This window comes from Mesobacterium hydrothermale (assembly GCF_035818635.1).
In the GTDB taxonomy this organism is placed as follows: Bacteria; Pseudomonadota; Alphaproteobacteria; order Rhodobacterales; family Rhodobacteraceae; genus Mesobacterium_A; species Mesobacterium_A hydrothermale.
Window position 1 is genome coordinate 55813 of the sequence record NZ_JAYLLH010000001.1, and the last position, 57671, is coordinate 113483.

The 57671-nt window shown below is 64.6% G+C and carries 49 protein-coding genes (2 of these 49 only partly in view); 28 read left to right on the plus strand and 21 right to left on the minus strand.

Annotated elements, in window-relative coordinates; all coding sequences use genetic code 11:
- Together VK792_RS00290 and folD are read left to right on the plus strand one after the other, a co-directional pair.
- Positions 1 to 483, plus strand: partial view of an invasion associated locus B family protein gene (locus VK792_RS00290; protein WP_326295152.1) — the 3' portion only. Its footprint begins 69 nt before the window's first position; the window shows 483 of its 552 coding nt (coding positions 70-552); its start codon lies beyond the left edge, outside the window; the stop codon is at positions 481 to 483.
- An 11-nt stretch (positions 484 to 494) separates the two neighbouring features.
- Positions 495 to 1397, plus strand: coding sequence for a bifunctional methylenetetrahydrofolate dehydrogenase/methenyltetrahydrofolate cyclohydrolase FolD (gene folD / locus VK792_RS00295; RefSeq protein WP_326295153.1), 903 nt, complete (start codon positions 495 to 497; stop codon positions 1395 to 1397).
- 12 nt (positions 1398 to 1409) lie between these two features.
- Here the strand turns inward: folD and VK792_RS00300 are convergent, their stop codons facing one another.
- Complete coding sequence (locus VK792_RS00300) at positions 1410 to 1835, minus strand: PaaI family thioesterase (RefSeq protein ID WP_326295155.1); 426 nt, start codon at positions 1833 to 1835, stop codon at positions 1410 to 1412.
- Between the two features lie 4 nt (positions 1836 to 1839).
- A complete protein-coding gene (pdeM, locus tag VK792_RS00305; RefSeq protein ID WP_326295497.1) occupies positions 1840 to 2538 on the minus strand; it encodes a ligase-associated DNA damage response endonuclease PdeM in 699 nt (232 codons plus the stop codon).
- A gap of 341 nt (positions 2539 to 2879) precedes the next feature.
- On the opposite strand from pdeM, the gene VK792_RS00310 reads away from it, so the two are divergent.
- The 7 genes from VK792_RS00310 to VK792_RS00340 are packed head-to-tail and all read left to right on the plus strand — an operon-like array spanning position 2880 to position 13711.
- Positions 2880 to 4148 carry a ferredoxin reductase family protein gene (locus VK792_RS00310; protein WP_326295156.1) on the plus strand — a complete coding sequence of 423 codons (1269 nt, stop codon included), beginning with the start codon at positions 2880 to 2882 and terminating at the stop codon, positions 4146 to 4148.
- 13 nt (positions 4149 to 4161) lie between these two features.
- Positions 4162 to 7680, plus strand: a complete 3519-nt coding sequence (locus VK792_RS00315; protein ID WP_326295158.1) for a cytochrome c — start codon at positions 4162 to 4164, stop codon at positions 7678 to 7680.
- An 11-nt stretch (positions 7681 to 7691) separates the two neighbouring features.
- Entirely contained in the window at positions 7692 to 8789 is a 1098-nt protein-coding gene (locus VK792_RS00320; RefSeq protein ID WP_326295160.1) for an OmpA family protein, read from the plus strand.
- Positions 8773 to 10344: a caspase family protein gene (locus VK792_RS00325; RefSeq protein ID WP_326295162.1), complete on the plus strand. Its 1572-nt coding sequence runs from the start codon at positions 8773 to 8775 to the stop codon at positions 10342 to 10344. Before VK792_RS00320 ends, VK792_RS00325 begins: the two co-directional genes overlap by 17 nt.
- A gap of 3 nt (positions 10345 to 10347) precedes the next feature.
- Complete coding sequence (locus tag VK792_RS00330) at positions 10348 to 11697, plus strand: caspase family protein (RefSeq protein ID WP_326295163.1); 1350 nt, start codon at positions 10348 to 10350, stop codon at positions 11695 to 11697.
- Between the two features lie 3 nt (positions 11698 to 11700).
- Entirely contained in the window at positions 11701 to 12030 is a 330-nt protein-coding gene (locus VK792_RS00335) for a lysozyme inhibitor LprI family protein (protein ID WP_326295164.1), read from the plus strand.
- A gap of 16 nt (positions 12031 to 12046) precedes the next feature.
- Positions 12047 to 13711, plus strand: coding sequence for a caspase family protein (locus tag VK792_RS00340; RefSeq protein WP_326295166.1), 1665 nt, complete (start codon positions 12047 to 12049; stop codon positions 13709 to 13711).
- Between the two features lies 1 nt (position 13712).
- On the opposite strand, the gene VK792_RS00345 is transcribed toward VK792_RS00340, so the two are convergent.
- Entirely contained in the window at positions 13713 to 14708 is a 996-nt protein-coding gene (locus VK792_RS00345) for a zinc ABC transporter substrate-binding protein (protein WP_326295167.1), read from the minus strand.
- 93 nt (positions 14709 to 14801) lie between these two features.
- Between VK792_RS00345 and VK792_RS00350 the strand changes: the two genes are divergently transcribed.
- The 3 genes from VK792_RS00350 to VK792_RS00360 are packed head-to-tail and all read left to right on the plus strand — an operon-like array spanning position 14802 to position 16833.
- On the plus strand, positions 14802 to 15284 hold the full coding sequence (locus VK792_RS00350; protein ID WP_326295169.1) for a Fur family transcriptional regulator: 483 nt from the start codon (positions 14802 to 14804) through the stop codon (positions 15282 to 15284).
- Complete coding sequence (locus VK792_RS00355) at positions 15281 to 16030, plus strand: metal ABC transporter ATP-binding protein (RefSeq protein ID WP_326295171.1); 750 nt, start codon at positions 15281 to 15283, stop codon at positions 16028 to 16030. Before VK792_RS00350 ends, VK792_RS00355 begins: the two co-directional genes overlap by 4 nt.
- Positions 16027 to 16833 (plus strand): metal ABC transporter permease, encoded by an 807-nt coding sequence (locus tag VK792_RS00360; protein ID WP_326295172.1) that lies wholly within the window; start codon positions 16027 to 16029, stop codon positions 16831 to 16833. Before VK792_RS00355 ends, VK792_RS00360 begins: the two co-directional genes overlap by 4 nt.
- 15 nt (positions 16834 to 16848) lie before the next feature.
- On the opposite strand, the gene VK792_RS00365 is transcribed toward VK792_RS00360, so the two are convergent.
- Positions 16849 to 20304, minus strand: coding sequence for a chromosome segregation SMC family protein (locus tag VK792_RS00365; protein WP_326295173.1), 3456 nt, complete (start codon positions 20302 to 20304; stop codon positions 16849 to 16851).
- Positions 20305 to 20491: 187 nt separating this feature from the next.
- Between VK792_RS00365 and VK792_RS00370 the strand changes: the two genes are divergently transcribed.
- Positions 20492 to 20953 (plus strand): GNAT family N-acetyltransferase, encoded by a 462-nt coding sequence (locus VK792_RS00370; protein ID WP_326295175.1) that lies wholly within the window; start codon positions 20492 to 20494, stop codon positions 20951 to 20953.
- Here VK792_RS00370 and VK792_RS00375 read toward each other — a convergent pair.
- The gene (locus VK792_RS00375) at positions 20950 to 21312 is read right to left on the minus strand and encodes a hypothetical protein (protein WP_326295177.1); all 363 of its coding nucleotides are present in this window, start codon (positions 21310 to 21312) and stop codon (positions 20950 to 20952) included. The genes VK792_RS00370 and VK792_RS00375 overlap by 4 nt on opposite strands.
- A 122-nt stretch (positions 21313 to 21434) precedes the next feature.
- On the opposite strand from VK792_RS00375, the gene VK792_RS00380 reads away from it, so the two are divergent.
- Together VK792_RS00380 and VK792_RS00385 are read left to right on the plus strand one after the other, a co-directional pair.
- Positions 21435 to 22655, plus strand: coding sequence for a TsoY family (seleno)protein (locus VK792_RS00380; protein WP_326295179.1), 1221 nt, complete (start codon positions 21435 to 21437; stop codon positions 22653 to 22655).
- Positions 22656 to 22771: 116 nt separating this feature from the next.
- Positions 22772 to 23542 carry a FadR/GntR family transcriptional regulator gene (locus VK792_RS00385; RefSeq protein WP_326295182.1) on the plus strand — a complete coding sequence of 257 codons (771 nt, stop codon included), beginning with the start codon at positions 22772 to 22774 and terminating at the stop codon, positions 23540 to 23542.
- 9 nt (positions 23543 to 23551) lie between these two features.
- On the opposite strand, the gene VK792_RS00390 is transcribed toward VK792_RS00385, so the two are convergent.
- Positions 23552 to 24991, minus strand: a complete 1440-nt coding sequence (locus tag VK792_RS00390; protein WP_326295184.1) for an FMN-binding glutamate synthase family protein — start codon at positions 24989 to 24991, stop codon at positions 23552 to 23554.
- Positions 24992 to 25156: 165 nt separating this feature from the next.
- Here VK792_RS00390 and VK792_RS00395 point away from each other — a divergent pair, with 165 nt between their 5' ends.
- Both VK792_RS00395 and VK792_RS00400 read left to right on the plus strand, forming a co-directional pair.
- Entirely contained in the window at positions 25157 to 25597 is a 441-nt protein-coding gene (locus VK792_RS00395; RefSeq protein WP_326295185.1) for a DUF302 domain-containing protein, read from the plus strand.
- A gap of 187 nt (positions 25598 to 25784) precedes the next feature.
- The gene (locus VK792_RS00400; protein ID WP_326295187.1) at positions 25785 to 26273 is read left to right on the plus strand and encodes a fasciclin domain-containing protein; all 489 of its coding nucleotides are present in this window, start codon (positions 25785 to 25787) and stop codon (positions 26271 to 26273) included.
- 48 nt (positions 26274 to 26321) lie between these two features.
- On the opposite strand, the gene VK792_RS00405 is transcribed toward VK792_RS00400, so the two are convergent.
- Together VK792_RS00405 and clpB are read right to left on the minus strand one after the other, a co-directional pair.
- Positions 26322 to 27173, minus strand: coding sequence for a PhzF family phenazine biosynthesis protein (locus tag VK792_RS00405; RefSeq protein WP_326295189.1), 852 nt, complete (start codon positions 27171 to 27173; stop codon positions 26322 to 26324).
- Positions 27174 to 27300: 127 nt separating this feature from the next.
- Positions 27301 to 29916, minus strand: coding sequence for an ATP-dependent chaperone ClpB (clpB, locus tag VK792_RS00410; protein WP_326295191.1), 2616 nt, complete (start codon positions 29914 to 29916; stop codon positions 27301 to 27303).
- A gap of 206 nt (positions 29917 to 30122) precedes the next feature.
- On the opposite strand from clpB, the gene pyrF reads away from it, so the two are divergent.
- Positions 30123 to 30818 carry an orotidine-5'-phosphate decarboxylase gene (gene pyrF, locus VK792_RS00415; protein ID WP_326295193.1) on the plus strand — a complete coding sequence of 232 codons (696 nt, stop codon included), beginning with the start codon at positions 30123 to 30125 and terminating at the stop codon, positions 30816 to 30818.
- A gap of 115 nt (positions 30819 to 30933) precedes the next feature.
- On the plus strand, positions 30934 to 31191 hold the full coding sequence (locus tag VK792_RS00420) for a hypothetical protein (RefSeq protein WP_326295195.1): 258 nt from the start codon (positions 30934 to 30936) through the stop codon (positions 31189 to 31191).
- A gap of 66 nt (positions 31192 to 31257) precedes the next feature.
- On the opposite strand, the gene VK792_RS00425 is transcribed toward VK792_RS00420, so the two are convergent.
- Positions 31258 to 31713: an NUDIX hydrolase gene (locus VK792_RS00425; protein WP_326295198.1), complete on the minus strand. Its 456-nt coding sequence runs from the start codon at positions 31711 to 31713 to the stop codon at positions 31258 to 31260.
- Positions 31714 to 31754: 41 nt separating this feature from the next.
- On the opposite strand from VK792_RS00425, the gene VK792_RS00430 reads away from it, so the two are divergent.
- Entirely contained in the window at positions 31755 to 33008 is a 1254-nt protein-coding gene (locus VK792_RS00430; RefSeq protein ID WP_326295200.1) for a DNA polymerase IV, read from the plus strand.
- A gap of 205 nt (positions 33009 to 33213) precedes the next feature.
- On the opposite strand, the gene VK792_RS00435 is transcribed toward VK792_RS00430, so the two are convergent.
- The 6 genes from VK792_RS00435 to VK792_RS00460 form a co-directional block, all read right to left on the minus strand.
- Complete coding sequence (locus VK792_RS00435; RefSeq protein WP_326295203.1) at positions 33214 to 33543, minus strand: DUF3775 domain-containing protein; 330 nt, start codon at positions 33541 to 33543, stop codon at positions 33214 to 33216.
- A gap of 191 nt (positions 33544 to 33734) precedes the next feature.
- Positions 33735 to 34046 carry a hypothetical protein gene (locus VK792_RS00440; protein WP_326295205.1) on the minus strand — a complete coding sequence of 104 codons (312 nt, stop codon included), beginning with the start codon at positions 34044 to 34046 and terminating at the stop codon, positions 33735 to 33737.
- Positions 34047 to 34076: 30 nt separating this feature from the next.
- Complete coding sequence (locus VK792_RS00445) at positions 34077 to 34808, minus strand: SDR family NAD(P)-dependent oxidoreductase (RefSeq protein WP_326295498.1); 732 nt, start codon at positions 34806 to 34808, stop codon at positions 34077 to 34079.
- Complete coding sequence (locus VK792_RS00450) at positions 34805 to 35350, minus strand: DUF3833 family protein (RefSeq protein WP_435404816.1); 546 nt, start codon at positions 35348 to 35350, stop codon at positions 34805 to 34807. Before VK792_RS00450 ends, VK792_RS00445 begins: the two co-directional genes overlap by 4 nt.
- Positions 35351 to 35456: 106 nt before the next feature.
- The gene (locus VK792_RS00455) at positions 35457 to 36212 is read right to left on the minus strand and encodes a DUF1365 domain-containing protein (RefSeq protein WP_326295209.1); all 756 of its coding nucleotides are present in this window, start codon (positions 36210 to 36212) and stop codon (positions 35457 to 35459) included.
- The gene (locus tag VK792_RS00460) at positions 36209 to 37504 is read right to left on the minus strand and encodes an NAD(P)/FAD-dependent oxidoreductase (RefSeq protein WP_326295211.1); all 1296 of its coding nucleotides are present in this window, start codon (positions 37502 to 37504) and stop codon (positions 36209 to 36211) included. Before VK792_RS00460 ends, VK792_RS00455 begins: the two co-directional genes overlap by 4 nt.
- A 184-nt stretch (positions 37505 to 37688) precedes the next feature.
- Here VK792_RS00460 and VK792_RS00465 point away from each other — a divergent pair, with 184 nt between their 5' ends.
- A complete protein-coding gene (locus tag VK792_RS00465) occupies positions 37689 to 38867 on the plus strand; it encodes an acetyl-CoA C-acyltransferase family protein (RefSeq protein WP_326295213.1) in 1179 nt (392 codons plus the stop codon).
- 24 nt (positions 38868 to 38891) lie between these two features.
- Here the strand turns inward: VK792_RS00465 and pbpC are convergent, their stop codons facing one another.
- Both pbpC and VK792_RS00475 read right to left on the minus strand, forming a co-directional pair.
- Positions 38892 to 40919 (minus strand): penicillin-binding protein 1C, encoded by a 2028-nt coding sequence (gene pbpC / locus VK792_RS00470; protein ID WP_326295216.1) that lies wholly within the window; start codon positions 40917 to 40919, stop codon positions 38892 to 38894.
- On the minus strand, positions 40916 to 46345 hold the full coding sequence (locus VK792_RS00475) for an alpha-2-macroglobulin family protein (protein ID WP_326295219.1): 5430 nt from the start codon (positions 46343 to 46345) through the stop codon (positions 40916 to 40918). Before VK792_RS00475 ends, pbpC begins: the two co-directional genes overlap by 4 nt.
- Positions 46346 to 46483: 138 nt before the next feature.
- Here VK792_RS00475 and VK792_RS00480 point away from each other — a divergent pair, with 138 nt between their 5' ends.
- Positions 46484 to 48661 carry a response regulator gene (locus VK792_RS00480; RefSeq protein ID WP_326295221.1) on the plus strand — a complete coding sequence of 726 codons (2178 nt, stop codon included), beginning with the start codon at positions 46484 to 46486 and terminating at the stop codon, positions 48659 to 48661.
- Here VK792_RS00480 and yaaA read toward each other — a convergent pair whose 3' ends face one another.
- From yaaA to VK792_RS00495, 3 genes are all read right to left on the minus strand, one after another.
- Positions 48662 to 49432: a peroxide stress protein YaaA gene (gene yaaA / locus VK792_RS00485; RefSeq protein ID WP_326295223.1), complete on the minus strand. Its 771-nt coding sequence runs from the start codon at positions 49430 to 49432 to the stop codon at positions 48662 to 48664. It lies immediately after the preceding gene.
- Positions 49433 to 49459: 27 nt separating this feature from the next.
- A complete protein-coding gene (gene recQ, locus VK792_RS00490) occupies positions 49460 to 51517 on the minus strand; it encodes a DNA helicase RecQ (RefSeq protein WP_326295226.1) in 2058 nt (685 codons plus the stop codon).
- A gap of 85 nt (positions 51518 to 51602) precedes the next feature.
- Entirely contained in the window at positions 51603 to 51911 is a 309-nt protein-coding gene (locus VK792_RS00495; RefSeq protein ID WP_326295228.1) for a YggT family protein, read from the minus strand.
- Positions 51912 to 52035: 124 nt separating this feature from the next.
- Between VK792_RS00495 and VK792_RS00500 the strand changes: the two genes are divergently transcribed.
- The 6 genes from VK792_RS00500 to arfB all read left to right on the plus strand — a co-directional run bounded on the left by VK792_RS00500 (position 52036) and on the right by arfB (position 57232).
- The gene (locus VK792_RS00500) at positions 52036 to 52572 is read left to right on the plus strand and encodes an acyl-CoA thioesterase (RefSeq protein ID WP_326295230.1); all 537 of its coding nucleotides are present in this window, start codon (positions 52036 to 52038) and stop codon (positions 52570 to 52572) included.
- A 55-nt stretch (positions 52573 to 52627) separates the two neighbouring features.
- A complete protein-coding gene (locus VK792_RS00505; RefSeq protein ID WP_326295233.1) occupies positions 52628 to 53992 on the plus strand; it encodes an MFS transporter in 1365 nt (454 codons plus the stop codon).
- Positions 53962 to 54879, plus strand: coding sequence for a penicillin-insensitive murein endopeptidase (gene mepA, locus VK792_RS00510; protein ID WP_326295235.1), 918 nt, complete (start codon positions 53962 to 53964; stop codon positions 54877 to 54879). Before VK792_RS00505 ends, mepA begins: the two co-directional genes overlap by 31 nt.
- Positions 54852 to 55751, plus strand: coding sequence for an esterase-like activity of phytase family protein (locus tag VK792_RS00515; RefSeq protein ID WP_326295237.1), 900 nt, complete (start codon positions 54852 to 54854; stop codon positions 55749 to 55751). Before mepA ends, VK792_RS00515 begins: the two co-directional genes overlap by 28 nt.
- Before the next feature lie 90 nt (positions 55752 to 55841).
- Entirely contained in the window at positions 55842 to 56471 is a 630-nt protein-coding gene (locus VK792_RS00520) for a queuosine precursor transporter (RefSeq protein WP_326295240.1), read from the plus strand.
- Between the two features lie 344 nt (positions 56472 to 56815).
- The gene (gene arfB / locus VK792_RS00525) at positions 56816 to 57232 is read left to right on the plus strand and encodes an alternative ribosome rescue aminoacyl-tRNA hydrolase ArfB (RefSeq protein WP_326295499.1); all 417 of its coding nucleotides are present in this window, start codon (positions 56816 to 56818) and stop codon (positions 57230 to 57232) included.
- An 87-nt stretch (positions 57233 to 57319) separates the two neighbouring features.
- On the opposite strand, the gene speB is transcribed toward arfB, so the two are convergent.
- Positions 57320 to 57671: the final stretch of an agmatinase gene (gene speB, locus VK792_RS00530; protein ID WP_326295242.1), read on the minus strand. Its footprint extends 605 nt past the window's final position; 352 of the gene's 957 nt are visible here — the last part of the coding sequence; its start codon lies off the right edge, out of view — the gene reads right to left on this strand; its stop codon occupies positions 57320 to 57322.

The window sequence follows — 57671 nt, forward strand, 5'->3', positions numbered from 1 at the left end:
CAGCACAAGTTCGGGGAACTTCGGTCCTATCACGGGGATTGGTTGGCAGTCTGCAACGATGCCGGCGCGGGACCCTGCCGCGCCGTGCAAACCGCGGTCGACCCCGGCTCGGCCGCGTATTTCGACCAGCGCCTTGCGGTGCACCGGATCGACGGCACCCCCGATTGGGCGGTGGAACTGATGGATCGCGGCATGCCCGATGCCATCGAAAGCCTGCGTTTCACCTTTGACGGCGTCGCGACGGACGTGCCGTCGGGGGCGTGGAAGTCGGGCGAGCTGGTCTATGCCAACGTGGCGGAAACCGTAACGATTACCGATCCGACCATTGCCGCAGACCTTGTGGCGAAAATGAAGGCTGGCAATCGGCTGATGATTTCCTATGCGCCGCAGGGTAGCGGCGATGGGAGCGCTGCCGTTTCCTTGCGCGGCATCACGGCCGCCGCCAATGCGATAGAAGCCCGGGTACTGCCCCGGCAGGAATAAGGATACTCCCCATGACCGCACAGATCATTGATGGCAAGGCGTTCGCTGCCCGCGTGCGGGCCGACGTGGCCGTTCATGTGACCCGGCTGAAGGCTGATCACGGCATTACCCCCGGTCTGGCCGTCGTTCTGGTGGGTGAAGACCCGGCAAGCCAGGTCTATGTCCGGTCCAAGGGCAAGCAGACTGTCGAAGCGGGGATGAATTCCTACGAGCACAAATTGTCTGCCGACACGTCACAGTCCGACCTTTTGACGCTGATCGACCAGTTGAACACCGATCCGGCAGTGCATGGCATTCTAGTGCAACTTCCGCTGCCCGGGCACCTGAACGAAGACCTTGTCATCAATGCCATCGACCCCGTGAAAGATGTGGACGGGTTCCACATCTCCAATGTGGGTCTGCTGGGTACCGGGCAAAAGGCGATGGTGCCGTGCACGCCGCTGGGGTGCCTGATGATGCTGCGCGATCATCACGGGTCGCTGTCAGGTATGGATGCGGTCGTGATTGGGCGCTCCAACATCGTGGGCAAGCCGATGGCGCAACTGCTTCTGGGCGACAGCTGCACCGTGACCATCGCGCACAGCCGGACGAAGAACCTGGCCGACGTGGTGCGCCTTGCCGATATCGTGGTTGCCGCCGTTGGTCGCCCGGAAATGGTACCGGGCGATTGGATCAAGCCGGGCGCAACCGTGATCGACGTTGGCATCAACCGCGTCGACGCGCCGGAGAAGGGCGCGGACAAGACCCGTCTGGTGGGGGATTGTCATTTTGCCAGCTGTACCGAGGTTGCGGGCGCGATCACGCCCGTACCCGGCGGGGTTGGACCAATGACAATTGCCTGCCTGCTGGCCAATACCGTGACCGCCTGTTGCCGCGCCAACGGCCTGCCGGAACCCGAGGGGCTGACTGCCTGACGGCAGCCCCACCTAGCCTCGGGTTTTCGGGATCGGCACCATGGTGCCGGTCATTAGGGCGATCTGCTTTTCGCGCCCGTCGGTCACCGCGAACACCTCTGACAGGACAACGATCAAACGCTTGCCCGGGCGCACGACACGGCCCCGCGCGATCAGCCGGTCGCCCACGGCGGGGGCCAGAAGGTTGATCTTGATTTCAGAGGTCACGACATCGCTGTCCTCGGGAAGCAATGTCAGCGCGGCATAGCCTGCGGCGCTATCGCCGATGGAAAAGGTCAGCCCGGCATGGCCGAACCCCTGCTGTTGGGTCGCAAGCGGCAGGATCGGCGCCGAGATCTCGATCTCTCCGGGCGCGACGCGGGTCAGTTTTGCGCCCAGCGTCTGCATCATCGCCTGCCGGTCAAAGTTTTCGCGGATTCGGATGTCGAGATTGGTCATGGGGTCACTGACCACGGGTAAGCGTGCCACGCAAGGGGGCGAGCCTGTGCACGGGCAACCGGGCCATGGCGCTGCCGGTCAGGATCACCTCTGCTGCGGGCGACATCAGTCCGGCAAGGGCTGGCGCATCGACGAAAAGCCCCCCGGTATAGGCCCCATAGGCCGGCAGGATCAGCCGTCGGTCGTCAAACAGGAAACAGGGCCGCGCAACGGCCCGACCACGCAACGCCAGCCGAACCTTGGGGTGGTAGTGTCCCGAGACCTCGGCCGCCGCCATCGGGGTCGCGATGTGACGAAAGACCAGCCCGCCTTGCGCAAGCTCTGCCCGGTGACTGCCGCCAAGGTTGACCGGCCCGGGATCGTGGTTGCCAGCAATCCAGACCCAATCAACCCCCGCCTGCATTCGTGTCAGCAACAGCAGATCCGCCTCTGGCAGCACTGTGTCGGCATCAAGGAAATCAAAGCTGTCCCCAAGGCAGATCACCTGCCGCGCGCCTGTGGCGGACAGGTCGTCTGACAGCCGCGACAGAGTTTCGCGCGCGTCATACGGCGGCAGCGCCGCGCCGCCCAGCCGAGCCACCCGGGCAGACTTGCCAAGGTGAAGGTCGGCCACGATCAGACAGCCGGGGTCCGGCCAGAACAGCGCGCCGGATGGCAATGCTCGCAGATCGGCATCGGCAAAGGTGAAGGGCAGGGTGTTCATGTTGCGTTCCATGCCGCGATCCTGCGCAAACCGCAAGTCCCAAGGCCACCGCGCCCGTGCAAGGCGTGCCCGCCAGCGGTACAGGGATTGGGAAAATCCGCCTGAATCGTTGACAATAGTGGTGCAAAGATTGTGTCTTTAAAGAAAAAAACAGGGACGGGTCGCGTGCTGGCAGGACAACCCTGCCACAACGCCGGTTTGGAGGCATGCTGAATGTCGGGGGTCTGATCGGCCTGCCGCGCATCTTTCGTAGATGCCTGACCGCTATTACTGTTTGACGTGCCTTTGCCGTCGGCCCGCCATGGGTCGGCATCCAACGAACGAAAGCGTGGACAGATTTGATGGTCGCATTCCTGGTGGTACTTTTCGGCATCCTGCTGCCTTCGGGCATCATGGCGTTTTCGGCAGGGAATGCGAACCTGCAAAGTGTGCTTTCGCTGTCTGCCGGGGCAAGTGGGTTTTCCCTGATGGCCATCAACATGTTCCTTGCCACCCGGCCCCGCGGGATCGAGGCGCTGGCAGGCGGCCTTGACCGGCTTTACCAACTGCACAAATGGACTGGTGTCGGGATTGTCGTGTTCATCCTGTTTCACGAGTCGGTCGGCATGGATTTCGACGGTGAAATCGTCACCTCCGGTCTTGCCAAGACGGCCGTCGATGCGGCCGAACTGGTCTATCCTGCTTTCCTTGTCCTGATCGCGGTCAGTTTTTTCAAACGCATCCCGTATCAGAAAATCTTCAACCGCGATGTGTTGCCCTATCATTGGTGGCGCTGGTCGCACCGGGTATTGGGGGGCTTGTTTTTTGTGGTCGTGTTCCACCAGTTCTTCGTCAAGGTGCCTTTCACCATGAACGCGTTGGCGGGACAGTACCTGAACACGATGGCGCTGATCGGTATCCTCAGCTTCCTTTATACCCAGTTTCTGGCGCCGTTCCGCGCGCGGGGCTATACCATCACGAGGGTGGAAAAGCACCCGGCTGCAACGATCATTGATGCCAAGCCGAAGGGCCGCGGCATCCGCCCGCGCCCGGGGTCTTTTGCCGTAATCTCGATTGCGCGCAGCGGGTTGCGCGAACCACACCCGTTCACCGTGTCGGGGTCTGGTCCGAATGGGGAAATCCAGTTTTCGATCCGGGGTCTGGGCGATTACACCCGTCGAATCCGCGAAACCGTGCAGGCAGGCGATAAGATGTCGGTCGAGGGCGGTTATGGCCGGTTTGACTATCGCAAGGGCAAGCAAGACCAGCTTTGGGTCGCCGGCGGCATCGGCATTACCCCTTTCCTGGCCTTTGCCGATGCGCTGACAGGTGCGGAAAACCGGACTATCCGTCTGGTCTATGCCGTGGCAAAACCGGAAGAGGCGGTGGGTCTGGACAGGCTGAAGGCCGCGGCGGAACGCTGCCCCGGGTTCAGTTTCGACCTGCATGTCAGTTCGACAGACGGACGTCTGAACGCCGAGGTTCTGGCAAGCAAGGCACCGTTCGACCTGACCCGAGCCGGCTTGTGGTTTTGTGGCCCCGCCCCCATGCGCGCGGCATTGATTTCAGGGCTGAAGCAACTGGGGAAATCCCCCGCGGCGGTCCATTTCGAAGAATTCGAGTTTCGTTGAGAGGAAACGCGGTATGAAACATATTTTCCTGACCGGGATCGCGGCTTGCGCGCTGGCCTCTGCCAGCGCCGCCAGCACCGGAGAACTGTTTGCCGACGGCGAATTCGCGGGCTATCAGCCCAATATCGAAAACGGCAAGGTGATCTTCAACGCTGCCGGATGCGCCACCTGTCACGCGGTCGATGGCGACGACACCATCCTGGCCGGTGGGCAGGCAATCACGACAAAATTCGGCGACCTGTTCGCCCCGAACATCACCGCCGACCCGAAGGAAGGCATCGGGGGCTGGACCAATGCCCAGTTCCTGAACGCCTTGATGCGGGGTGTCTCGCCCGACGGCGATACGTATTTCGGCGCGGTCTTTCCCTATCCGTCCTATGCCCGGATGAAGCCCGAAGACGCGCTGGACCTGCGCGGCTACATGGCGACGCTGCCCACATCGGACGCGCCGTCGCGTGAACACGACATCAGCTATATGAGCCAGACGATTCTGGATCTGTGGTCGTCAGGCCGCGACCCGATGACGCCAATGGCCGATGCGCAGATGGCGCGTGGTCAGTACCTTGTCGAAGCCGTCGGCCATTGCGCCGAGTGCCACACTCCGCGCGACACAGGCTATGGGTTCAAATACGAACTGGATATGTCACGCCCTTATCAGGGCGAGGTCGGGCTGCTGGGGGAATACGCCCCCGACATCACCGGCGCGCGGCTGAAGAAATTCGGTGCCGCTGCCTTTGTCGTCGGTGCCATGGCCGAGGCGAAGAAGCTGAACGGCAACCCGATGACCGCGCCTTCCATGCGCCGCATCGCGCGGCTGACGGCCAACCTGCCGGTGGAAGACCGGGCCGCGATCTATGCCTACCTGACCGGCGAGGCGGTGGACCCGGCAGCCTTCCCGCAGGCGGCAACCGCCCCGGTGCAGGTGGCCCAGAGCATCGCTGCGTCCACACCCGGCGTTGTGGTGTCCGATGCTGCGCCCGCCGCGACGGATGTCAACATCATCCCCGACCTGACCGGCGCCAAGGCGCTGATGGCGCGGGTCGATGCCTATTGTGAATCGCAAGAACCGGTGCAGCCCGAACTGGCGCCAGCCCCGGCCCCGGTGGCCGCCGTGGCTGCAGGCCCCGATCCGGCGCTGACGAAACAGGTCGACCAGGTGATCGAAACCTATTGCCGCAGCTGCCATGCACCTGGCAAGACCTATGCCACTGCCTTCCCGACCGGCGATATCGCCGACATGCCGTTTGACGAAAAAATCCTGCGCAAGGGCGATCCGGACGCGTCGCCGCTCTATGAATCCATCGCCTCTGGTCGGATGCCCTTGGGCCTGAAGATGAAGCCGGAAGAGGTGGATGCCCTGCGCCAGTGGATCGTCGCGCTTGGCGCCACCCCCGCGCCCGTCGCCACCCCCGCACCGGTGCAGGCGGTCGAACCCGCCGCCCGTCGCGATGCGGTGGCGCGTCCGTTGTTCGCGGGGTTCACGCGCAACGAACGGATGCTGGCCATTGCCGCCGACATCAATTCCGTCGAAGAACGCGACCGCCGGTTCATCCGCTATATCTCGTTCGCCAACACCCCCCTCGCCGAGGTCGATTGTTCCGAACAGGGCGCGCTGCGCAACCCGATGCACTACCTGCATGCGGGCTTCAACAAGTTCATCAACTCTGCCTCGACCGGTCCGCGCCCGGTGCCGATCACCCCGGTGGACGGGACCGAAGGCGCCATTGCCCGCATCGACCTGCGCGACTATGGCTGGGATGACGACCACTGGGCCGCGATCAGCACCGGGGTCTATACCGACCATGCGCGGCGTTCCGGTTTTGACCCCGCAGCCTGGCAGGACCTGGCCCGGGTCTATCCCTATGCGGTCGATCCGACCTCTGACCCGCTGCTCAAGGTGATTGCCGATGCAACCGGCGCGCCGGTGCCGCTGATGCGCGCCGACTGGATCACCCACGTCGTGTCCGAGGCGCCGTACTATGACATCCTGCTGGGTCTGACCGAACAGATCGCGGACCTGGAACACAGCATGGGCATCAATGTCGAACGCGAGATCCTGTCGCGTCGGATGATCCGTTCTGCCATGTTGCCGGGAGCGTCTGGTGTGTCCGATCACAACCGCATGCTGGAACGGTTCGACCTGCCCCGTGGCGGCTATTACTGGAAGTCCTACGACTTCGCCGGTGACGTGGGCGAGCAATCGTTGGCGCTGCACCCCGATGGCCCGGACGGCATGAACGGCACCGCTTCTGGTTTGCCGCCCTTCGAACACGACGGCGGGGAAATGATCTTTTCGCTGCCCAATGGTCTGCAAGGTTACTACCTGTCGACCAACAAGGGCGACCGTTTGCTGGTTGGTCCGGCGTCGATCGTGTCCTTCCGTACCAAACCCATCGGCAAGGGCGTGGAAATCGAAAACGCCCGGTCGTGTTTCGATTGTCACGCCAACGGCATGATCGCCAAGCGCGACCAGATGCGTGACCTGCTGATGAGCTCTCAGCGGTTCTCGAAGGACCAGTTGGACATCCTGACCGAGATCTATATCGACAACGACCGCCTGTCGGACATCTTCCGTCGGGACAGCACCGCCTTCCTGACCGCGCTCAGCCAGTTGAACGCGACCGAGATCAACGCCGCAGGCCGGATGACAAGCCTGAACGCACCGGATTCGGTGGGGGGTGGGGAAATCGTCACCTACCTTGCCGACATGCATTTCAACGCGCTGGATTTTGTGACGCTGGCGCGTGAATTCCACATGGATATCGACACGTTCAAGCAGCGCGCCCGCACCCTGGGCGATCCGACCCTGACGGTGATCGTCAACGACTGGATCGGTCGACTGGAAGGTGGGGCCAAGGTGCACCGCAGCGAACTGGAACTCTACTACGCCGATATTCTGGAACGCATGACCGATCTGCATGCCTATCGCGGTGGGGCGGTCCATGTGGCAGGCTATCAGCCCGAACCGGTGGCGCCTGCGGCCTATGAACAGCGGGTCGAACAGGCGGTGCATGCCGCAGTGGCCAAGCAGGCCGATCCGTATCAGCCAGCGGTGACCGCGCCGGTGACATATGCGCCGCCTGCGCCGCCCCGGGCCGACCGGCTGACCCTGTCGATCAACGTCCCCCGGACCGAGGTTTACGTGAACGACCTGCTGGAATTCACCGTCAGCGCCAACCAACGCTGCGAGTTGCAGATGTTCTATGTCGAGGCGACCAAGAACATCGAGGAACTGCCACCGCAGCTGCTTGGGCCGGCGTTCCTTGAACCGGGAGAGGTGCGCCGAATCCCCTACGACGGGTCGGGTCTGCAAATCCGGTTCGACGAGCCGGGAAAGGGCGAAACCATGCTGGCCTTCTGCCGGGTCGGTGGCCTTGGCTCTGCACGGATGACCGCGTCGGGCGCGCTGGATTATGCCAAGTCGCACTTCCAGCCGCTGACACGCGGGATTTCCATCGAAGCGGCCAAGAAGGTGGCCGAGGATGGCGGTGCCAGCGCCACCAACCACGTCACCTTCAACGTGCTGCCGTAAGGAGGAGGGCAATGAAACGTACAGGTCTTCTTTCTGTGGCGGCCTTGTCCGGCCTGGCCAGCCCGGCTTTTGCAGACGCGTGTTCCGATGCCCTGTCCCGCCTCAACGCCAGTTATGGCGGTGGGCAAGCGGCGATCTCCGCCGCTGCGGATGCGCTGAAAACCGGTGGGGCCTGCAACATTGAAACGGTGCTTAAGGCGATGCGCCAGACCTCTGCCGTGATTGCCCGCAAGGCCGGCGGGCTTGTGGCCGCGGGTGATCTGCAAGGGGCCGAGGCGATGCTGGCCAGCGCCCCGGCGCTGCATTGGGCGGTGCAGGCGGTGCGCGCCGATATCGCCGCGGCCCGTGGCGACCGGCAGGAGGCCGCGCAGCTTTACAACGCCGCGCTTGATACGATCACCGACCCCACGCTGACCGACCCCGATGCACGCCTTGTACCGGTGGCCGAACGGATCACCCGGCTGGCGCAGGAAAACATGATGCTGGCCGGGACGCTGTCGTCCTCGGTCACGCGGGGCGGGGCGGCCAGCGGCGTGCTGAAATCTGCCGTAAGGGGGATCTCGATCGAGGCGGCAGGTACCCAGCCGCCCGTACCGCCGCAGCCGGTGGCAGACAACGGCTACGCCCGCCCGCCGACGGCCCCGGCCACGGGGTACGCCGACGGGCAAACCGGGGGTGAGACACCGATGCCCGCATCCGACCCCTACGCCGGTAAACCCACGGCCGACTATGCCGTGGCAGATGGCGCGGCCAAGGCCAACAAGGCGATCTTCCTGCCGATCCGTTTTGCCTTCAATTCCGCCGATCTGGACGTGCAGGGCCTGTACGAGGCGGAATCGGTCGCGGCCTTCCTGAAGGCCAACCATCTGAAACAGATCACGCTGGTCGGTCATACGGACGAGATCGGCTCGGACGCGTTCAACCTGGACCTGTCGTTGCGTCGCGCGCAGGCGGTACGGGATTTCCTGATCCGGTCAGGGGTTACCGCCTATATCGCGGTCGAGGGGCAGGGTGAGCGTCAACCGCCCAAGCTGGTCGATCCGACCATTTATTCCGACGAGGAACGCCGCGCCATTGCCCGGAGGGTGGAACTTGTCCTGCAAGGCTAGGATCGCGGCGCTTGCCCTTGGCCTGACTTGCGCCGTCCCCGCGTGGGCGGCGCAGTTCGGTCTTGTGGTGGGGATCGACGATTACCGCCATTTCCAGAAATTCCCGGTCCCTGCAGGCGAATTGTCCGATCTGGAAGGCGCGGTCAACGATGCGCTGCGCATCGCCAGGGCCATGCGGCAGATGAAGATCGACCTGCCCGACAGCCGCCTGCTGATTGACGCTGCCGCGACCGAACAGGGGTTCCTGAACGCCTGGCGGTCGATGCTGGCGCAGGCCGCGCCGGGGGATACGCTGATTGTCACCTTTTCCGGCCATGGCGGGCAGGAAAAGGAAATCGCCGCCCCGTTCGATGAAACCACCGACGGGCTGGACGAAACCATCATGTTTCACGATTTCGACCCGGCCAACCCGCGCATCGGGCGGCTGTCCGATGACCAACTGCGCGAGGTCCTGTCAGAGGCGGCGGCCTTCAACGTGATCTGGGTGATGGACAGTTGCCATTCCGCCGGGCTGACGCGGTCGGCCAATCCCGGGGCGATTGGGCTGACCCGCAATGGCGGGGTCTGGGATATCCCCGTCGAACCGGTCGAGGGTGAGGTTCAGGCGACCCAGGGCGACGACGAAAGCGACGCGCTGCCCAACGTCACCCAGATCCTGGCCACCGCCAGCGAAGACCGGCTGGTGACCGAAACCCGGTTCGACGACCGCCCGCACGGCGCCCTGTCGTGGTTCTTTGCCGAGGCGATCACCGGCGCCGCTGATACAAACGGCGACGGCGTCATGACCCGGGCAGAGATCGCGGATTTTCTGGAAGACCGGGTGTTCACCCACATGAACCAGAACCAGCAGCCACGCATCTTGCCGCGTGGGGACGCAACCCGGTTGTTGTCGCTGACCGGGGCCCCGCCGCCCCCGCCCCCGGTGCAGGGCGGGCTCGACGGCGTACCGATCAAGTTCGTTGGCGCACCGCCGCCAGGGCTGGCAGAGGGCAGTTTCAAAATTGTCGACACCTCGCCCAAGCTGGTGTTCCAACAAACCGCGGCGGGCTGGGACGTTTTCAATCACACGGGGGATCGCGTCACATCGATCCGGGACAACCCACAACGCATGATCGCGCGTGCCCGCGCACTGGATCACCTGCAAGACGCCAAGAAACGCGACGTGCCGCCGGTGCGCATCACGCTTGGCCAGGATGCGACGACGCAGCGGATCGGCAGCATCGTGGGGTTCAGCTTTACCCCGCCGACGCCGGACCACGTGTTCCTGACCCTGTTCAACATCGCCAGCGACGGAACGCTGCAGTACCTGCACCCTGGTGCGGGCCCGGCGGAACGGCCTGTCGACGCGCAGGGCTTTCCGATCCGGTTCCAGGTCACGCCGCCCACCGGGGCGGACCAACTGGTCGCCGTTTTCTGCACCCGCCCGCCCCTGGACCTGCGCCGGGCGCTGCAACAAATGGACGGGCAGACCGTTCCGGCCGACGATACCCTGCCCGGATTGCTGTCGCGTGGCGATTGCCAGGTCGGGATGACCGGGCTTTTCACGGAAGGATAAGGGATGTTGGTGCGCCTTGTATGGGTTCTGCTTGCGCTGACGCTTGGTCAGGTGGCCAGCGCGGCGGACCGCGTTGCGCTGGTGATTGGCAATTCGGCCTATCAGAACGCCAGCCGGTTGGCGAACCCCGCGAACGATTCCCGCGCAATCGCCGACAAGCTGACGAGCCTGGGGTTCGACGTGACCCTGCAGGAAGACCTGAACGGGCAGGGAATGCGCATGGCGTTGGGACAATTCGCGGAAAGCGCGCTGCGCGCCGATGTCGCGCTGGTATTCTATGCGGGCCACGGGATCGAGATGAGCGGCCGCAACTACCTGATCCCGGTCGATGCCCAGATGCGGTCCGAGGCGACGGCGCAATTCGAGGCGCTGGCGCTGGACGACGTGATTTCCGCCGTCAACCAGGCCGGGCGGCTGGGCATCGTGATGCTGGATGCCTGTCGTGACAACCCGTTCGCAAGTGCGATGCAGCGCAATTCCGGCACCCGGTCGATGTCGCGTGGTCTCGCCCCGATCTCGGTCGAGGGGCAGGATGGGCTGGTGGTCAGCTTTGCCGCGCAGGAAGGCAGCACCGCGGCCGATGGCGATGGCCAGCACAGCCCCTATACTGCCGCGCTGTTGCAGGTGCTGGACGAACCGGGGCTGGAGGTCGGGCGGGTTTTCCGCAAGGTGCGCGCACAGGTGCGCGAGGCGACGGGCGGTGGCCAAGTTCCTGTCGAACGCACGCAACTGCCAGACGAGGCGATCTATTTCGTTCCCCCCGGTTCAACCGTCGCGGTCATGCCCGGTGTGGCCCCGGCACCTGCTGCGACCGTCCTGGTGGCCGATCCGATGACGGTGTACCTTTCCGCGGTGCAAAGCGGGCAACCGGACCCCTTGGCCAATTTCATCGCTGCCTATCCGGACCACCCCCGCGCCGATGACGCGCGGGCGTTGCTGCTGTCTTTGCAAGACGATGCCTACTGGACGCAGGTCAAGAGTGACGGCAGTGAAAGCGCGCTGCGCCGCTACTTGATCGCCTTTCCCGACGGCCACCACCAGGCAGAGGCAGAGATGCGCCTTGCCGCGCTTGCGCCGCCGAAGGCTCCGGCTGTCCCTGCGCAACCAACGCCCCTGCCACCGCAGACCCAGCGCGGTGATGGTGCCGCACCCAGTTTGGGCCGCGCCAGTTTCGATTGCGGCAAGGCGCAGACCACCGTCGAACTGGCGATTTGCGGCAATGCCACTCTTGCCGATCAGGACGGTACGCTTGGGCAGGCCTACAAGACCGCGCTGTCTCGGGGGTATGTCACGCGTGCCGAACAAGTGCTGTGGCTGAAGCTGCGGGAAACCGTTTGCGCCGGGGTGGGCTAGCGCGTGAACGACTGCGTCGGTACGGTGACGGCGGATCGTGTCACCCTTCTGCGCAATGGCCAGCGCAATGGTACCATTGCACCAGGATATGACTGCCGCCGTGCCACGACCACGCTGGAACATGCGATTTGCGGGCATGACATCCTCGCGCGGCAGGACCAGATGCTGTTGCAGACGTACCGCGGTGCCAAAACCCGGGGCGCGCAGGCGGTACAGTATCAGGGGGACTGGATCCGCTGGCGCGAACAGACCTGCGGGGCCATGTCGGGCGCGGATATGCTACAGTGCATCGGCAAGGCAACCGATGACAGGATCGCCCAGTTGATCCGCTAAGACGAAAGGATACCCCATGCGCGTTATTGCCCTTTCCCTGACGTTGCTGTTGCTGGCCACGGGTGCCATGGCGGACAAGCGCGTAGCGCTGGTGATCGGCAACAGCAGTTATCAGAACGCGACACCGTTGGCCAACCCGGCCAACGACTCCCGTGCGATGGCCGACAAGCTGTCCCAGCTTGGGTTTGATGTGATGCTGCGCGAAAACCTGACCGGGCAGGGGTTCCGCGTCGCGCTTGGGGAATTCGCCGAAAAGGCGTTGGGGGCGGATCTGGCGGTGGTGTTCTATGCCGGCCACGGCATCGAGATGAGTGGCCGAAACTACCTGATCCCGGTCGATGCCCGGATGAATTCCGAGGCGACGGCCCAGTTTGAAACCGTGTCGCTGGATCTTGTCCTGTCGACGGTACAGCAGGCAGGCAAACTGGGCATGGTGCTGCTGGACGCCTGTCGTGACAATCCGTTCCTTGGCAGCATGGAACGCACCAATGGCACGCGCTCGCTGTCGCGCGGGCTGGCGCCTGTGTCACTGGAAGGGCAATCGGGCATGCTGATCAGTTTTGCCGCAGAGGCCGGGCAAACCGCCGATGACGGCGCCGGCGAACATAGCCCCTATACCACCGCGCTGCTGGATGTGATGGACGAGCCGGGGCTTGAGGTCGGACGCATGTTCCGCAAGGTCCGCGCAAAGGTGCGCGAGGATACCGGCGGGCGCCAGGTGCCGATCGAACGCATGCAACTGCCCGATGAATCGATCTACCTTGTCGCCGCCGCCCCGCCGCAGGGCGGGCCGGTGACCCCCGTTCCAGCCGGGCCGACCACGCCGGTTCTGCCGCCGCAGGTCGACGATCCGCTGGTCGTGTTTCTTGATGCGGTGCGCAGCGGTCAGCGGGCCGACCTTGAGGCGTTCATCTCGCGCTATCCCGATCATCCGCGGGCCGCCGATGCCCGCAAGCTGCTGCTTGATATGGCGGACAAGGAATTCTGGGACAGGACGCTTGCCGATAATACGGCGGATGCCTACCGGACTTACCTACTTGTCTTCAGCGACGGGCGGTTCGCCGATCAGGCCAAGGCCCGGCTGGCCGCGCTGCAACCGCCGCCCAACCCGCCTGTGGTGGTCACGCCGCCGGTGACGCCCGCCCCGCCGCAGGTAACGACCGCGCCGCGGACACCCGGCGTGCGCACCGCCTGTACCGCGCTCAACGGCACCTGGTCGGTCACCAACATTCGCAGCAATGACACGCTTTTCGTTCGGACCGGCCCCGGAACGAGCTATGGCAAGATCGCAGAGCTGCCTTACAACGCCAACGGTATCACCAACGTGTCCTGCCGCAGCGACGGCTGGTGCCAGTTCACCTATGGCTGCATCTCGGGCTGGGCGTTCGGCGGCAAGTACATGCGCAACGGACTGGGCGGTCAGGCGTCTTCCGGCTGGTCCGGGGTATATTCCGTGACTGACCACCCGTTGGATCAAAAGCTGAACGTGCGCCTTGGGCCGGGCACGCAGTATGACGTGACCGCGGAACTTCCCGCGACAGCGTCTGGCGTGCGCGTCTACGATTGCCAGAAAGAAGACGGCTATCGCTACCGCTGGTGCGCGCTCAGCTGGGGCCAGATCAACGGCTGGGCGTACGGGCGTTACCTGATGAACGCCCGCGGTGCAAAGCCAACGCCCTAGGTTACAGGCATCCGGCCATGGCGCTGCCCATGGCGGTCAGCAGTTGCGGGTACAGATCAGGGCCGGGGGCGAGCGTGCTGCCCAGCGGGTCCAGTTCTGCGGTGCGGGTATCGGTTCCTTCGGTTACCGTGGCCACCAGCCCGGCGTTGAACTGCGGCTCGGAAAACACGCAACTGACGCCAAGATCTTTGACGGCGTGCCGGATCTCGGCCAGCCGTGCCGGCCCCGGTGCGGTCGCATCCCCCAGAGAAATCGAGCCAGCGGCCGACAGGCCGAACCGCTGTTCGAAATATTGGTAGGAGTCGTGGAAGACCACGAAGCTCTGCCCTGCCACGGGCGCCAGCTGTGCCGCGACAGAGGCGCTGGCAGCGTCGATCCTGGCCCGCGCGGCGTCCGCGTTCTGGCGGTAGGTGGCCGCGTTGTCCGGGTCGCGTTGCGCCAGCGCCTCGGCCATCGCTGTCACCCAGACCTTGCCGTTTTCCGGGTCCAGCCAGGCATGCGGATCTGTGTCGGGGAACATGGCGTCCTGTGCGTGATCGTCGTCGGCTTTCTCGTCATGCGCGTGGTCGTCATGCCCGTGGTCGTCATACCCGTGATCGTCATGCCCGTCCACTTCCTCCGGGGCGTGGCGGTGCTTTTCAAACGTCGCGCCAAGACGGAAAGGCAGCGCCGTCGTACCTTGCGTGTGCAGCAGCTCTACGATCGTCGCATCGTCGGCCAGCGTGTGAATCGCCTCTTCCATCCAGGGGGTCAGGTCGGGGCTGACCCAGAACACCACGTCGGCCTGTTCCAGCGCCCGCGCCTCTGACGGGCGCAGGGCATAGCCATGCGGCGATGCGCCGGGCCGCAGGATCACGGACGGTGCGCCCACCCCCTCCATCACCATCGCGGCAAGCGATTGCACCGGCCCGATATCGGTGGTGACGCGCGGCGCTTCGGCCAGCGCAGGCGTGGACAGCAGGGCAAGAATGGCCGTGGACAGGAGGGGGCGTAGCATGAGGAGATCCTGTTATAATGTAACAACGAGAGCGGTTGATAAATGAGATAGTATAACATATCAACCCCCAAACATGCGGTGCAGGAGACAGGCATGGACACCATCGGATTCGCCAAGCACGACCACGCGGCCTGCATCCAGACCGCGATTGCCACCGCGCGCGACCAATGCAGCGCGAACGGTCTGCAACTGACCCCTGCGCGCGAGCGGGTGCTGGAAATCCTGCTGTCCGAACACCGGGCAATGGGGGCCTATGAAATCCTTGAGATCCTGCGCAACGAAGGGTTGGGGTCGCAACCGCCCGTGGCCTATCGCGCGCTGGATTTCCTGGTCAGCCATGGCTTTGCCCACAAGGTCGAAAAGCTGAATGCCTTTGTCGCCTGCAACCATCCGGGCCAGGATCACGCCCCCGCGTTCCTGATCTGCCGGATCTGTGGATCGGTTGCCGAAACCGCCGCCGTGCCCAAGGACAGCCTGCTGGGCGACACCGCCCGCGCCGCAGGTTTCGTCATTGAGAAGGTGGTGATCGAGGCAGAGGGCCTGTGTCCCAACTGCCGGGGAAAGGCCGCAGCATGAACACGCTGGTCTCGATCAAGGGGCTGAACGTACGGTTGGGGGCGCAAACCGTACTACATGCCGTCGATTTCGAAATCGCGCCCGGGGAAATCGTGACCATTGTCGGGCCCAACGGGTCGGGCAAATCCACCCTGCTGCGTACCATCGTGGGGGCGCAGGCCCCGACCGCGGGCAAGGTGACGCTGAAGCCGGGGCTGCGCATCGGCTATGTTCCGCAGAAACTGCATATTGACCCGACGCTGCCAATGACCGTGCGCAGGTTCCTGGACTTACCGCGCCGGGTCAGCGATACCGACGCGTCGGCAGCGCTTCAGGAAGCCGGGGCCGGCGCGCTGGAAACCCGACAGATGAGCGGGCTGTCTGGCGGCCAGTTCCAGCGCGTTCTTCTGGCCCGCGCGATCCTTGCGAGGCCCGACCTGCTGATCCTGGACGAGGCGACGCAGGGATTGGACCAGCCCGGCTCTGCCGCCTTCTATCGCAAGATCGAGGAGGTCCGGAACGACCTGGGCTGCGCGGTGTTGATGGTCAGCCACGAATTGCACGTGGTCATGGCAGCCTCTGACCGGGTGGTCTGCCTGAACGGTCACGTCTGCTGCCAGGGCGAGCCCGAACATGTCGCGTCGGCCCCGGAATACCGGGCGTTGTTCGGGACCGGGACAAAGGGCGCGCTGGCGCTTTACCGGCATGAACACAGCCACGACCATCACCACGATCACGACCATCCCCATCCCGAGATCGCGCAATGACCTTCCTCGACAGTTTCCTGATCCGCGCCGCGCTGGCCGGCGTTGGCGTTGCGCTGGCCGCGGCCCCTTTGGGCTGTTTCGTGGTCTGGCGCCGGATGGCGTATTTCGGCGATGCCACGGCGCATGCGGCAATCCTTGGAGTCGCGGTATCACTGGCGTTTTCGATGTCGGTCTTCACCGGCGCGCTTGTGATGGCGCTGATCATGGCCATCGCGGTGTCGACCCTGTCGGGGCGCGGATATGCCATGGACACGCTGCTGGGTGTGCTGGCCCATTCGGCGCTGGCCTTCGGGCTGGTGGCCGTGTCCTTTCTGCAGGGCGTGCGGATCGACCTGATGGCGTATCTTTTCGGGGATATCCTTGCGGTATCGCGGGCCGATCTGGGCGTGATCTGGGGCGGGGCGGTTCTGGTGCTGGCGTTGCTTTGGTGGCGCTGGTCGGCCTTGCTGACGTCAACGCTGAACCCCGACCTGGCCTATGCCGCCGGGATCGACCCGAAGCGCGAACAACTGGTGCTGACTATGGCGCTGGCGGTGGTGGTTGCCGTGGCGATCAAGGTGGTCGGCGTTCTGCTGATTGCTGCGCTGCTGATCATCCCCGCCGCCGCCGCGCGCCCCTTTGCCGCCACGCCGGAACGGATGGGCCTTTACGCGGCGATTGCCGGGATCGGGTCGGCCCTCGGGGGGCTGCAACTGTCTTTTGCCTATGACACGCCAACAGGGCCAACCATCGTCTGTGTCGCGGCGGGGTTGTTCGCGGTGGCAAGCCTTGTGTCGATGGTTCGGCGCGGGGTGCAGGGCTAGGCCGCGCGCACCGGGTCAGGCGACCATCCGCTCGGCTTTTTTCAGGTCGACGGACACCAGCTGGCTGACGCCCTGTTCCTGCATCGTGACGCCGAACAGCCGGTCCATCCGTGCCATGGTCACGGCGTGGTGGGTGATGATCAGGAACCGGGTGTCGGTGCGGCGGCACATCTCGTCCAGCAGGTCGCAGAAACGGGTGACGTTGGCATCGTCCAGCGGGGCATCGACCTCGTCCAGCACGCAGATCGGGGCGGGGTTGGCCAGGAAGACGGCAAAGATCAGCGCCAGCGCGGTCAGCGTCTGTTCGCCCCCGGACAGCAGCGACAGGGTCGACAGTTTCTTGCCCGGCGGCTGGCACATGATCTCCAGCCCGGCTTCGAGCGGGTCGTCGCTTTCGACCATGACAAGGTTCGCCTCGCCGCCGCCAAACAGGTGCGTGAACAGCAGCGAGAAGTTGCTGTTCACCTGTTCGAACGCGGTCAGCAGCCGTTCGCGCCCTTCGCGGTTCAGGCCGGAAATGCCCGCGCGCAGGGTCTTGATCGCCTCTTCCAGGTCCTGCTTTTCGGCGATCAGTGTGTCGTGTTCGACCTGCACCTCCTTGGCGTCTTCCTCGGCCCGCAGGTTTACGGCACCCAAGGCGTCGCGCTGGCGTTTCAGGCGGTTGACCTCGGCGTCCAGCGCTTCGCTCGCAGGCATGCTGTCGGGGTCCGCATCGACACTTTCGAGGAGCTTGTCCGGCGACATCTCGGTTTCTTCGACGATCCGCTGGCGAGCATAGCTGGCGGTCTCGCGGGCGGCATCGGCGCGGGCTTCGGCGCGGGCGCGGGTTTCGCGCGCTTCGGATGCGGCGCGTTCGGCGGTGCGTTCGGCCTGCTCTGCCTCGCGCAGGCGGCCTTCGCCGGCCGACAGCGCATCGGCGGCGGCAGCGCGGCGGGCCTCTGCCGTTGCGATGGCCTTGCCCAGTTCGTCGCGCTTGGCGGCCAGTTCCGAAGGCGCCTTCGACGCCTCGGCCAATTCCGCCTCGGTTGCGCTGCGGCGTTCGGCCAGTTCGGCACTGCGCTTTTCGGCGGTGTCCAGCCGGTGACGCCAGCCCGACAGGTCCTTGGTCACCTGCTGTGACCGGCCCTTGCGCGCCTCGCCTTCGCGGCGGATTTCATCATGGGCCGAACGCTTGGACATCATCGTCATCCGCGCCGCCTCGACCGTCATACGCACGTCTTCCACCTGTGCGCGGGCGGCACCCAGATCGCCCAGATCGGCCATGGCGCGCTGGGCCTCTTGCACCTGGGCGCGGGCGGCGGTGGCTTCGTCCTCGTGCCGTGTGACGGCCATGGCCAGGCTTTCCAGCTTGCCCTCGGCAAGGTTCTGGTCGGCCTCTGCCCGGCTCAGCATCCGGCTGGCCTGTGTCACGGCGGCATCGGCCTCGCGCCGGGCCTGGCGGGCGTCCTTGTCGGCCTGGGTCAGTTCCGCCAACCGTTTCGACAGGGCTTCGTGCGCATCGCGAGCCCCGTCAAGACGGGCGTTGGCGCGGGCGGTTTCCTGTTTCAGCTGTTCCAGCCGGTTCAGCTGTTCCAGCCGCAGCGCGGCGGCGGAAGGCGCGTCCTCGGCCCAGGCGCGATAGCCGTCCCAGCGCCACAGGTCGCCTTCCAGCGTGACAAGCCGTTGCCCGGGTTTCAGCGCGGCCTGCAGGCGTGGGCCGTCTTCGGGGCCAACCAGACCGATCTGCGACAGGCGGCGTTCCAGCACCTCGGGGACCGAGACATGCCGGGTCAGCGGAGTGACACCTTCGGGCAAGGGCGTTGGCGTGTCATAGCCGGGCAGCAACGTCCAGCCAGAGGGGCCGTCGGCCTCGACCTCGGGCGCGCGCAGGTCGTCGGCCAGTGCCGCGCCAAGCGCCTTTTCAAAGCCCTGTTCGACCTGCAAGCGGTCCATGACCTGCCCGCCCTCGGCGGTGTCGCGCTGCAACAGGCGCGCCAGTGCGGTGGTTTCGGCACGCAGGGCGTTGGCCTCGCCCTCGGCCTCTGACCGTTCGGCGCGGGCGTCGGCCTCGCGCTTCTGGGTTTCGGCGCGCGCGGCTTCGGCATCGACCAGCACCTTTTCGGCGCGTTCGGCCATGGCGTGGGCACGGGCCTGGTCGGCCTCGGCCATGACCCGGGCCTCTTTCGCGGCAGCCAGTGCCCGCTGGGCAGCCTCGACAGCCTCGCGGGCGCGGACCGCTTCGCCTTCGGCCTTGGCCTGCGTTTTCTGGCTGTCCGACAGGAATCGCTGCGCCGACTGGTGGCGGGCGGCAAGGCGGGCGACATCCTCGGTGATTTCGGTCAGATCGCTTTCGCGGGTCTGCAGCACCTCTGCCGCCTCGCGCGCGGCGTCAGACGCCATCGCCAGCTTGTCTTCGTGGCCTTCGCTGGCCTTGGCCAATTCGCGCGATTCCCATTCCAGCCGTTCGATGGTTTCGACCGCGTCGCGGTTCAGGCTGGCCTCGCGTTCCATGTCCTTGGTCAGCTGGTCGATCCGCCGGGTCAGCGTTTCGATCATATCCCTGGCGCGGGTTTCCTGGTCGGTCAGTGTGTCGCGCTGCACGCTCAGCCGTTGCAGCACGGCGGCGGCGATCGCCTCTTCCTCGCGCAGCGGGGGCAGGTCGGCGTCGCGCGCCTCGCGGGCCCTGGTGGTTTCGCGCGCGGCTTTCTCTGCCTGAGCAGCTTCGGTCACGCGCTGCCGCAAGTCATCCTCGGCGGCCTGGCGCTGGATATCGGCCTCTTTCCAGCGGCGGTAAAGCAGCAGGGATTCGGCGCGACGCAGTTCCTCGCCAATGGCGCGATAGCGGGCGGCCTGCCTCGCCTGCCGCGCCAGCGTGGTCAACTGGTTGGCCAGCTGTTCGATCACGTCGTCGACCCGCAGCAGGTTCTGTTCGGTGCTTTTCAGCTTCAACTCGGCCTCGTGCCGGCGCTGGTAAAGCCCGCTGATCCCGGCGGCTTCTTCCAGGATGCGGCGACGGTTCTTCGGCTTGGCATTGATCAGTTCCGAAATCTGCCCCTGCCGCACCAGAGCGGGCGAATGGGCCCCGGTCGAGGCGTCGGCGAACAGCATCTGCACGTCGCGGGCGCGCACGTCCTTGCCGTTGGTCTTGTAGGCGCTGCCGATGTCACGAGTAATGCGGCGCACGATTTCCAGCGTGTCGCTGTCGTTGAACCCGGCGGGGGCCAGCCGTTCGGAATTGTCGATATGCAGGCTGACCTCGGCAAAGTTCCGCGCCGCCCGGGTCGCGGCACCGGCAAAGATCACGTCCTCCATCCCGCCGCCGCGCATCGCGGTGGGGCGGTTTTCACCCATGACCCAGCGAAGCGCTTCCAGCAGGTTCGACTTGCCGCAGCCGTTCGGCCCCACGACGCCGGTCAGACCATCGGCGATGATCAGGTCGGTGGGATCGACAAAGCTTTTGAAGCCGTTGAGGCGCAGCCTGGAAAAGCGCAATTCGCAAGGTCCTGATTCCGGTTCCTGGGAAAGTGTTGGCGCTTGGCGGGTGCGAGTCAAACCTTTTGGGCCTTATTTCGCGGGTCGGCGCGGCCTTATCCACAAGATATTGCGCGTCCGGCGTTAACTTGACTTTGCAGCCGCGATGTCTTCGCCTGTCGCCCGCGATCCAGCCAAGGGGGACCCGATGACCGTTACAATTCGCAAGGCAGACCCGGCAGAGCCACAGGCCACCGCGCTTTTGCAGGCCAGCCACGCGCTGATGCGGTTGCTGTTTCCGCCTGAGGACAACTACTTTCTTGAAATCGAGGAATTGCGCGTGCCGTCGATCACGTTCCTGGTTGCCGAAGGGCCGGACGGTGTGGTGCTGGGAACAGGGGCGCTGGCGCGGAAGGATGGCTACGCCGAGGTCAAGTCGATGTTCGTGGCACCCGAAGCGCGCGGGCAGGGGGTTGCAGCCAAGGTCCTGCACGCACTCGAACAACTTGCGCGGGACGAAGACGTCGCCGTGATGCGGCTGGAAACCGGCACCTTGCTGGACGCGGCGCACAGGCTGTATGAGCGCCATGGTTTTGTGGCGCGCGGGCCGTTCGGTGACTACACCGAAAGTGCCAGCAGCCTGTTCTTCGAAAAGTCCTTGAGGGGCTAGCGGCAGCTTCCCTGCCCGCGCAGGACCCAACAGGCCGCGCGCGGTCTGCGCGCCATGCGGGGCGCCGGGTTGGCGCCGCAGGCCAGCCCCATGTGCATCATCGACGGATCACCCTGTACCCAGCCGACCGTGCATCCCGTCACCTGCTGGGTGGCCAGCACGCCCCGCCGGGCGACGGAGGCGAATCGCGGAAAGCGTTCGGGTGAAACGCGCATCACCTCTGCCACGCTGCCGCGCTGGCGGATCAGGAAATCACTTCCCCCGGCGCTGGCACGCGTGGCGGGGATACCGTGAAATCCTGGCCCTGCGGTGTTGCACGCGCCAAGGAAAATCAAGCAGATCAAAAGGGTTCTGGGCATTCCACAGGAAACGCCGACATCGGTTAAAAAAACCTGAATCTCAGAACCCACTTCTTTCTTTACATGCGAAGATTAGAATGTATTATACATCTCAATCTTGGAATGTAATGGGAACCAATCCAATGAGTGAAGCTCTCAAACGTCCGGCGGACAAGTATTCGCCGCTCTACTTCCTCGCCTCGCTGGGCGCTGGTGGTATCTCCGTGACCTTTTTCATGGTCTTTTTCTTCTGGGTGAAACACCCCGGTCAGCCCGTGCCGGTGTTCGAAGACATCATGGCCGCCTTCACCACCGGCTCGGTGCCGCTGAAGGCCGCGATCGTGATCGCATGGGTCGGCATTGCGGTGTTCGCCTTCCTCAATATCAAGTCGCTGATCTGGAACATTGGCGCGCTGAACCGCTTCAAGAAAACCGACGCCTATAAGGCGTTGCGCAATTCCAACGCGGAATCGACCCTGCTGGCTTATCCGTTGGCGCTGGCGATGACGGTGAACGTCGGCTTCATCCTCGGCCTCGTGTTCGTGCCACAGCTGTGGAGCGTGGTGGAATACCTGTTCCCGATGGCCATGGTCGCCTTCGGTCTGATCGCCGTGATCGCGTTCCGCATCATCGCCGATTTCCTGGGCCGCGTGCTGTCCAAGGGGGGCGTGTTCGACGTGACCGCGCACAACTCTTTCGCACAGATGCTGCCGGCCTTCGCCATCGCGATGATCGCTGTCGGCTTCTCTGCGCCTGCCGCGATGAGCACGGCAACCGTGACCGTGACCGCCAGCCTGATCATCTCGACCTTCCTGGGTGTTGCCGCAATCCTCTACACTGTGTTGGCGGCGACTTCGGCCATCAGCTCGATGTTGCAGCACGGCACCCATCGCGAAGCGGCCCCGACCCTGATGGTCGTCGTTCCGATCATCACCGTTCTGGGCATCATGTTCCTGCGTCAAGACCACGGCCTGCACACCACGTTCGAGGTGCACGGCGGGGCTGGTGAGACGATGATCTTCCTGGCGCGTCTGCTGTCGGTTCAGGTGGTCTTTCTGCTGCTGGGCATGCTGGTGCTGCGTCGCCAGGGGTACTTCAATGACTTCGTGATGGGGTCCAAGACCTCGCCGGGGTCTTACGCCCTGGTCTGCCCGTTCGTCGCCCTGTCGGTCATGACGCATTTCTTCACCAACAAGGGTCTGGTCGCAGCCGGTGCCATCGCCAAGTTCGGCGTGGCCTACTGGGCGCTGTCGGCCATCGCCATCGCGCTGATGCTGGTCGCCATCTTCCTGGTGTTCCGCCTGAACGCACAGCACTTTGGCAAGACCAAGCCGTCTGGCGCGGTCGCGGTTCCCGCCGAGTAAGGCTGACCGCGTCACTCGAGGGCCCCGGAGAAATCCGGGGCCTTTCTCGTGCGCGGATCCCTTGCCTGAACTGTTCTTTGGTCATATCAATTTACCAATCCAATGAAGAGTACCCCATGCCGTTCCAAAAGGTGCAGCCCGAGAAACTGTCCTCTGCCGTCACGCACCAGATCGAAAAGCTGATCCTGCGCGGTATCTTGCGCCCGGGGGAACGGCTGCCTGCGGAACGCGAACTGTCCGAACGGCTGGGGGTGTCGCGGCCTTCCTTGCGTGAGGCGATTGCCGAACTCCAGGCGAAGGGTCTGCTGACCACCCGCGCAGGCGCGGGGATCTTTGTTGCCGACGTGCTGGGATCGGCCTTTTCCGAGGCGTTGATCAAGTTGTTCGCCACCCATGACGAAGCGGTTTTCGACTACTTGTCGTTCCGTCGGGACATGGAAGGTTTGGCCGCCGAACGCGCGGCAAAGCTGGGCACCGATACCGATCTGGCGGTGATCCAGGCGGTCTATGACAAGATGAGCGCCGCCCATGGCAAGCGCAATCCGGCGGACGAGGCACAGCTTGATGCCGATTTCCATCTTGCGATCATCGAGGCCAGCCACAACGTGGTCATGCTGCACATGATGCGATCGATGTACCAGCTGCTGCGCGAAGGCGTGTTCTACAACCGCAGCATCATGTTCAAGCAGCGAATGACCCGCGACACGCTGCTGGATCAGCATCGCGCCATCAACGATGCGTTGCAGGCCCGCGACGCGGTCCGCGCCCGGAAGGCGGTCGAAACGCATCTGGACTATGTCGAAAAGGCGCTGCACCAGAATCGCAAGTCCGAGGCGAACGAGGAAATCGCCCGCCAGCGCCTCGAATACGAACGCAAACGGGGCTAGGCGCGGGGTTTATGCCGGTCGGTGGGCGTCATGGCGTGGCCACAGGTCCGACATCGATGCGGTGCGTCCGTCCGGCAGAACCACGCGCACATGGCTGCGGCGCATCTGTCGGGGTTCCGTCACGCCGACGGAATGGGCAATGGTTTCGACGTTGTGGATCATCTCTTGTGCATAGCGCGCAACCCGGTCTTGCTTGACCTCGACCACCAAGCCCTTTTGCAGGTGCGGGTCATGGGTTGTGATACCGGTGGGGCAGGTGTTGCGGTTGCATTTCAGCGCCTGGATGCAGCCCAGCGACAGCATGAAGCCGCGCGCCGAAACCACGAAATCCGCGCCTGTCGCCAAGGCCCAGGCGACGTCGCCGGGATTGACCAGCTTGCCGCTGGCGATCAGGCGCACCCGGTCAGCCAGCCCGAAACTGTGGCGCAGGTTGTCGACGATCGGCAGTGCCTCGCGGATAGACAGGCCGACAAGGTCGATCAAGGGCATCGGTGCGGCACCGGTGCCGCCTTCGCCGCCGTCGATGGTAATGAAATCAGGTGCGCTGTCGGCACCGCGTTTGCGTATGGCGACGAACAGCCCCTTCAGCGCATCCTCTGTTCCGATCACGGTCTTGATGCCGGTTGGCTTGCCTGTGACGTCGCGCACGCGGGCAATCATGTCCAGCAGGTCATCCCAGTCATCGACTTCTTCGTGGCGATTGGGTGAAATACTGGCCTGACCTGCCGGGATGTGCCGGATCGCGGCAATTTCCTCGGTCACCTTGCCGGCGGGCAGGATACCGCCCTTGCCGGGCTTCGCGCCCTGCGCCAGTTTGATTTCGAACATCCGCACCTGATCATGGGCGGCGATGGAGCGCAGCTTGGCATCGTCGAGCTTTCCGGAGTCGTCCCGAACCCCGTATTTCGCCGTGCCGATCTGGAAAACGATGTCGCAGCCGCCTTCCAGGTGCCAGGGCGACAGCCCGCCTTCGCCGGTGTTCATCCAGATGCCGGCCTTCTTCGCGCCGCGGCTGAGCGCGCGCACAGCCGGTTTCGACAGCGCGCCATAGCTCATCCCAGAGATGTTGAAAAACGACGGCGCGTGGTAAGGTGTGCGTGCACCCGGCCCGATCAGCCGGGGTTCGGTGCTGGCGAATTGTTCGCTGACCGGGGGAAAGGCCGCATTGGCGAAAAGCGCCGTGCCCGGGATCGACAGCGACCGGGTGGAGCCGAACGCCACCGTATTGCTGTCCCCCAGCGAGGCATGGTCGATCCAGTCCCGTTGTGCCCGGTTGAACGGCATTTCTTCGCGGTCCATGGCAAAGAAATACTGACGGAAGAATTCCCCCAACGTAGAAAAGATGTGCCTGAATCGCCCGATCACGGGATAATTCCGGCGAATCGCGTCGCGGGTTTGCGCCCGGTCGATCCAGAACATGACAAGCACGGCAAGGACCGCGATACCCATGACCGCGATGAACAAGACTGCGAGAAATTGTAGCGCATACATGGCAAAACCTGAGTCTGGGGTCGACATATTCGGAGAATTGCATAATTAGTCCGCAATGCACCTGTCGGGCACAGTGACAAGCTTGTCCCCGCAGGGCAACCAACACGACCGGGAGGAGACCCAATGAAGAAACTTCTGATAAGCTGCGCCTTGCTGCTGGCAACCCCCGCCATCGCACAGGACATGATCACCTATGACACCAGCGACAGCTTCGACGATGTGGTCTTCGGACTGGAAAGCGCGATCCTCGATGCCGGTCTGGTCGTCGACCACATCAGCCACACCGGCGACATGCTGGAACGCACCCGCGATGCGACCGGGTCGGATGTGGTTCTGTTCGAACATGCAGACATCTACAGCTTCTGTTCGGCGACGCTGTCGCGCGAGGTGATGGAGGCCGATCCGATGAACGTCGTGTTCTGCCCTTACGACATCTTCGTGATCGTGCGCCCGGAAACGCCCGACACCACCACCATCGGCTTCCGCACCTATCCCGACGGCGCGATGAAGAAGATCGAGGCGCTGTTGGATGGCATTGCGCGCACAGCAATCGGCCTGGATTGATCACGGCAGATCAAAGGCGCTGACGAAGTTGTCAGTGGAAGAATAGTCAGGGCGTGGCTTAGCGGGCCACGCGCCTGTTTCAACGGCGGGACCTGAAAAAACCGCGGTGAACCAAAGGCCCCGGGCCTCCGTAATCCTTCATGACGCAACCGAGACAGCGTCTTGATCTCATGAAGGAGGACGAAACATGTTCAAACGGACTTTGACTGCCCTCGCCGCAGCTGCTGCACTTGGCGCACCGGCTTTTGCCGATGGCCACGGTGGCATGAAAGACATCGTTGATATCGCCGCAGGCAACGACAGCTTTGAAACGCTGGTCGCGGCCGTGACCGCCGCCGGTCTGGTCGACACGCTGAAGGGCGAAGGCCCGTTCACCGTGTTCGCTCCCACGGATGACGCCTTTGCCGCGCTGCCCGCCGGCACGGTTGAAAACCTGCTGAAGCCGGAAAACAAGGATCAGCTGATCGCGATCCTGACCTACCACGTGGTGCCGGGCAAGGTGATGTCGACCGACCTGTCGGATGACATGGCCGCCGCCACCGTGCAGGGCAGCAACATCATGATTGACCTCGACAATGGCGTGATGGTCAACGATGCGTCGGTTGTGACCGCCGATATCGAGGCCAGCAACGGTGTCATCCACGTCATCGACAAGGTGATCCTGCCAAGCAACTGATGCCAGTCTTGCCGAACGACCGGGCGCCCCCTGACGGGGGCGCCTTTTCTACAGGGTGACGGTACCATCCACTGTGGTGACCGCCGCGCCACCGACAAAGATCTTGTCTCCGGCCCGGCGCAGGCTGATCCGTCCATCGCGTCCGACGCATCGGCCCTGCGTCGCGACATACCCCGCACCATCCGCAAGATCGCCCCGCGCGCTCAGGTATGCCGCCACCGATCCGTTGCCGCTGCCGCAGACCGGGTCTTCGGCGATGCCGTCGCCGGGGGCGAAAGACCGTACTTCGTAGGCCGACGGGCCGCTGTCATGGCGGCCAAAGACAGTGACGCCGGTAACCTGCAAGTCATGTTCCATCGCCGCAGAGCCGGGCAGATCGGGGGACAGGGCCAGAACCGTTTGCGCATCGGCCAGTTCCGCGACGATCCAGCGCGCACCGACATCGACCAGCACGGGTGGCTGTCCTTCGGCCGGCGTGCCGCCAAGGATGGCAGACAGGCGTGTCCGTTCCTCCATGTCCAGCGGGCGGATGTGCGCCGGCGGCAGTTGCAGTTCCAGCGTCGTCCCGTCGGTGGTGACAGGCACCAGACCTGCCGCGCATTCCTGCACCAATCGCCCGTCTTGCGGCGTCACCAACCCTGCCTCGATCAGCGCATGGGCGCTGCCCAGCGTCGGGTGCCCGGCAAAGGGCAGTTCGCTGCGCGGGGTAAAAATGCGCAGGCGATAGTCAGCATCCGGCAGCGTCGGGGCAAGGTGAAACGTGGTTTCCGACAGGTTCGTCCAGCGCGCAATCGCCTGCATCTGCGCGTCGGTCAGCCCATCCGCCTGCATGACAATGGCGACGGGATTGCCCTTGAACGGGGTGGCGGTGAAAACATCGACGATCTTGAACGCGCGCATGGGGGGCTCCGGGTCTGTCTGCTGCGGCGACACTAACCTGCCGCTGGGCAGGGGAAACCGGAAATCCGCCCGCTAGACGCGAAAAAGCCCGCCGGGTGGCGGGCTTTCCCTTTGGTGCGGCGTGGCCTTAGTGCACGGTGGCATCGTCCGGCTTGGGCGTGGTGGTTGCGCCCACGCGGTCGCCGATCAGCAGACCATCGGCCCCGGCGCTGACGACAATGGTGTCGCCGTCCTTGATATCACCGGCCAGCAGGGATTCCGCCAGCGGATCCTGCAGGCTGCGCTGGATCACGCGCTTGAGCGGGCGGGCCCCGAACACCGGGTCATAGCCTGCATCGGCCAGCCAGGTCTTGGCGCTGTCGTCCAGCTCCAGCCGGATATTGCGACCGGCAAGCCGTTTGACCAGACGCGCCAGCTGGATATCCACGATGCCCGACATGTCCTCGCGCTTGAGGCGGTCGAAGATGATCGTCTCGTCCAGGCGGTTCAGGAACTCGGGGCGGAAATGCGCCCGCACCGCGTCCATCACGTCGCGCTTGGCCTGACCGCTGTCAGCCCCGTCGGGCAGCTGGCTCAGCGCTTGCGACCCAAGGTTCGACGTCAGGATGATCAGCGTCTGTTTGAAGTCCACGGTGCGGCCCTGACCATCGGTCAGAACACCGTCATCCAGCACTTGCAGCAGGACGTTGAACACGTCCGGGTGGGCCTTTTCGACCTCGTCGAACAGCACGACCTGATAGGGCCGGCGCCGCACGGCTTCGGTCAGCACACCGCCTTCGTCGTACCCGACATAGCCCGGAGGCGCACCGATCAGACGGCTGACCGCGTGTTTTTCCATGAACTCGGACATGTCGATGCGCACCATCGCGTTGTCGTCGTCGAACAGGAATTCGGCCACGGCCTTGGTCAGTTCGGTCTTACCCACACCGGTCGGGCCAAGGAACAGGAACGACCCAAGCGGCCGGTTCTCGTCGTTCAGCCCGGCACGGGCTCGGCGCACGGCGTTGGCCACGGCGCGCACGGCCTGATCTTGACCGACAACGCGCTTGTGCAGCCCGTCTTCCATCCGCAGCAGCTTTTCGCGCTCGCCTTCCAGCATCTTGCTGGTCGGGATCCCGGTCCAGCGTTCGACCACCTGGGCGATCTGCTCTGGGCGCACGGCTTCTTCGACCATGACGTCGCCTTCGGAATTCTCGGCCTCGCCCAGCTTGCGCTCAAGCTCTGGGATGGTGCCGTATTGCAGCTCGCCTGCTTTGGCGAAGTCACCCTCGCGCTTGGCGATCTCAAGCTCGGCCCGGGCACGGTCCAGCTTTTCCTTCAGGTCGCGGGCTCCGGCCAGCTTGTCGCGTTCCGCCTGCCAGCGCGCGGTCATTTCTGCCGAGTGCTGTTGCAGGTCTGCCAGATCCTTTTCCAGCTTTTGCAAGCGGTCCTTCGATGCGTCGTCGTCTTCACGGCGCAACGCTTCGACCTCGATCTGCTTTTGCAGGATGTCGCGGTCCAGCGCGTCCAGTTCTTCGGGCTTGCTGTCCACGGCCATGCGCAGGCGGCTGGCGGCTTCGTCCATCAGGTCGATGGCCTTGTCCGGCAGGAAGCGGTCGGTGATATAGCGGTGCGACAGGGTCGCCGCCGCCACAAGGGCGCTGTCGGAAATCCGCACCCCATGGTGCAGTTCGTACTTTTCCTTGATCCCGCGCAGGATGCTGATCGTGTCCTCGACCGTCGGTTCCTGCACCATCACCGGCTGGAACCGGCGGGCCAGGGCGGCGTCCTTTTCGACGTGCTTGCGGTACTCGTCCAGCGTGGTCGCCCCGACGCAATGCAGCTCACCGCGCGCCAGCGCCGGTTTCAGCAGGTTGGACGCATCCATCGCCCCGTCTGCCTTGCCCGCGCCAACCAGCGTGTGCATTTCGTCGATGAACAGGATGATTTCACCCGCAGCGGCGGTTACCTCGTTCAGGATGGCCTTCAGGCGCTCCTCGAACTCGCCACGGTATTTCGCACCGGCGATCAGCGCCCCCATGTCCAGCGCAAGAAGCTTCTTGTTCTTCAGGCTTTCGGGCACGTCACCGTTGACGATGCGCAGGGCCAGACCCTCGGCAATCGCGGTTTTCCCGACACCGGGTTCCCCGATCAGGACCGGGTTGTTCTTGGTCCGCCGCGACAGCACCTGCATGGCGCGGCGAATTTCGTCGTCGCGGCCAATGATCGGGTCGATCTTGCCTTCGCGGGCGCGCTCGGTCAGGTCGAGCGCGTATTTCTTCAGCGCATCATAACCTTCCTCGGCCGACGCGCTGTCGGCGGTACGGCCCTTGCGGATGTCGTTGATCGCGGCGTTCAGCGCCTGCGCGTTGACGGCCCCGTCTTCCAGCGCCTCTTTCGCGGCGCTCTTGACCATGGTCAGCGCCATCAGGATGCGTTCGACCGGCACAAAGCTGTCGCCCGCCTTCTTGGCGATCTTTTCCGCCTCGTCCAGAACGCGCGCGGTGCCCTGGTCCAGGTAAACCTGACCTGTGTCGCCGCTGACCTTGGGACTCTTTGCCAGCTTGCCGTCAAGCGATTGCACAACGCGCTGCGCGTTGCCGCCCGAGCGGGTGATCAGGTTGCTGGCCATGCCCTGATCGTCGTCCATCAATGCCTTGAGGATGTGTTCGGGCGCCAGCTTCTGGTGCCCTTCGCGCATGGCGATGGTTTGTGCGGCCTGAATGAAACCACGCGACCGCTCCGTGAACTTGTCCAAGTTCATGGCTGTTCTCCTTCCGTTAAGCGCCCGGTCTTGAATTTGGCGGTGCCCGCTTTGCGGCACACCCCGGTTCCGGGCCTCAACAGAAAAATGGGATTTGCGCCGACCTGCTTCAAGAGGGTGTGATCACATTTTCAGACCTACGAGCCGCTTGACTTCGGCCGGCTCCGGGGGGCAATACGGCGCGATCCCAGCGAAAGGTAAGCCCGATGTCCGATGACCGTTTGATCGTCGCCCTTGACGTGCCCGATGCGCTGTCCGCGCTGAAAATCACCGATCAGTTGGGCGATGCCGTCAGCTTTTACAAGATCGGGCTGGGGATGTTGACCGGCGGCGGGCTGGCCCTGGCGAACGAGCTGAAGCACGAACACGGCAAGCGCATCTTCCTGGACATGAAGCTTTTCGACATCGGCATCACCGTGGAAAAGGCGGTGCGCGGTTTGGCGCAGTTCGATCTGGATTTCCTGACGGTTCACGGTGATCCGCATGTGATCCGCGCCGCCAAGGAAGGCGCCGCAGGCAAAGACCTGAAGATCCTGGGCGTGACCATCCTGACCTCGCTGGACCGCGCGGACCTGGATGATGGCATGATGGTGGCAGGTGACGTGCCCGATATCGTCGTCGAACGCGCCGCGCGCGCGTTTGAGGCCGGCGCGGACGGTGTCATCGCCTCACCGAACGAGGCGGCAGCGATCCGCGCGCTGCCCAATGCGGCCGGCAGGCTGATCGTGACCCCGGGCGTGCGCCCCACAGGCGCCGACAAGGGCGACCAGAAACGCATCGCCACTCCGGCTCAGGCCGTTGCCAGCGGCGCGGATCACATTGTCGTCGGCCGTCCGATCTGGAGCGCGGATGACCCCGTGGCCGCCGCCCGTGCCGTTCTGGACGAACTGGCGTCGGTCTAACCTCTCTGCCTCACGGGGAATCACACCTGCGTTTTCCCACTGGGGGGCGTTGTGAACGATACCCATCTGAATGTCGTGCCACCAAGGCATCGTGCAGTCAGAGGGAGTTCCGGTCATGCCCGAGAACGGCTTCAAATTGGAAAATATCCACTACAACCCGGCCCGCCGCGCATTCGAGGCGGTGGCCGCGCGCATTCTGGACGGCGACGAACAACGCCTTGCGTGCAGTTTCTATGCGCCGATTTCCACAGGTCATGCAGAGGCAATCCGCGGCCTGATCCACGATGCCGACCGGCAAATCCACCATCGCCCCCGTCTGGTGATGGTGCACCGTCCCGCAGCGCAAGCGCCGGTGTTGCACCGCGCCGCCTGACCCCAGAAACCGCAGCCTGCCCCAACCCCACCCAGTGGGCTGCGGCTGGCCGGGGCGTGCCTGTCCTCACGCCTCGGCCGCTATCGGCCTGCAACTCCCAAGGTAAAAGTCCAGCATCGTCCGGAAATGCGGAATGGCCTTGGCGTCGTGCAGAAAGGCTTCGGGCGGGATCAGCATCCACCCTTGCCCCTCGTTGCCGAAACGGATGTCGTTGGCGCGCGCCGCAGGCAGATGCGCCGCAAAAAACCAGCTGAGCCAGCCAGGCCGGTGATAGGGCGATTTCCAACACAGGTCCGCCGGGCACAACAGCAATCCGATCTCCTCCTGCGTTTCGCGCAGCACGCAGGCTTCCGGGCTTTCATCGCCTTCGCGTCCGCCGCCGGGCCAGTCCAGAAAGCCCGGCCACGGGATCCCCGGTTTGTCATCGCGGCGCATGACCAGCAGGCGCGCGCCGAAAAACAGCATGACCTTCGCGCCTTGGAAAGGCTCGGTCATCTGACGGGGTGCGTTTTCTCTGCTCATCATACGCTGTAAGATAGGTGTGCTTGCCAACGGATGCGAACATGCCTGCCCTTTGTCGCGATTGTTTGACCGAATTTGACCACGGTTTGCGCTGTCCCGCCTGCCGCAGCCCAAGGATTGTCGCCCATGACGAGCTTTGGCAGTTGTCGATCGCACATATGGATTGCGACGCTTTTTACGCCAGCGTCGAAAAACGCGACGCGCCGGAACTGGCCGACAAGCCGGTCATCATCGGCGGCGGACGGCGCGGTGTGGTGTCGACCGCCTGCTACGTCGCGCGGATCCGCGGCGTGCGCTCTGCCATGCCGATGTTCCAGGCGCTGAAACTCTGCCCCGACGCGGTGGTGCTGAAGCCAAGAATGGAGGTCTATGCCGAGGTTTCCCGCCAGATCCGCGCCATGATGCAAGAGCTGACCCCGGCCGTCGAACCGCTCTCGCTGGACGAGGCATTCATGGATCTCACGGGGACCGCCCGCCTGCACGGCCACCCACCTGCCACGATGCTGGCCCGTCTGGTCAGGCGCATGAAGGATGAACTGGGTGTCACCGGCTCTATCGGCTTGTCACACAACAAATTCCTGGCCAAGGTCGCCTCCGATCTCGACAAGCCGCGCGGGTTTGCGGTGATCGGGCTGGCGGAAACCGATGCCTTCCTGCGCGACAAACCCGTGCGGATGATCTGGGGCGTGGGGCAGGCGACCCAATCCGCACTGGACGCCGCCGGGATCCGGACCTTCAACGACTTGCTGCGCTGGGATCGACGCGACCTCGCCGAAAGGTTCGGGTCAATGGGCGACAGGCTGTGGACCCTCGCCCGCGGGCAGGACAGCCGCCGGGTGTTGGCCAACGCGCCGATCAAGTCGATCTCGAACGAAACCACCTTCGACGACGACACCCATGACCCCGACGTGTTGGACGGTCACCTGTGGCGGATGTGTGAAAAGGTCGCCGACCGGGCCAAGGCGCGCGGTCTGGCAGGCCGGGTGGTGACGCTGAAACTCAAGCGCGCGGATTTCACATTGATTTCGCGCCGGCATGCCCTGCGCGATGCAACCCAGATGGCCGACCGGTTGTACCGCGAAGCGCGTGGCTTGTTCGACCAGGTCGGCAACAAGGGCCCCTACCGCTTGATCGGGGCAGGTCTGTCCGATCTTGTCCCGGCGGCCGATGCCGACCGCTCCACGGACCTGCTGGACCCGGACGCCGACCGCCGCAGCCGTGCCGAACGTGCGACTGACGCGATCCGCGCCCGGTTTGGCAAGGACGCAATAAAGAAGGGCCGGGCTTTGCGATAGCCGCTCTGCGCTTTGTGCACATCTTCTGGCGTCAAATATCCTGGGGGGTCCGGGGGGCAAAGCCCCCCCGCGGAGGGGGGGGGGGGGCCGGGCCCCCCCCCGCCCCCCCCCCCCCCCCCCCCCCCCCCCCCCCCCCCCCCCCCCCCCCGGATCGGATCGCGACAGCGATCCGAAGACCCGGCGCGCACCGGACCGACCCGAGACCTCAGCGGTCCAGCATCAGGTCATCTTCGATATCGGTGACCGAGACACCAAATGCCTCCATCCCGGCCTCAAGGTTTTCCGACAGGTGCGGGGTGCCGATCAGGTAATCTGCGGTGGGTGTCGTCGCCTCGGACAGTGCGGTCTGATATGCTTCTTGCCAGTCTTCGGCGTCGAAACTGTCGCGGCCGACCCACATGACGGTGACAAGCGCGGCCTGTTCTTCTTCGTTGAGCCGGTCGATGAACGCGCGCAACTCTGCCTCGGCACGGTCCAGTTCGCGCGACATCAACACGACCTGCGCGACTTTCCTGGGGCTAATGATTTCGAACATCGCGGTTTCTTTCCTCTGCTTCGGTCGTTTTCAAAGACGCATGCGCGCAACTGCTGTCTGGGCTTGTGCGGTCCCGATGATCTGTAGGGATCGATTCTGGACACTACGCCCGCCGACGCGGTCGGGATGGACAGTAGCGCAGCGGACGGGCCAGTGCACCTCTCATTGTGGCCCGACGCGGGCGATAAAATCTACACGCCCCGGAAACGGTTTCTGATCACAAGAAAGCTGCAGATTTCCAGAGGCTGAAAAACATGAAAAATGATGGCAATTCGCCTCTCGGTTCCGGTCTTGATGGCCTGATGCCGGATCATCGAACGACCGGGCACACCCAGTGCGGGAAGTTGTTCTCTGAACAAGTTTGTTAACATGGCCTTTCGATCAAACGCCCATTTGTGTTCGGCAAGACAACCGACTTGCGGAACTTGCCAAGCAATCCTCTGGCGCCCCCGTTTCGGGGCGAAGAGATGGGTCTGACCCTGGGTGGCGCGCTGCTGAACCATGTCTGGCACCTGCAACGCTGACGACCGGCGTCAGGAAAACAGGCGGAAATACATCCAGTCCGGCAAGAACTGGCTGCCGCGGAAGACCCAGGAAAACAGGGTCGGGAAACTTCGCTTGAACCGGTCAGACGCAATGTGCGCGATGTAGATGTCCGCTGCGTCGTCCGGGTCCATGATGAATGGCATGCTGAAATCGTTCTTCTCGGTCAGCCGCGTCCGGATGAAGCCAGGGTTCAAAAGCTGCACTTTCACCGGGGTCTTGCGGAGGTCATAGTACATCGATTCCGCCAGCGCCATGACCCCCGCCTTTGATGCGGAATAGCCAATGGCCCCGGGCAAGCCGCGAAAGCCTGACAAGCTGCCGGTCAGAACGATATGGCCGTGACCCTGTGCCAGTAGACGGGGTACCACAACCCCCATCAGCCGCATCGCACCGGTGAAATTCACATCCGCCATGGCATTGGCCTGATCCGGGTTCCAGTCGGTCGCCTTCATGGGCCAATAGACGCCGGCCATATGCACCACGCCATCAAATACGCCAATCTGCTCGGCGGCGGCGTCCAGCGCCTTGGCGTCGGTGATGTCCACCGGCATCACGGTTGAGGGGCCGGGCAGGGTTTGGGCCAGATCTTTCAGCGGGCCTTCACTCCGCGCCGACAGGATCACGTGCACCCCCAGAGCCGAAAGCTTGCGGGCCACGGCGGCCCCAAGCCCCTCGCTGGCGCCGACGATCCAGTAGCGCTTGCCGGCCCAGTCCATCAGGCGGCCTCGACCCGGCGCATGGTGGCGACCAGTTCCGCCACGGTAATGCCGAACTTTCGGAACTGGCTGCGGTTCACGATCGTGCCGTTGGGGGCAAGATACATCCAGTCGGTGGTGGACAACACATGCCCGCCCGCCTCTTCCGGCAGTCGGATGCGATAGCGCATCAGGACGCTCGGGCCGGATTGCTGACCCGTCGCCTCGCCCACCACATCGGCAGCAAGGGCGCGGATCGAGCCGTCGTTGCCCAAAGAAAGATGCCATTCGCGGTGCTGGGTATTGCCACTGTCGTATTCGAAGCGTTCCTTCATCACGCCGCGGTTGCCGTCCCAACTGGCCTCGAAATACCCGACAAATCGCGACGACACCCGGCCCGTGGGTCCATAGATCATCCCCTCGCAAAGTATCTGACCGTTCAGGTGGCGGCGCAGGTCGAACGCTTCGCCATTGGCAGTGGCATAGTCCTGCGGGCACTGCGCGCGAAACGACAGGAAACGCTGCCGAACCCAGACCAGCAGTGCCACCAGAAGTGCGCCGATCATCAAAAAGACGAACGCGGGAACGGTCATGTTGCCTCCTGCATTTCCAATGCTCTGATCCAATGCCCCTGCCGCGCCAGATAGGGCGGCGGGGGGCGGTGCCAAGCGTTTAGCGCGACACCTCTTCCACAGGCGGTTCGGGGCGGTTGCGGAAACCTGCGCCCTTGACCCACAGCTTCAGCGCTTGCCAGTGGATCAGCCCCAACACCCGACGCGATCCGAACGGACGCTGCCACAGGCTGCGTAGAATATCGCGGTTGCGCAGTGGTTTGCGCGCGCCAGTCAGCGTAGCGATCAACCCGCCGTTTTCATGGCCCAGCTCGATCCAGATACCGATCCGGTCATCGCGGATGTCGAACCGGAATTCGTACCGCCCCGCGATGGGTTGAAACGGTGAGACATGAAATACTTTCTGCGCCTGTATCCTGTCGCTGGCCGCAATGGGGGCACCGTCCGGTTTGGTGCAAAGATACGAATGCCGGTCGCCATAGGTGTTGCTCACCTCGGCGATCACCGCAGTCATCGCACCGCCGCTGTCATGCGCGAGCCAGAAGGAAACCGGGTTGAACACATGGCCCATGATGCGCGGCTGCGTCAGCAGCAGCAGCTTGCCCTCGGCCCGCACCTGGTGCGCAGCAAGAACTTCGCGCGCCCAGGCTGCGCCACGGCCTTGCTTTGGCGTTCCGCCGTGGTCGCTGTCGTGCAGGCTGGCCAGGTTTGCGCGGTTGCGGGAAAACAGACCGGGGCCCTTCACCGGGTTCTCGGCATCGAGCAGCACATAGTCCACCGAGTAGCGGAAGGCATTGCCGATCCCGCCCTTGCGCCCGTGGTAGGTGTGGCCGTGGATATGGTCGATCTGGGTCATGCCGCCGCCGCAATCCCGCTGCGGGCGCGCAATGCCTCGACCACCTCGACAGCGCTTCCCAGCCCGTCCTCGTGAAACCCGTTCTTCATCCATGCCCCGCAGAACCAGGTGTTCTGCGCGCCGTTGATCGCCTGTGCCAGTTGCTGTCCTTCCAGCGCACCAAGGTCATAGACCGGGTGACGCAGCGTGCATTCATCATAGATCAGTTCTTCGCGGATGGTGCGCGTGCTGTTCAGCGTAACGAACAGCGGGTCATCCTTCGGAATTGGTTGCAGCTTGTTCATCCAATAGGTCAGGTCGATCTGGTTCATCGGTTTCACCCGGTCCTCGGTATAGTTCCAGGATGACCAGATCTTGCGCCGGCGGGGCATGGTGTTTTCGTCGGCATGCAGCACAACGCGGTTGGGCTGATACCGGATCGGCCCCAGGGCCGCGCGCTCCTGCGGCGTGGCGTCCGCCAGCAGGCGCAGCGTGTCGTCCGAATGGGTGGCAAAGATGACTTCGTCAAAGGTTTCCCAATCGCCACCCGTGGCCCGGATTTGTACGGTTTTCGTCTGCCTTTGTACGGCTTCGATCGGGCAGCCCAGCCGAAGCGACGTGCCTTGCGCGCGCAACGCGGCCTCGACCCGCCGGACGTATTCGACGGAACCACCCTGCACCGTGTACCACTGGTGCTGGCCGGTATTGCTGAGCAGCGCGTGGTTTTCGAAGAACCGCACCAGCGCGTAGGCCGGGAAATCCAGGATCTTGTCCGTCGGCGTCGACCAGATCGCCCCCGACAACGGTTGCAGGTAATAGGTGCGGAACCATTCCCCCATGCCCAACCTGTCAAGGAAATCCCCCAGGCTTTCCGCCGGATCGGTGGCCATTTCCGGCGCGCGCTTGTTGAAGCGCAGGATATCGCGGACCATCCGAAGGAACCGCGGGTTCAGCGCGTTCTTGCGCTGGATGAACAACGTATCCAGAGACCGCAGCGCATATTCGAAATCCCCGCCACGGACCGACGCGGCAAAGCTCATGTCGGATTTTGCCACCGGCACGTCCAACCGGTTAAACAGCCGCACAAGGTGCGGATAGTTCGCATAGTTGAAAACGATAAAACCGGTGTCCACCGGCTGATCGCCCCGCTTGCCGGCGATGACCGTGCGGGCGTGGCCGCCAAGGCGCGGCTCGGCCTCGAACAAGGTGACGTGGTGATCGTCGCCCAACATCAGCGCCGCCCCCATCCCTGAAATCCCGGCGCCGATGACGGCAATCTTGCGTGGCGCGCTGGGGCGGGCTTCGAATGGCATGGGCGGCTGCTCCGACTTTTCTGTGTGTTTGAACTTGATACGGCGGCGTAGCCGGATCGGATGACTCTTTCCCGCGAAAAAGCCAGTAAAACCTCCCTTGCGACAGGAATGACGGCACGTCCGTTGCTGACAAGCGGGGCTTGGCAGCGCATAGTCTGCGCCAAAGACAGCAAGAGGGGACAGCATGTCGGACGAGATTGTCATTCTGGACGGGGCGCGCACCGCGATCGGAACCTTTGGCGGCAGCCTTGCAGGCGTGGCGCCGATCGACCTTGCCACGGTGGCGTCGAGAGCGGCGCTGGAACGGTCGGGCGTCGATCCGGCGCAGATCGGGCATGTGGTCTTTGGCCATGTCATCAATACCGAACCGCGCGACATGTACCTGAGCCGCGTGGCGGCGATGCAGGCGGGCGTGCCGGACACCACCCCGGCGATGAACGTCAACCGGTTGTGCGGGTCGGGAGCGCAGGCCATCGTGTCGGCCGTGCAAGCGCTGATGCTGGGCGATGCCCGGTTCGCGCTGGCCGGTGGCGCGGAATGCATGAGCCGCTCGCCCTATATCATCCAGTCGCAGCGCTGGGGCCAGAAGATGGGCGACATCCGCACGCTGGATATGATGCTGGGCGCGCTGAATTGCCCGTTTGGCACCGGCCACATGGGTGTGACCGCCGAGAACGTCGCGGCAGAGCATGACATCAGCCGCGACGCGCAGGATGCGTTCGCGCTGGAAAGCCAGAACCGCGCGGCGGCGGCCATTGCCGCGGGCCATTTCAAAAGCCAGATCGCCCCGGTCGAGATCAAGGTCAAACGCGATATGGTGCCGTTCGACACGGACGAACACCCCAAGGCAACCTCGCCCGAGGCGCTGGCCAAGCTGCGCACCGTGTTCCAGAAAGACGGCACCGTGACGGCTGGCAACGCCAGCGGCATCAACGACGGGGCGGGGGCCATCGTGCTGGCGACGGCGTCGGCGGCGGAAAAGGCGGGGTTGACGCCCAAGGCGCGGGTCATCGGCTATGCCCATGCCGGTGTGCGCCCCGAGGTCATGGGGATCGGCCCGGTCCCGGCCGTTCAGAACCTGCTGAACAGGACCGGCCTGACGGTGGGCGATTTCGACGTGATCGAATCGAACGAGGCCTTTGCCGCGCAGGCGCTGGCGGTGAACAAGGAACTGGACCTCGATCCGGCCAAAGTGAACCCCAACGGCGGCGCGATTGCACTGGGCCACCCTGTAGGGGCGACCGGCGCGATCATCACCATCAAGGCGCTGTACGAACTGGAACGGATCGGCGGCAAACGCGGGCTGATCACCATGTGTATCGGCGGCGGTCAGGGCATCGCCCTGGCGATCGAACGCCTGTGACAAGAACGGTCGGGGGCCATCCCTCTACCGCAACTCGACCCTGACGCGGTCCGACGCGCCGGCGCTGTCGATCACCGACAGCGTCGCGAAACCCGGACCGGTCAGCGGCAGGGTGAATTCAGGCACCCGCAAACCGGTGGCCAGAACGGCGCCATCGGCCAGCACCGTATAGGGCGGGTGCCCGTCCCTGACCCGGATCGTCAAGCCACCCGCATCCGACGACAGCAACGCGCCGTCGGGCGGGAAGGCCAGTTTGACACCTCTGGCCTGGTGGTCGTTGTCGATACGAAAGCGTTGCAGATGCGTCGGCAGTTGCGCGTTGGGCAGCAACAGCGTGTCGGCGGGCGGCGCGGGCAGCGGCACGGGTTCTGGCCGGACACGGCTGAAGACCTCGAACAACAGAGGGGCGGCGGCATCCGCGCCAAAGGCCCCGGGCACAGGGGTGCCATCGGGCCGCCCGGTCCAGACGCCCACCACGAACTGCCCGTCGAACCCTACCGCCCAGGCATCGCGGTGGCCATAGGACGTGCCGGTCTTGAAGGCGACATGCCCGCGCGGGCCGGACGCGGGCGGCGGCTGGATCCCGGCCAGAACGTGGCCTACCATCCAGGCCGCGCGGGGGGCAACGATCTGCGGGCGCGGGGCGTCGGGTGTATCGGTCCAGCGCAACGAAGTGACCCGCCCGTTCTGCGCCAGCGTGGCGTAAAGCTGCACCAGATCGTTCAGTGACAGGCCGACCCCGCCCAGCGACACCGCAAGCCCGGCCTGCCCGCCGGCCAGCTCGGGCTTGGTCCCTGCCTTGCGCAACGCCGCCATCAGGTGCGCCGGCCCCAACCGTTCAGTCAGCCGCACCACGGGAATGTTTAGCGACATCTGCAACGCCTCGGCCACGCGCACGTCTCCGCGGAACGCGCCATCGAAATTCTGCGGGGCGTAGGTGCCGAACTGCACCGGCGTGTCGGCGATCAGGGTTTCGGGATGGGCCAGGCCGCGGTCGAAGGCCAGCGCATAGACCAGCGGCTTCAGCGTCGACCCGGGCGAGCGCAGGGCGCGGGTCATGTCGACAAAGCCCTTGCGGCCTGCGGCATTGCTGTAGCCGGGCGACCCGATCGAGGCCAGCACCTCTCCGGTCGTGTGATCGGCAACGACGATGGCCAGTGACAGGTCCGGTGCGGCACGCGCCATGCGGTCCGCGGCATAGGTTTCCAGCACCCGTTGCAGCGTGGCATCGATCGTCAGGTCATGCCGCCCGCCGCCTTCGGCGACGAAGCGGTCGGACAGGTGGGGGGCCAGTTGCGGAAACGGGATGCGGGTGCGGGGCGCGGCATCGCGCAGCGCCGCCCGTGCATCGCCCGCCGCCAAGGCGGGGCCACCGGCCAGCCGCTGCAACACCCGGTCGCGGGCGCTGCGGGCAATATCGGGGTGGCGGTCGGGGCGGCGGGATTCCGGTGCCTGCGGCAGGGCCACAAGGAACGCCGCCTCGGCCGGGGTCAGGCGCGCGGGTTCCTTGCCCAGCCACGCGAGCGAGGCCGCCCGCACCCCTTCGATATTGCCACCATAGGGTGCCAGCAGCAGGTAGAGCGACAGGATCTGATCCTTGTCCAGGTGCCGTTCCAAAGCCAGCGCAAGCCGCATCTGCCGCAGCTTGCCTTGCCAGGCTCCTGTCCCGCTTTCTTCCAGCAGGCGCGCGACCTGCATCGTCAGGGTCGAGCCGCCCGATACGATCCGCCCGTGGCGCAACGCCTGCCCCGCTGCGCGCAGCAGGGCGACGGGGTCGATCCCGGCGTGGTCGAAAAACCGCTTGTCCTCGTACGCAAGCAGCATGTCGATGAATCGCGGATCGACGGCATCCGCGCTGACGGCCAGCCGCCATCGTCCGTTGTCGATCGTGTAGGCACGCAGCAGGGCACCGTTGCGGTCACGCACCTCTGCCGATGTGGCGTGCGCCAGAACCGGCAAGTCCGTCGCGTCGATCCAGGCGTCCAGCCCGTCACGCGCGACCGCGGTCAGGTACAGTGCCCCGACCGCGGCCAGCAGGGCCCAGCGTTTCATTCCGCGATCACGGTCCGGCCGGTTTCGGTCCGGGCGCGGTATTGCGGACGATACATATCCTCGACCGAGGCGGCGGGGTGGTGGAACTCCCCCGGCGACACGGCGCGCACGATATAGGCCAGCTGGAACGGTTTGTCCCCGCGCCAGTTGATGGCCGCGAGGAAGCGGTCCGTGCGGAACTCGGAATGTTCGGCCTTGCTGGGGTCAAGCCAGTCCAGCGCCCGGATATCGCCCGAGCGCAGCAGGTTCGGGTTGTCGATCTCGAACCCCGCGGGCAGGGGATCGTTGACCATCAGCCGCGCACCGGTCTTTTCCGCGGGCCGCACCGTCAGCACGACAACCATCCGGTCGCCCATCTTGACCGTGCCCTCGACCGGTTTTCCATCCATGCCGAAATAGGCGCGTTCGATGGCATAGCCATAACCGCCCGCCGGTTCCGGTGTCAGCGGCACGCCCAGCGTGGTCAGCGTGATGTCGGTTGGCACGCTGGACGAATTGGTGATCTGCATCGGTTGCAGGTTTGCACCGTCCAGCCGCTTCACGAACGGCCCGCTGACCGGCGCACCGTCGACGGTCAGCCCGCTGACCGCCGGATCGCGCACCATGGCGTGGGCCGCCAGCAATGCCCATGTCTGTTCCTGCGTCGACAGCGCGCGGCCGCGATCGCCCAGCCGCTGGGTCAGCACGTCGGTGTTGACGGCAGAGGAGCCGGCTTCGACCGCAAGGCTCAGCAGCCCGGCGGTATCACGCAGGTTGCTGCCGTAATCGGCGCGCAGCACGGGCGATTCCTGTTCGCCAAAGCTGGCGACGACCCGCCGTGCTGCCTTGGCGAACATCAGGTCGGCGCGGGTCTGGTCGCCATAGGTGGCCAGCGCCGCCCCAAGCTGTGCCTGCGCCATGACCGTGCCGAAGGCGTCGGCCTTCTGGTCGGCATAGTACCGCAGGTCGCCCATGTTGGCCTGCCCTTCGCGGGCCAGCACCATCAGCGCATAGGCGATCTCTTCGCCGCCATCTTCGAAATCGGCGGCATAGGCAACGCGGTTGCGCAGGTTGTCGAGCGCGTTGCGCATCGCCAGCTGCGGCACCTGATAGCCGTTCACGCGGGCGCGGGACAGGAAATCGGTGACGTAGGCGTCCAGCCAGAAATCCCCGGACTCCGGTCGCCACAGACCGAACGATCCGTTGGAGCTTTGCCGGGTCAGAACCTTGGTGATCGCGCGGTCGACGAACGTGTCGATCTTGTCCTGCCCGCCGATCCCCATCGCCGTGGCAACGGATGACAGGTACAGCATCGGCATCGCCTGCGACGTCACCTGTTCGGTGCAGCCATAGGGATAGCGGTTCAGCGCGGCGATCATCCCCGGCGCATCCAGCCGCCCCAGTGGCCCCGCCGACAGCAGCGCCTCGGCGCTGTCCATGCGGAAACCGGCAAAGACCTCTTGATCCATGGTGAAGGTCGCGCCGGCGGCAAGCGAGAAACGGCGGGTGACGGCGGTTTCGGGGTCGTTGACCCGCACCCCCATCACCAGCGTCTTTTCAAGCCGCTGGCCGTCCGGGGTGGTCAGCGCCACGGTCAGGCTGTGATCGCCCACATCCGTGGCCGAAACCGGAACGACCACCCGCGCCTTGCCCTTGTCGGTCAGCAGGACAGAGGCGGGCAGGTTCGCGCCAAGGGTCAGTCCGTCCGCCGTGATTTCCAGTGGCATGGTGCCGGTCGGGCCTTCGGTATGGACGATTTCCAGCAGCATCCGCGACGTGTCGCCGGGCGACAGGAACCGTGGCAGGCTGGCGGTCACGACCACCGGGTCGCGCACCAGAACGTCGGCATCGTCGCCGCCAACGGCGGTCGGCGACCACGCCACGGCCATCAGCCGCACCGTTCCGTTGAATTCCGGGATATCGAAGCGCACCTTCGCAGCGCCATTTTCAACCGCGATGGGCCCCGAGAAATAGGCCACCAGTTCTTCGGTCGGGGGCGGGCTGTCCAGGCTCATCGACGATCCGGCATCACCGCCGGACCGCACATTGCCCATCGCCCCGTCCAGCCCGTCGATCAGCCTGCCATAGACATCGCGGATGTCCACGCCCAACCGCCGCTGGCCAAAGTAATGCCCGGCGGGATCGGGGGATTTGAAGCTGGTCAGGTTCAGGATACCCACGTCGACAGCGGCAACCGTGACCCAGGCCTCTTGCCCGTCGGACACGCCCGCCACCTTGATGATGGCCTCCAGCGGGCCGCGCGGGGCGCTTTGCGCGGGGGCCTCGACCGTCACGGCCAGCTTGCGCGCGCCGGGGTCTATGGCGGCATGGGCCAGACCCAGCGCACGGGCCGGGTTCTGCCCGGCGGGTACGTCCATCGGCCGGATCACCGAGGCGGTGACATACGCGCCTGCCCCCCACTCGTCGGTGACGGCAAGGTCGATCAGGTTTTCCCCCTCGCTCACGTCCACCGCTTCCATGTGGATCACGCGGTTTGACAGCACGGTGATCAGCGCCTTGCCGGCATAGCGCGGCACCAGTCGCAGTTTCGCGGTGTCACCGATCCTGTAGCCCGGCTGGTCCAGTGACAGTTCCAACGTGTCGGGGGTCGAAGTGGTGTCGGCGGGCGCATACCAGCCCGAATAGAACTCGACCGAAGAGGCGGTGTAACTGCCGTCGCTGCGCTCCACGACCAGTTCGTAGCGACCCCAGTCCACCGGGGCCTCGATCTCGACCGGGCCATTGCCCAGCGTCGCGTTGCCACGGGCGACAGTCTTGCGGGTGGTGAAGCGTTCCCAGTTCCAGCTGCCGTAAAGCTGATACCACTGATAGCGCGTGGACACGCGGTTCAGGGTCCAGCTGACGTTCATCGGGACCGGATTTAGGTCTTCGCCAAGGCTGATAAGCGAGAAGGCCGCGTTCGTGCCTTCGGCGACGACACCGTCGAACAGCGGCTTGACCCCCACCAGCGGGCCACCGGGCGCCACCTCGCGTTCGATGCGGCGTTCGACGGGGCGGCCAGAGCCTTCGGCAATGCGCACGGTGACATTGGCCTGACGCGGGCGCAGGTCGTCGGGATCGGTGTTCAGCGGCAGGTCGATGCTGACCTTGCCCTGGTCGTCAGTGCGCAACGATCCGAACCCGTCGGTGCTGCGGGTGGTTTCCGCGTCATAGCGGCCAAAGCGGTAGCCGGGGAACGCCGCCAACCGGTCAAGGCTGCGGATCCGCACTTCGCCCTCGACCGGAAGGTCGGCGCCGGGCGCCCCGAACAGATAGCGGGCCTCGATCTCCAGCCGGGGGAAATCCAGCGGGCGCAGCAAACCCTCGGGCAGGGTCAGGTCATAGTCGATGCGTTCGGGGACGAAATCCTCGACCAGCACCCGTTGGCTGGCCAGCGCGGGCGCGTCGAGATCGGCGAACAGCTCCAGCCGCCAGGCCCCGCGCGGCACCGAAGTGGCCAGCGGCAGGGTGAAGACATGGCCGCCCGCCATTCCCCCGTTGCTGAGGTGCCGGCTGTATTCGACGCCATCGGGGCGGGTCAGGATCGCGGTGACAGGCACCTCGTCCAGCGCCCTGGTCTGGCCATCGCGCAGAAGGGCGGTGGCGTGGATCACCTCACCCGCGCGATAGGCACCGCGATCGGTGGTCAGGAAGGTGTCGATGGCAGGCGAGGGTTCGCGCCCGGCAACGCCCCGGTCCGACAAGTCGAACGCCGGATCGGTCAACGAGACAAAGGCAAGATCTTCGTCACCCTGCTGCGCCGTGACCATCGCCGGGGCGGATCCGCCGGTGCCACGCGCCAGGCCGGGGGCAAAGACCGCCACGCCCTGTGCGTCGGTGGTGGTGGTGGCCAGCACGCGGTTGGCTTGCGACAGCAGGCTGACGGTCAGCCCCGCCATCGGCTCGGCATCGGACAGGCGGCGGGCAAAGACGTGGATGCCATCGGCCCCCGAGAGGGTGGTCAGGCCGATATCGGTCAGAATGAACCACTGCGTCGCCGCAGGATCGTCATAGGGATCGGCACCGGGCACCGACGCCTTCAGCGCATAGACACCGGCGGGCAGGTCGCCAATGATGTCGCCCATCGGCAGACGCGTCAGAACATCGACGTTCAGGCGGTTTTCGACCTCGCCCGTGCCTTTCCAGATGTCCTCGGCGATGTCAGAGGCGAAATCGCGTTCCTCCCATTGCGACAGCGGTTGGCCGAAATACTGGTTCTGCACCGCGCGCAGCAGGTTGCGGTCGTCGACCCGACGCAGGGTCAGGTCGATTTCCGTCAGGTTGACCGTTTCCACCGGGATCCCGGCATCCGCGGATTTCGGCAGCACATAGGCCCGGCCCGGAAAATTGACCGAGGGCGAGCGGTCGCGGACGTAGAAGGTCAGCGGAACGTCCTTGATCAGTTCCTCGCCGCTGGCGGCGGGCAGCCCGGCGCGGAAGGTGATGGTGTGGCGTTCGCCGTGGTTCACGCCGTCAACGCAGATCCGGTCGCCTTCGGATTGCACCGCCATGCGGGAATCGGGCACGCGGACATACGGCGTATAGTCAACACCGACCTTGACCAGCGGTTCAGAAAATTCGGCGCAGATGCGCGGTGAGACGCTGTCGGACTCGACGGTGTGTTCAACAATACGGAACCCGTATTTGCCAATCGCGCTGTCCAGCAGTTCCGTCACCTCGGGACGTGGCTGGATGGTTTCGGCAAGGCGCAATGCGTCGATCATGTCGCGGCCCCGGCTCAGATTCTCCATCGCGGTCGCGGTATCCATCAGGGCGCTCACGCGAAGGTCGGCCGTGTCGGTGCGGATATAGGCGTTCAGCCCGGCCAGGAACGCGCGGCGGTAATACTTGCGCGTGTCACCCGATGTGGTGGATTTTTCCGCCGCCAGAAGTGACAGGCGGGCGTATTCCAGCCACAGATCGGCGCTGTCGGTCTGGGCCAGTGCGGCCCCGGTCCAGTGGACGGCGGTCACGATGTCGCCGGCGTTTTCTTCGTTGCGCGCGGCATCCAAAAGCGCCTCGGGTGTCCATTGCGCGCCGCCGTGGCGCACCCCCAGATACCCTGCCTCGGACCGCGCGCTGGTCAGGTCGGCGCTGCTGACGAACCGCAGGTCCTTGCTGCGTTCGGCGGCGCGGGCAACACGGGCGGGATCGTTGTCGATCACCTCTGCGGACAGGGCGCCGTCGAACGGCTGACGGTCGGTTACGCCCGACTTGGGAAAGCAGGCATTGGAATTCTTGTTGAAGGTAAAGGCTTTGCAGGCTGGGTCGTTCAGACACAGCGTTTCGCAGGCATCGCGCGTGGTGTCGAACAGCGGTTGCAGGTCCGAGCCATAGAAATCCGTGTCGCGGGTCACGATCAACCGGCGATCCGGCATCACCTCTCCGGCCAGGGCGGGCAGGGCGGTGACAAGCATGGCCAAAAAGGCCAGTACCAAACGTTGCATCCGAAATACCTCCGTTAAAATAATGCCTACACTGCCACGCGCCGCCGCGCGCTGGCAAGGATTCCCCGGCTTCTTGCTTAAGGGGTTTGTTTACCGGCGTGTCCCATCTTCGCCCTGTCCGAAACAAGAGAAAGACCCATGTCGCTCGTCACCAAACTGTCGGAAGAACGGCGGGCACGCCTGGCTGCCGAACGGTTGCTGGAACTCAAGCAGGCAGAACTGTTTGCGGCCAATCGCAAGCTGGATCGTCACGCCCGCAAGCTGAGCGAAGAGATTGTCGAAACCCGGGCCGAGGTTGCCACCGTCCGCGACGAAAACAAGCGGGTGAAATCGGACCTGAGCGCCGCCAATCAAAAAATCTTGATCGTGGAGCGGCGGCTTTGGCATTCGATCGAGACAATCCAGGACGGTTTTGCGTTTTTCGACGACAGCGACCGGATGATCATGGCCAATCCCGCCTACCTGTCCGTTTTCGACGGGCTGGAGGAAGTCAGCCCCGGCATCACCTATCCGCGGATGCTGCAGTTGATGACCGAAGAAGGCATCATTGATCCCGGCGCTCAAAGCCCGGCGGACTGGCGCGCGCGGATGCTGACGCGGTGGCAATCGCCGGCACCGGAACCGGTGGTGATCCGGTTGTGGAACGACCGGTTCGTGCGCCTGATCGACCGGCGCGGGAATAGCGGCGATGTGGTCAGCCTCGCGCTCGATATCACCGCGTCGGTCCGCTACGAATCCCAATTGAAGGCGGCGCAGCGCAAGGCCGAGGCCGCCAATCGCGCCAAGTCCAGTTTCCTGGCGAACATGAGCCATGAGATACGGACGCCGATGAACGGCGTTGTCGGTATGGCGGAACTGCTGGCCGAAAGCACGCTGGACGAAGAACAGCGCCTGTATGTCGAGACAATCCGCAATTCGTCCGAGGCGCTGTTGGTCATCATCAACGACGTTCTGGATTATTCCAAGATCGAGGCGGAAAAGCTGAAACTGCACCCCCGCCCCTTCGATCTGGAAAGGTCGATCCACGAGGTGGCGATGCTGTTGCAACCGACGGCATCGGCCAAGGGGATCGAACTTCTGATCGACTATGACATGTTCCTGCCCACCCGGTTCATCGGTGATCCGGGGCGGCTACGGCAGGTGCTGACCAACCTGATGGGCAATGCTGTGAAATTCACGGCAAAGGGACATGTGCTGGTGCGGGTGGTCGGTATGGCAGGCGACTGCGGCAAGACCGACCTGCGCGTCGTTGTCGAAGATACCGGGATCGGCATTCCGCCGGAAAAGATCGAGCACATCTTCGGCGAATTCAACCAGGTCGAGGATGACCGCAACCGACAGTTCGAAGGCACCGGTCTGGGGCTTGCGATCACCCAGCGCCTGGTTGCCCTGATGGGGGGAGAGGTCTGGGTCAATTCAGAACCCGACCGGGGATCGTGTTTCGGATTTATCGTCACCCTGCCGGCAGACGAGCCGATCTGCTATGACATCCCGCGCTTGCCCGACAGCATGCGGCGGGTTCTGATCGTCGATGACAACAGCACCAACACCGCGCTTTTGACCCGGCAAATGGCGGTGATGGGGATCACCGTGCACAGTTGCCAAAGCGCCGCGCAGGCGCTGGACCGTGTCGGGCAGGTCGATGCCGTGGTGGCCGATCAGGCCCTGCCGGACAAGGCAGGCATCGACGTGATCCGCGATCTGCGCCTTGCAGGCGTGCAAGTGCCCGCACTGCTGTTGGCGCAACAGGCCGCGCCGCTGGCGGCAGAGGTCGCGGGCCTTGGGCGCGCGGCGGTGTTGCAGAAACCTGTCTCGCGGCGGCAGGTCTTTGCGCAACTGGCGGAGCTTGCGGCAATCGCACCAGCCAAGCCAACGCCGCGGATCACGGGGTCCACCCCCGCGCATGTGCCCGCCAAGCCCGCGCCAGACGCCCGGCTGGATGTGTTGCTGGCCGAGGACAACCGCACCAATCAGCTGGTCTTTGGCAAGATGGTCAAGGACATGCATATCACCTTGCGCTTTGCCAACAACGGCGAAGAGGCGGTGCAGGCGGTGCATGACCAGCGCCCCGATATCGTCTTCATGGACATTTCCATGCCCCGGATGGATGGCAAGGAAGCGACGCGCCACATCCGCGCCGCCGAACAGGGGGATCGCCTGCCGATCATCGCCGTCACCGCCCACGCGATGCAGGGCGACAAGGATCAGATCCTTCAGGCGGGGCTGGACGATTACCTGACCAAACCGATCCGCAAGCCCGAGATCAAGCGCATCCTGGCAGAGTGGTTCCCGGCCCGGTTCGGAGCCGATCCGTGATCAGGACTCTGTCGTGCGCAGGAAGACGGGCTTGTCCGGCTCTGACATTTCGGGCCGATAGCGATAGCCGCCGCTGTCGAAATCAAGGATGCCCGCCGGGTCGGTCAGGCGGCGCTGGATGATGTAGCGGGCCATCGCGCCCCGGGCCTTCTTGGCATAGAAGCTTACGATCTTGGCGGTGCCGTTCTTGTCTTCCATGAAGACCGGGGTCACCACCCGCAGCTTCAGAGCCTTTGCAGGCACCGCGCCGAAATATTCCTGGCTGGCACAGTTCACCAGAACGTCGCTGCCGATTTCGGCGGCCTGTGCGTTCAGCGCCTTGGCGATCTGGTCGCGCCAATAGTCATAGAGGTTCGCGCCGCGCCGGGTTTTCAACCGGCTGCCCATTTCCAGACGATACGGCTGGATCGCGTCGCGCGGGCGCAGCACGCCGTAAAGGCCCGAGAGGATGCGCAGATGATCCTGTGCCCATTCCATTTCCTCTGCGTCAAGGCTGGCGGCCTCCAGCCCCTGGTATGTATCGCCTGCAAAGGCCAGCGCGGCAGGGCGCGTCACCTTCGCGTCGGGTGTGTCGGCAAAATCCCGGAACCGGTCTCGGTTCAGCCTAGCCAGGTCGTCCGACAGATCCATCAGCCCTTTCAATTCACCCAAGGTCAGGTTGCGCGCGGTCTTGGCCAGGCGCACGGCATCGTCCTGAAAATCAGGCTGGGTGGTGGGCAGGTCGGTTTCGCTCCAGTCCAGCCGCTTGGCCGGGGAAATCACAACAAGCATGGCAGTCTCCGTTCCGTTGCGCTGGATTTAGTCTGCTTGCGCCAGAACGTCCAGAAAGGCCGCGCCAAAGCGGTCGGCGCGCCGGTCACCCAGCAGGCGGGTCATCTGGTCCATGCAGCCCGGCCTGGTCTGCGCCACCTTGGCCAGCAGCGACGCAGAGCACGACAGAGGCTTGTCCATCCCGTCCGGACCGCGCGCCAGATCGGCCTGCGCCTGCAAGAGTTGGTCGAACAAGGCGCCCGCGCGGTCACCGGCCAGCTTGCGCCGTGTCGGATGCATCTGCGGGGCCTCGCCCGCGATGACCGATAGGAATTCCGCGCCGTAGCGTTCCAGTTTTTTCGCGCCGACCCCGTTGATCCGCGCCATGTCGTCCAGCGACTGCGGCCGCGCCTCCGCCATCTCGATCAGGGTCCGGTCGGGAAAGATGACATAGGCAGGGACACGCGCGGCTTCCGCCAATGCGCGGCGTTTGGCCTTGAGCGCGGACAGAAGCGGGGCGTCTTCCTCGGTCACCAGCATCTTGACCGCCGGGCGGGCGCTGTCCTTGGCCGCGATCAGGCTGTCCTTGCGCAGGGTGATCGTGGTTTCGCCTTTCAGCAGCGGCAAGGCGCTGTCGGTCATCACCAGCGCGCCGTGGCGTTCGGGATCGGGGCGCATCAGGTCATGGCCCATCATCTGCCGGAACACCGCCTGCCATTCGCCCTTGCTCAGGTCCTTGCCCACCCCAAAGGTCGGCAGGGCGTCGTGGTGGCGCTGGCGGATCTTGTCGGTCGGCGTGCCGGTCAGAATGTCGATCAGGTGTCCCGCACCAAAGCTTTCGCCGGTGCGCAGCGCGGCGGACAGGGCCTTGCGCACCGGGGTGGTGGCGTCGAACACCTCTGCCGGCTTGTCGCACAGATCGCAATTGCCGCAGGGCGCGCTGTTTTCCCCGAAATAGCTCAACAGGGTCTGGCGGCGGCAGGTCAGTGCCTCTGCCAGCCCAAGCAGCGCGTTCAGCCGCCCGTGATCGGCGGCGCGGCGTTCGGGCGGGGCAAGTCCTTCGTCGATCTGGGCGCGGCGCAGGCGGATATCATCGGCCCCGTAAAGCGTCAGCGTTTCGGCAGGCGCGCCGTCGCGACCGGCGCGGCCGATTTCCTGGTAATAGGCTTCGATGGATTTCGGCAGGTCGGCATGGGCGACCCAGCGGATATCGGGCTTGTCAACGCCCATGCCAAAGGCCACCGTGGCAACGACGATCAGCCCGTCTTCGGTGGCGAACCGTTCCTCGACCCCGCGCCGCGCGTCGGGGTCCATGCCGCCGTGGTAAAAGGCGGTGGAATGCCCGGCCTCGGACAGCGCCTGAGCCAGCGTTTCGGTTTTGGCCCGCGTGCCGCAATAGACGATGCCCGACTGCCCCCTGCGCGCGGCGGCAAAGGCAAGGACCTGCTGGCGCGGGCTGTTCTTGGCGGCAAAGGCCAGGTGGATGTTGGGCCGGTCGAACCCGCGCAGGAAGGTCTGCGGCTGCTTCCCGTCGAACAGGCGCTGAACGATCTCGACCTGTGTTTCCGCATCCGCCGTCGCGGTGAAGGCGGCCAAAGGCACATCCAGTTCCCGCCGCAGCGCCCCGATACGCAGGTAATCGGGGCGGAAATCATGGCCCCACTGGCTGACGCAATGCGCCTCGTCCACGGCGATCAGGCTGACACCGGCCTGCGCCAGCATCCGCTGCGTGCCCGATGACGCCAGCCGTTCCGGCGCGAGGTACAGCAGTTTCAGCGACCCGTCGTGCAGCGCGTCCCAGACAGCGTTGGTTTCGTCCTCGGTATTGCCCGAGGTCAGCGCTCCGGCGGCGACGCCCGCCTCTTTCAACCCACGCACCTGGTCGCGCATCAGGGCGATCAGCGGCGAAATCACCACCGTCACGCCCGACCGCATCAGCGCGGGCAGCTGAAAACACAGGGATTTGCCGCCCCCCGTGGGCATAATCGCCAGAACGTTGTCCCCGCGCGCGACGGCTTCGACAATCTCGCCCTGGCCGGGGCGAAAGGCATCGAAACCGAAAATGTCGCGCAACAGCGCGTCTGCGCCGGGAAGGTCGCGGGGCATGAACACCCTCGTGATTGTCTGGAACTGCTCTGATCCAGACAATCACACACTAAGAATTGGTGAACAAGGGCCTAGAGACCCAGATTTAGCGGCAATAGCCCAACGGGTAGCCGCCGCACAGCACCGTCGGCAGGATGTAGTCGCGCAGCGAAATCAGGATGAGGAAGGCCACCAGCGGCGCAAGATCCAGCGCCCCGGTGTTGGGCAGGATGTTGCGGATCGGGCGATAGATCGGCTCCAGCAGGCGGTTCAGCCCGTCCCAGATTTGCGCCACCAGCGGCTGGCGCAGGTTCAGCACCTGGAAGTTGATCAGCCAGCTCATGATGATGTGCATGATCATCACGAAAAACGCCACGTTCAGGATCAGCCCGATGGGGCCTGCAATTGCCTGCATGTGAAAAAATCTCCTTGGTTGCACATCAGATAAGTCGGCGGGTCTCGCGACTCAAGAGTGCCGCAAGGTCGTGGTTGACCTTCCGTTGCACGCAGCGCACGGGGGCAACAAAAGGAGCCCGCCGATGTACCCGATCGTCCGCATGGTCAAAGAGCTGATCGTCAGCCGCAAAGCCCCCGCCCTGCCGCTGGAGGGAGAGCATGTTTCGCACCACATCTGCTGGCCCTGGGACCTGGATATCTGGATGGAGCTGAACAACGGCCGCACGCTGACGCTCTATGACCTCGGGCGCATTCCGCTGGCGCGTCGGGTCGGGCTGATCGGGGCGCTGGCACGCAACCGCTGGGGGCTGACCATGGCGGGGGCCTGCGTGCGCTATCGCCGCCGCATCCGCGCGTTCGAACGCGTCACCATGCGCAGCCGCGCGGTCTGCTGGGATGACAGGTTCATCTATCTGGAACAGTCGATGTGGAAGAAGAACGGCGAGTGCGCCAGCCACATCCTGTACCGGTCCGCCGTGACCGACCGCAACGGGATTGTGCCGCCCGCGCGGGTGCTGGCGGACATGGGGCACGACTTGACGTCGCCGCCGATGCCGGACTGGATCACGACCTGGATCGCGGCAGAGGCGCAACGCCCCTGGCCCCCGATGCAGGATTAACTTGCCAGCGCGGCGGTTTGGCCGTCATATCCCCGCCAAGGACAGGGGGATGATCATGGCGCACACAAGCCTGCGGAAACGCATTTGGGGCTGGTTCTTCTTTGACTGGGCCAGCCAGCCGTACAACACGCTGCTGATCACCTTCATCTTTGCCCCCTACATCAAGGAACTGCTGGGTGACGGCAGCGCCGCGCAGTCGGCCTGGGGGTTCGGCATCGGCGCCGCAGGCCTGGTGATCGCCATCCTTGCCCCGATCCTTGGGGCCCTGGCCGACACATCGGGCAACCGGCTGCGCTGGGTCTGGGGGTTCTCGGTGCTTTATGTCATCGGGTCGGGTATGTTGTGGTACGCCGCGCCGGGCAGTTTCAACCTGACGCTGACGCTGTTTTTCTTCGCGATCGGCATGATCGGGATGGAATTCGCGACGATCTTCACCAACTCGATGCTGCCCGATCTGGGGCCGAAAGAGGAAATCGGCAAGATTTCCGGCAACGGCTGGGCATTCGGCTATGTCGGGGGGCTGATCGCGCTGGTCATCATGCTGGTGTTCTTCGCCGAAAGCGCCACGACCGGAAAGACCTTTGTTGGCCTGTCACCGGCCTTGGGGCTGGATGCAGGCGCGCGCGAGGGCACCCGCTTTGTCGGACCGCTGACGGCGATCTGGTACGTGGTCTTCATGATCCCGTTTTTCGTCTATGTCCGCGACCCCAAGGCGCACCCGGCGCCGAAAGGCGCGGTAAGACGTGCGATGAAAGACCTGCGCCACACATTGAAGGCGCTGCCGAAAACGCCGTCGCTGTTTGCGTATCTCGGTTCTTCGATGCTGTATCGTGACGCGCTGAACGGGATGTATGCCTTTGGCGGTATCTACGCCGCGGGTGTGCTGGGGTGGAGCGTGGTCGACACCGGCAAGTTCGGGATCATCGCCATTATCTCGGGCGCGCTGTTTGCTTGGCTGGGCGGCAAGGCGGACGCGCGGTTCGGGCCCAAGCCGGTGATCACGCTGTGCATCCTGGTGCTGACCGCCGTGGGCGTCAGCATCGTCCTTGTCTCGCGCGAGTCGGTGTTCTTCATGCCGGTCGCCGAGGGATCGAGCCTGCCCGACCTCGTGTTCTATTTCCTTGGCGCGACCATCGGCGCGGCGGGTGGCGTGATCCAGTCGGCCTCGCGCACGATGATGGTGCGGCAGGCCAACCCGGCGCGGATGACAGAGGCGTTTGGCCTTTACGCGCTGGCAGGCAAGGCGACCAGTTTCCTGGCGCCGACGCTGATCGGCGTGGTGACCTATATCACCGGGTCGCAGCAGTTGGGCGTATCTCCGCTGGTCGGGCTTTTCCTGATCGGGCTTTTGTTGCTAGTCTGGGTCAAACCCGATGGAGACCCCGCAGCATGGTCCGAAAATTCCTCACCCTCGGCCTGATCGCCACGTTGGCGGCGTGCGGTGCGCCGCAGCCGAAACAGCCCGCGCAGATGGAAACCGTGGGGCGCAGCGCCGGGATCCTCAGCACGAAGGATGCCAAGGACCTGTTCGGTGCCAAGCGCGCGCCATCGCGGCAGCGGTCCGCGGCGTTCGGCTCTTATGCCAAGGGCTGCCAGGCAGGGGCGGTTGAACTGCCCGAAACCGGGCCGACATGGCAAGCCATGCGCCTGTCGCGCAACCGCAACTGGGGACAGCCGGAACTGATTGATTTCCTGCAGGATCTGTCGCGCAAGGCCGCTGCGATGCCGGGGTGGGAAGGCATTTATATCGGCGACCTCAGCCAGCCGCGTGGCGGGCCGATGACTTCGGGCCATGCCAGTCACCAGATCGGGCTGGACGCAGATATCTGGATGCTGCCGCCCAAGCGGCTGAACCTCAGCCGGTCGGAACGCGAAAACATTTCGTCCATTTCCCTGCGTCGGGCCAATGGGGCCTATACCAACGATGCCTGGACACCGCAGCACATGGCCTTGATGAAAGCCGCGGCGCAAGATCCGCGGGTCGCCCGGATCTTTGTCTTTCCCGGGGCCAAGGTGCGTATGTGCAACGAGGAAAAGGGCGACCGTGCCTGGTTGCGCAAGATCCGCCCGTGGTACGGGCATCATTATCATTTCCACGTCCGCCTGAACTGTCCCAAGGGGGCCAGCGGCTGTGTGAACCAGTCGCCGCCGCCGCCGGGGGATGGCTGCGCCGATGCGCAACAGTGGGTCAACAATATCCTGAACCCGCCGCAGCCCGACCCGAACGCGCCCAAGCCCAAGCCCAAGCGCGCCCTGCAACTTGCGGACCTTCCCAAACAATGCGCCGGCGTCTTGCAGGCGAACTGATCAAGGCATGTCTGACGGTTCTGGTCCTGGCCCAAACGGCCGGGGCAGAGCCGTCGGCGCGCCTTGTCGGTGTGTATCGCTGGTTCGGGGACGAACCGGGCGACGCGGACCTGTTTGGCGGTTTTTCCGCGATCGAGGTGACCGAAGATGGCGGCGGGTTCACTGCGCTGACCGATCACAGCGATCTGTTTTCGGGCCGGTTCCTGCGCGAAAACGGCGTGATCACGGGGATCGAGCGTGGCCTGCTCCGGCACCTGACCGACGACACGGGCGCCCGGCTGGACCACGAATATTGGGATTCCGAAGGGCTGGCGGTTGCGCCAGACGGGCGGATCTTCGTGTCTTTCGAAGGCTTCCACCGGGTCTGGGACTACACGGATCCGGCGCGTACCGGCATCCTTCCTCGACCGGCGCAGTTCAACACCCTGATCGCCAATTCTTCGCTCGAGGCGCTGGCCGTCGATGCGCGTGGCTGGCTGTACACCTTGCCGGAACGGTCCGGGCGATTGACGCGACCGTACCCTGTTTACCGATACCGCAACGGCAACTGGGATGTGCCGTTCCACATCCGCCGCGATGCCGCGTTCCTGCCGGTGGGCGCGGATATCGGGCCGGATGGCAGGTTCTACCTGCTGGAACGGGCGTTCAACGGCTATGCCTTCAGCAACCGTGTCCGCCGCTTTTCCCTGAGCGAGACCGAATTGGTCGAGGAGTGCGTGATCCTGCAAACAGAGCCCGCGCAATACGACAACCTGGAAGGGCTGTCGGTGTGGCGGGATGAGACCGGCGCGATCCGTCTGACGATGATCGCGGACGACAATTTCAACTGGTTCCAGCAGACCCAGATCGTCGAATACACCATCGCTGAATGACTTGCGCCCGACAGGGCTTGGCAGTAGACGGTCGCGTCCCCGATTCCCGGGGGCCAAGTCCCCGCAACCTTGCAAAAAACGGGTAAACCAATGACTCGCCAGCATCTTCCCGGCATTCTTGCCATGGCCGCCATCGTCGTGGCCTCCAACATCCTTGTGCAGTTCCTGTTCGGCCAATGGCTGACCTGGGGGGCCTTCACCTATCCCTTCGCCTTCCTTGTCACCGACGTGATGAACCGCGTCTATGGCGCGGCCGCCGCGCGCAAGGTGGTGTTTGCGGGCTTTGTCGTCGGCGTGATCTGTTCGCTGATCGGCACCCGGATCATGGGCGAATTCGGGCCGCTGGTCACGCTGCGCATCGCGCTGGGATCAGGCTTTGCCTTCCTGACCGCGCAGTTGCTGGACGTGGCGATTTTCGACCGGCTGCGCAACGGGAGCTGGTGGCGGGCACCGCTGGCATCGACGCTGGTGGGCTCGTCCGTCGATACGGCGATCTTCTTTACCGTGGCATTTTCCGCGTCTTTGCAAGCGCTTGAGCCTGCGAATGATGTCAGCTGGGCGGGCGAGGTCCTGCCCCTGCTGGGCGTTGGTCCGTTGGTGCCGTTGTGGGTGTCGCTGGGCTTTGCCGACTGGCTGGTCAAGCTGTCATTGGCGCTGATCGCACTGGTGCCGTTCAAGATGATCGTTTCATGGGCGCTTCACGATAAACGTCCGGCGTGACATCAAATTTCATTTTGTGTTCCGGGCGACCCGTGCCACCCTGATCTGGCAGTCAATCAGAGAAAGGAGGTGATCCAGTGTCTAGAGAAGCATTGGAGAGAGGTGTCGGAACAGTTTGGGAGGGTCACCGCTAGGGCAACCCTTGGCGTGTGACGACGCCCGAATTGGCACGGCCTAACCGCCACGCCTCCGAAATTCTCGAAGGACCGCCCCGGACTGACGGGCGGTCCTTTTTGTTTGCGCCGCACCGCGGCGGGCGGGGGCTTTGACGGCGGGGCACATTCGATGCACAAGGCATGCACATTCCATGCATATTGCAGGTGCAGCAAAACGGGCGCGGGATCATGCGGATCAACGACAAGATCGAAATCGCGGATTGGGAACTGACCGAGCAGTTCATCCGGGCCAGCGGTCCGGGTGGGCAGAACGTCAACAAGGTGTCGACCGCGGTCGAGCTGCGGTTCGAGGCGGAGCGGTCGCCCAATTTGCCGGGGCCGGTCAAGGCACGGTTGAAGCGGCTGGCCGGGCGGCGCTGGACCAACGAGGGCGCGCTGGTGATCCAGGTCGACGAGACCCGGAGCCAGGCCCGCAACCGCGAGATCGCGCGGGACCGGCTGGCCGAGCTGATCCGCAAGGCATTGGTGGTGCCGAAACGCCGGATTGCCACCAAGCCCACGCATGGATCGAAGCTGCGCCGGCTGAAGGCCAAGAAGGAACGCGGCGAGGTCAAGGCCCTGCGCGGCCGGATCGAGGGCGAGTGAGGCGCGGAGGGGGCGCAGCCCCCTCTTGCCCGTTCCGGGCAATTCACCCCCGGAGTATTTTCGGAAAGATGAAAGGCCGGGTGCGGCCTAGTCCGAGACCATGGCGCAGAGCAGTTCGAACATGACCGACACACCGAGATACGCGGTGGCGCCGGTGGCGTCGAAGGGCGGCGAGACTTCGACCATGTCGGCGCCGACGATGTTCAGCCCGGCCAGTTCGCGGACCACGGCCAGCGCTTCGAAACTGTTGGGGCCGCCGATTTCGGGCGTCCCGGTGCCGGGGGCGAAGGCCGGGTCGACGAAGTCGATGTCATAGCTGATGTAGGTCGGATCGCTGCCGACGATGGCACGCGCTTCGGCCATGACATCGGCATAGCCGCGGGCGAAATATTCCTCGATCGGGATGATGCGGATGCCGACGGATTTGGCGAAGTCGCGG

Excerpts from the sequence above, each read along its gene's own strand:
- folD (WP_326295153.1), top strand. The coding sequence starts at position 495 with ATGACCGCACAGATCATTGATGGCAAGGCGTTCGCTGCCCGCGTGCGG.
- VK792_RS00300 (WP_326295155.1), bottom strand. The coding sequence starts at position 1,835 with ATGACCAATCTCGACATCCGAATCCGCGAAAACTTTGACCGGCAGGCG.
- pdeM (WP_326295497.1), bottom strand. The coding sequence starts at position 2,538 with ATGAACACCCTGCCCTTCACCTTTGCCGATGCCGATCTGCGAGCATTG.
- VK792_RS00310 (WP_326295156.1), top strand. The coding sequence starts at position 2,880 with ATGGTCGCATTCCTGGTGGTACTTTTCGGCATCCTGCTGCCTTCGGGC.
- VK792_RS00315 (WP_326295158.1), top strand. The coding sequence starts at position 4,162 with ATGAAACATATTTTCCTGACCGGGATCGCGGCTTGCGCGCTGGCCTCT.
- VK792_RS00320 (WP_326295160.1), top strand. The coding sequence starts at position 7,692 with ATGAAACGTACAGGTCTTCTTTCTGTGGCGGCCTTGTCCGGCCTGGCC.
- VK792_RS00330 (WP_326295163.1), top strand. The coding sequence starts at position 10,348 with ATGTTGGTGCGCCTTGTATGGGTTCTGCTTGCGCTGACGCTTGGTCAG.
- VK792_RS00340 (WP_326295166.1), top strand. The coding sequence starts at position 12,047 with ATGCGCGTTATTGCCCTTTCCCTGACGTTGCTGTTGCTGGCCACGGGT.
- VK792_RS00345 (WP_326295167.1), bottom strand. The coding sequence starts at position 14,708 with ATGCTACGCCCCCTCCTGTCCACGGCCATTCTTGCCCTGCTGTCCACG.
- VK792_RS00350 (WP_326295169.1), top strand. The coding sequence starts at position 14,802 with ATGGACACCATCGGATTCGCCAAGCACGACCACGCGGCCTGCATCCAG.
- VK792_RS00355 (WP_326295171.1), top strand. The coding sequence starts at position 15,281 with ATGAACACGCTGGTCTCGATCAAGGGGCTGAACGTACGGTTGGGGGCG.
- VK792_RS00360 (WP_326295172.1), top strand. The coding sequence starts at position 16,027 with ATGACCTTCCTCGACAGTTTCCTGATCCGCGCCGCGCTGGCCGGCGTT.
- VK792_RS00370 (WP_326295175.1), top strand. The coding sequence starts at position 20,492 with ATGACCGTTACAATTCGCAAGGCAGACCCGGCAGAGCCACAGGCCACC.
- VK792_RS00375 (WP_326295177.1), bottom strand. The coding sequence starts at position 21,312 with ATGCCCAGAACCCTTTTGATCTGCTTGATTTTCCTTGGCGCGTGCAAC.
- VK792_RS00380 (WP_326295179.1), top strand. The coding sequence starts at position 21,435 with ATGAGTGAAGCTCTCAAACGTCCGGCGGACAAGTATTCGCCGCTCTAC.
- VK792_RS00385 (WP_326295182.1), top strand. The coding sequence starts at position 22,772 with ATGCCGTTCCAAAAGGTGCAGCCCGAGAAACTGTCCTCTGCCGTCACG.
- VK792_RS00390 (WP_326295184.1), bottom strand. The coding sequence starts at position 24,991 with ATGGGTATCGCGGTCCTTGCCGTGCTTGTCATGTTCTGGATCGACCGG.
- VK792_RS00395 (WP_326295185.1), top strand. The coding sequence starts at position 25,157 with ATGAAGAAACTTCTGATAAGCTGCGCCTTGCTGCTGGCAACCCCCGCC.
- VK792_RS00400 (WP_326295187.1), top strand. The coding sequence starts at position 25,785 with ATGTTCAAACGGACTTTGACTGCCCTCGCCGCAGCTGCTGCACTTGGC.
- VK792_RS00405 (WP_326295189.1), bottom strand. The coding sequence starts at position 27,173 with ATGCGCGCGTTCAAGATCGTCGATGTTTTCACCGCCACCCCGTTCAAG.
- clpB (WP_326295191.1), bottom strand. The coding sequence starts at position 29,916 with ATGAACTTGGACAAGTTCACGGAGCGGTCGCGTGGTTTCATTCAGGCC.
- pyrF (WP_326295193.1), top strand. The coding sequence starts at position 30,123 with ATGTCCGATGACCGTTTGATCGTCGCCCTTGACGTGCCCGATGCGCTG.
- VK792_RS00420 (WP_326295195.1), top strand. The coding sequence starts at position 30,934 with ATGCCCGAGAACGGCTTCAAATTGGAAAATATCCACTACAACCCGGCC.
- VK792_RS00425 (WP_326295198.1), bottom strand. The coding sequence starts at position 31,713 with ATGAGCAGAGAAAACGCACCCCGTCAGATGACCGAGCCTTTCCAAGGC.
- VK792_RS00430 (WP_326295200.1), top strand. The coding sequence starts at position 31,755 with ATGCCTGCCCTTTGTCGCGATTGTTTGACCGAATTTGACCACGGTTTG.
- VK792_RS00435 (WP_326295203.1), bottom strand. The coding sequence starts at position 33,543 with ATGTTCGAAATCATTAGCCCCAGGAAAGTCGCGCAGGTCGTGTTGATG.
- VK792_RS00440 (WP_326295205.1), bottom strand. The coding sequence starts at position 34,046 with ATGGTTCAGCAGCGCGCCACCCAGGGTCAGACCCATCTCTTCGCCCCG.
- VK792_RS00450 (WP_435404816.1), bottom strand. The coding sequence starts at position 35,350 with ATGATCGGCGCACTTCTGGTGGCACTGCTGGTCTGGGTTCGGCAGCGT.
- VK792_RS00455 (WP_326295209.1), bottom strand. The coding sequence starts at position 36,212 with ATGACCCAGATCGACCATATCCACGGCCACACCTACCACGGGCGCAAG.
- VK792_RS00460 (WP_326295211.1), bottom strand. The coding sequence starts at position 37,504 with ATGCCATTCGAAGCCCGCCCCAGCGCGCCACGCAAGATTGCCGTCATC.
- VK792_RS00465 (WP_326295213.1), top strand. The coding sequence starts at position 37,689 with ATGTCGGACGAGATTGTCATTCTGGACGGGGCGCGCACCGCGATCGGA.
- pbpC (WP_326295216.1), bottom strand. The coding sequence starts at position 40,919 with ATGAAACGCTGGGCCCTGCTGGCCGCGGTCGGGGCACTGTACCTGACC.
- VK792_RS00475 (WP_326295219.1), bottom strand. The coding sequence starts at position 46,345 with ATGCAACGTTTGGTACTGGCCTTTTTGGCCATGCTTGTCACCGCCCTG.
- VK792_RS00480 (WP_326295221.1), top strand. The coding sequence starts at position 46,484 with ATGTCGCTCGTCACCAAACTGTCGGAAGAACGGCGGGCACGCCTGGCT.
- yaaA (WP_326295223.1), bottom strand. The coding sequence starts at position 49,432 with ATGCTTGTTGTGATTTCCCCGGCCAAGCGGCTGGACTGGAGCGAAACC.
- recQ (WP_326295226.1), bottom strand. The coding sequence starts at position 51,517 with ATGCCCCGCGACCTTCCCGGCGCAGACGCGCTGTTGCGCGACATTTTC.
- VK792_RS00495 (WP_326295228.1), bottom strand. The coding sequence starts at position 51,911 with ATGCAGGCAATTGCAGGCCCCATCGGGCTGATCCTGAACGTGGCGTTT.
- VK792_RS00500 (WP_326295230.1), top strand. The coding sequence starts at position 52,036 with ATGTACCCGATCGTCCGCATGGTCAAAGAGCTGATCGTCAGCCGCAAA.
- VK792_RS00505 (WP_326295233.1), top strand. The coding sequence starts at position 52,628 with ATGGCGCACACAAGCCTGCGGAAACGCATTTGGGGCTGGTTCTTCTTT.
- mepA (WP_326295235.1), top strand. The coding sequence starts at position 53,962 with ATGGTCCGAAAATTCCTCACCCTCGGCCTGATCGCCACGTTGGCGGCG.
- VK792_RS00515 (WP_326295237.1), top strand. The coding sequence starts at position 54,852 with ATGCGCCGGCGTCTTGCAGGCGAACTGATCAAGGCATGTCTGACGGTT.
- VK792_RS00520 (WP_326295240.1), top strand. The coding sequence starts at position 55,842 with ATGACTCGCCAGCATCTTCCCGGCATTCTTGCCATGGCCGCCATCGTC.
- arfB (WP_326295499.1), top strand. The coding sequence starts at position 56,816 with ATGCGGATCAACGACAAGATCGAAATCGCGGATTGGGAACTGACCGAG.